This is a genomic window from Arenimonas composti TR7-09 = DSM 18010, from assembly GCF_000426365.1.
GTDB classification, from domain to species: Bacteria; Pseudomonadota; Gammaproteobacteria; order Xanthomonadales; family Xanthomonadaceae; genus Arenimonas; species Arenimonas composti.
On record NZ_AUFF01000007.1, the window covers coordinates 1 to 57,671 of the forward strand.

Sequence of the window (57,671 nt, forward strand, 5' to 3'; positions counted from 1 at the left end):
GCGAAAGCCGGCGCGGGTGGCCCACGTTCGGCTCGGCGCTCCACGAGTCGTGATCCGGATGGAGTTCCCGGCGGCGAAGGGCGGGACGAGCGCGCGCCGCGACGAAAGCTCCGCGGTCACCGCTGGCAGGCCCGATACAGGCCGCCACCGCCGATCGCCACGAATGGCGGTTCGTCCGCAACCGCGCAGAAAACGCTTCGGGCTTCGCGACTCGCGGGCGCTCGGGTTTCCAGTTCCCGAACCGCCGCAGAAGACCGGGCCCGGCCTCCGCGGAAGGCACAAGTTTTTCCCGAGCCGCGAGGAGGGAAAAAGCTTGTGACTTTCGCGGAGGCCGGGCTTGCGTACCCGTGTCCTGCGCGGAGGCCGGGCCCGCGCACCCGCGCGCTATCGGAAGAAGCCGCGGAAGGCGGCGATGGTCCGGTCGATGCCGTCTTCGTCGATGTCGAGGTGGGTGGCGAGGCGGATGCGCGGGCCACGGCCGGCGGCGATCACGATGCCGCGCGCGCGCAGGTGTTCCGCCAGTGCCTGCTGCGTGCCTTCAGGCACGGTGACGAAGACGAGGTTGGTATGGGCACCGTCGACCTGCAGCGCCGGGATCGCGCGCAGGGCCGCGGCGAGTTCGCCGGCGCGGCGGTGGTCGTCGGCGAGGCGGCCGACGTGATGGTCGAGCGCGTACTGGCCCATCGCCGCGAGGATGCCGGCCTGGCGCCAGCCGCCGCCGAGCACCTTGCGCCAGCGCCGCGCCTTCGCGATCAGCGCGGCGCTCCCGAGCAGCACCGAGCCGACCGGCGCGCCGAGACCCTTGCTGAGGCAGACCGAGACGCTGTCGAAGTGGCGGGCGATCTCGCGCGCCGGCACGCCGCAGGCGGTCGCGGCATTGAACAGCCGGGCGCCGTCGAGGTGGTAGCCGAGGCCGTGCGCGCGGGCGAAGGCGCCGGCGTCGGCGAGGTAGGGCAGCGGCAGCGGCCGGCCGTGCCAGGTGTTCTCGAGCGCGAGCAGGCGGGTGCGGGCGAAATGCGGGTCGCCTTCCGGCTTGATCGCGGCGGCGAGCGCGTCCAGCGGCAGGGTGCCGTCGGCCGCGTGCGGGATCGGCTGGGGCTGGACCGAGCCGAGCACGGCGGCGCCACCGCCTTCGTACTTGTAGGTGTGGGCGTCGGCGCCGACCAGGTATTCGTCGCCGCGCTCGCAATGCGCCATCAGCGCCAGCAGGTTCGACATCGTGCCGCTGGGCACGAACAGCCCGGCGTCGAAGCCGAGGTCGCCGGCGAGGCGGACCTGCAGTGCGTTCACCGTCGGATCGTCGCCGAACACGTCGTCGCCGACCGGCGCCCGCAGCCCGGCCTCGCGCATCGCCGCCGTCGGCTGCGTCACCGTGTCGCTGCGCAGGTCGCAAGGGGTCAGATCCCTTTTCTCCATGGCGTCATTTGACCACGTCGAAACGTCGCGGAGAAAAGGGCTCTGACCCCGGTTGTTGCAGGGGGAGTACCAGGCCCCGGTTCTAGCGCATGCGCCCCAGCGTGTCGTCTCCCCGCACGAAGTGGTGATACAGCGCCGCCAGCACATGCGCCCCGATGACCCAGTAGAAGGCGCTGCCGAGCGCCTTGTGCCAGTCCTCCAGACGTTCGGCGAGCGCCGGGTCGGGGGCGATCAGCGCCGGCAGCGCGACGTCGGCGAACGGCAGCCGCACCGCCTTGCCGTCGGCCCACGCGGTCGCCAGGCCGAGCAGCGGCTGCACCAGCAGGAAGGCGTACAGGGACAGGTGCAGGACGGCCGCGGGTAGCGCCTGCCAGAGCGGCAGCGGCGGGGTGATCGGCGGCGCCCCGTGGCGCAGGCGCAGGGCCAGACGCGGCAGCACGAGCACCAGCACGAAGATGCCGAGCCAGAAATGGCCCTGCACCATCAGCGTGCGCCCGAGCGAGCCGCGGGCGAAGCCGCTTCGGAACTCGATCGCCGCATAGGCGACCAGGACGAGCGCCGCCATCAGCCAGTGCAGGCGGCGCAGGGCGGGGCGGTAGCGCGGCGGATTCGGCGAGGTCATGGCGGGCTCCCGGAGGGGTACATGGCCACGATGCCGGAACGCTCCTGACACGACCTTGACGGCCGTCAAGGCCGTTCCCGCGCGGCCGGTACGCCGCTGCGCGGTCGCCGCCGCGATCGGCCACAATCGCCGCAGCGGAGAACGAGCCGGAGCCCATGACCACGATCGCCACCTGGAACGTCAATTCCCTCAACGTGCGCATGCCGCACCTGCAGCAGTGGCTGCAGTCCGCGCAGCCGGACATCGTCGCGCTGCAGGAAACGAAGCTCGACGACCCGAAGTTCCCCGACGACGTGCTCGCCAGTCTCGGCTACCGCAGCGTGTTCTGCGGGCAGAAGACCTACAACGGCGTCGCGATCCTGTCGCGCAAGCCTTTCACCGCCGAGTGCATCACCGCGGTGCCGGGCCTCGAGGACGAGCAGAAGCGCGTGATCGCCGCCACCGTCGGCGACCTGCGCATCGTCGACCTGTACGTGGTCAACGGTCAGGCGGTCGGCAGCGAGAAGTACGCCTACAAGCTGCGCTGGCTGGAGGCGGTGCGCGAGTGGCTGCGTGCGGAACTGCAGGCGCATCCGAACCTGGTCGTGCTCGGCGACTTCAACATCGCCCCCGACGACCGCGACGTGCACGACCCGGCGATCTGGAACGCCGACAGCATCCACTCCTCGACCGGCGAACGCGCCGCGCTGCAGTCGCTGCTCGCCCTCGGCCTGCACGACGCCTTCCGCCTGAAGAACGACGGGGGCGGCCACTTCAGCTGGTGGGACTACCGGATGGGCGCCTTCCGCCGCGGCCTCGGCCTGCGCATCGACCTGATCCTGGTCAGCGACGCGCTGAAGTCACGCGTCGCCGCCTGCACGATCGACCGCGAACCGCGCACCTGGGAGCGGCCGAGTGACCACGCCCCCGTCGTCCTCGAGCTCACCGACCCGTACCCGTAGGAGCGGCTTCAGCCGCGATCCGATCGGGCGATTGGCATCGCGGCTGAAGCCGCTCCTACAAAGGGGAGCGGTCAGTTGCCGGCTTCGGGCTTGCCGCCGACCAGGCCCGCGAGGTCGCCACCCGACAGGCCGACGTCCTTCATCAGCGAGTCGATCAGCGGCGCCTGGGCGCGATAACGCAGGGCGCTGGCGACGACCTGCTCGGCGAGGTTGCCTCCGTTCGCGCCACCACCGCCGTTGCCGCCCTCGACCGCCGCGGCGGCGCCGTTGCCGCCGCTCAGCCCGTCGACCTGGATGATCTTGATGCCGTCGATCGACTGCATCGGCTTGACGCTCTCGCGGATGATGTCCGGCAGGTGCTTGAGCAGGGCCAGTCGCAGCTGCATCGCGATCTGTTCGGCCGACAGCGTGTTCGCGGCCTCGTTGACCTTCAGCTGACCCTCGGCATCGACCGCGTAACGGGCCGCCGCGGCTTCGGCGCGCAGCTTCTCGGCGACGGCGTCGGCTTCGGCGCGCACCTTCTCGGCGGTCGACTCGCCCTCGGCCTCGATGCGGCGCTGGTCGGCGTTCGCGGTCGCCAGCGTGCGGATCGCCTCGGCCTTCTGCTCGGCGGCTTCCTTGTCGGCCTTCGCGGCGACGGTGATCGCGATCTGCTCGCGCTCGGCTTCCTTCGCCGCCTCGACCAGCTCGATGCGCTTCTGGCGTTCGGCGCGCTCGACCTCGCGCACGGTGTCGACCTGCTCGGCGGCCTTCACCGCCTCCGCGCGGGCGGCGTCGGCGGCGGCCTGCGCCTCGGACTGCGCCTTCGACTTCTCGGCGATCGCGATCGCCTTGTCCTGCTCGGCGAGCTCGACGATCTTCAGCTGCACGACGCGCGCGGTCTCGACGTTCTTCGCCTTCTCGATCTCGCGCTCCTTCAGCTGCTGCTCCATCGCGATGCGCTGCTCCTCGACCGCGCGCTGGGCGCCGATCTTGGCCTGGTCGATCTGCTGCTGCGCGGCGATCTGCGCGCCCTCGGCCTCCTGCTGCTTGGCGGCCTGCTCGCGGGCGATCTCGGCGGCCTGCGCGGCGCGGCGGATCTCGATCTCGCGCGCCTGCTCGAGCTTGGCGTACTCCTGGTCGCGGGAGATCTGCAGGCGCTGCTGCTCGGCCTCCAGGTTCTTGCGCTGCACCAGCACCTCGGTGTCCTGCTCGATCTCGTTGCGCTTCTTGCGGCGCAGCTCGATCGCCTCGGTCAGCTTGGTCAGGCCCTCGGCGTCGAACGCGTTGTCGGGGTTGAAGAATTCCTTGCTCGTCTGGTCGAGGCCGGTCAGCGACACCGACTCCAGCTCGAGGCCGTTCTTGAGGATGTCCTCCGACACCACCTGCTGCACCTTCTGCACGAACAGCGCGCGCTGCTCGTGCAGTTCCTCCATCCCCATCTCGGCGGCGACCGAACGCAGCGCGTCGACGAACTTGCCCTCGACCAGCTCCTTCAGCGCCTCCGGCTCCATCGTCTTCATGCCGAGCGTCTGCGCGGCGTTGGCGATCGATTCCTCGACCGGCTGCACGCGCACGTAGAACTCCGCCTGCACGTCGACGCGCATGCGGTCGCGGGTGATCAGCGCCTGCTGGCGCGCGCGCTGCACGTCCAGCTTCAGCGTGTTCATGTTCACCCGGATGATCTCGTGCAGCACCGGGAACACCAGCGCGCCGCCGTTGACGATCACCTTCTGCCCGCCGAAGCCGGTGCGCACGAAGGAGATCTCCTTGGTCGCGCGCCGGTACAGCCGGGCGACGATGAACATCACGAACAGCAGGAAACCGACCGCGACCGCCGCGATCATCAGGATGCCCATCAGGTCCATGCCCTTGAATTCCATCTTCAGCCTCTGGGGTGCAGTTCGGGGTTGTCGGTGCGGATCGCGCGGAAACGGTTGCCGTCCTGGGCGACGAGCAGAACGCTCTCGCCGGCGTCGAACGCCTCGCCGGCGTTGTCGGGTTCGAGCATCACGTAATGCATCTGGCCATGCTGGTCGCGCACTTTCGCCTGCGCCGGCGAGCCGCTGCGCGCCGTGCCGAGCACGATGGTCGCCATGCGTCCGACGAGGGTGGCGCGCGAGACGGCGTCGGTCTCGTCCTTCGGCAGCACCTTCGCCAGTACGCCGCCGAACACGCGAACACTCGGCAAGCTCACCGGCAGCGCCACCGGCGCCGCGATCCACCACGGCAGCAGCGCGCCGCTGAAGCTCCACAGCGCGCCCTGCAGCACGTAGCCGGTGATGCCGAACGCGACCAGGAACACCGCCACCAGGATCAGCACCGGCACCTTGCCGAAATGCAGCCAGCCGAGCAGGCGGTCGAAGTAGCCGGCGGCCATGATCTCGGAGCCGTCGACGTGCGCGTGCAGGTCGTGGTCGACGTCGAAGAAACCGTCGAGCAGGCCGTGCGAACTCAGCCCGAACACGAAGCCGAGCATCTCGATCGCCGCCAGGATCAGCATCATCGCCAGCGCGATCGTGAAGGGCAGGTTGTCCGCGGCGGTGATGAAGTGAAACATCAGCCCTCCGTCCGCGACTTGAAGCCGGCCAGGCGTTCGCGGATGCGCTCGCGGCGGGCGAGTTCGTCGAGTTCGCCGAGACGCGCCGCGTCCGGGCCACGCGCGGGCTGCGCGAACGTCGCCGGCGGGACGCGCGGCGTGCGCCCGGAGGCCAGTTCGTCCTCGAGTTCGCGGCGCCGCGCGGCGAGCGCGCCGGCCCAGGCCTCGAGTTCGTGCTGGCGATCGACCGCGTCGGCGATGCTGTCCTCGAGCACCGGCAGCTGCGCCTCGATGTCCAGCTGGCGGGCGATCGCCGCCTCGGCGAGATCGTCGCGGCCCTCGCGGACGGCGAGTTCGATGCGCTCCGCGAGCTCCTCGTGGCGGCGGTTCTCCTCCGCCAGCCGCTTCGTCGCCAGGTGGCGGGTGGCGATCGCCTGGCCGAGTTCCGCGCGGACCTCCTCCGCGGTCGCGTCCAGCTCGCGGATCGCCTGGGCCAGGACGAGGTCCGGCCCGGCGGTCTCGACGCGGTCGAGCAGCGCGTGCACGGAGCCGGCGATCAGCCGGCCGACGCGGGTGCCGATGGCTTCCTTCATGGCGTGGTCCTCTGCGGGGGATTGCTGCGGTCCAGGATCAGGCCGGCCAGCTCGAGCGTCCCCTGCATCCCCTCGGCGACGATGTCGGGATCATAACAAGGGGCCCTGCGGGTGACGCCGAGGCGCAGCACGGCCTCGATGTAGCGGAAGACGCGGTCGGCCAGGCCGGCCTCGAAGGCCTTCAGCGCCTCGTCGCCGCCCTTGCGCGGGGCCGGTGCCGGGCCGGCCATCAGGAACGCGGCGAGGTCGGGCAGCCAGTGCAGGCTGTCGGCGACGAGGTCCGAGCGCATGCGCCCGGCGGCCTCGCGCTGGCGCAGTTCGGCGGCGGTCGGCTCGAGCCGGTCGCGCAGGCCGGCGAGCAGCGATTCGTAGCCGCCGGCATCGCCGGCATCGGCACGGGCGCGTGCGATCAGCGCCCGTATTTTCTCGCTCGGCGTGCTCGCGCCGGGGATCCGCAGCGCCGCCAGGAACGCCGCATCGTCGTCGCTGACCCGGACGCTGAGGGGGATGGACTTGCCGGCCATGCCAGTGCTCCGCATTCACTTGATGACGAGTGTATGCGGATGCATACGGATGTCAACAGAAGGCGAGAAACGAGGAACGAGGAACGAGGAACGAGTGAAGGCCGGTGCGCCGCCAACTCGTTCCTCGTTCCTCGTTACTCGCTTTCAGATGAACTGGCGCTCGAACTCGCCCACCGTCATCGGCCTTCCGAACAGCCAGCCCTGCATCTCGTCGCAGCGCACCAGGCGCAGCAGCTTGGCCTGTTCCTCTTCCTCGACGCCCTCGGCGACGACGTGCAGGCCGAGGGCGTGGGCGAGGCCGATCGTGTTGGTCACCAGCGCGAGGCTCTCGGGGCTTTCGGCGATCCGGCCGACGAAGCTGCGGTCGATCTTCAGCACGTCGGCGGGCAGCTGCGACAGGTAGTTCAGCGACGAGTAGCCGGTGCCGAAGTCGTCGATCGCGACCCGGCAGCCGAGCTCGCGCACCTCGTGCAGGATGCGGATGCTGCGTTGGATGTCGTCCATCACCAGGCTCTCGGTGATCTCGACGTCGACGCCGTGTTCGGGGCCGGCGGCCCTGAGCAGCACGCCGGCGTCGCGCAGGAAGCCATCGTCGCGCAGCTCGCGCGCCGACACGTTGATCGCCAGGCGCAGGCCGCCGTGGCCGCGGCGCTGCCAGCGCGCCGAGATCGCGATCGCCTGCTCGAGTATCCAGCGGCCCACCGGCAGGATCAGCCCGGTCTCCTCGAGCAGCGGGATGAAGTCCAGCGGCGGAATCAGCCCGCGCTGCGGGTGCCGCCAGCGCAGCAGCGCCTCGGCGCCCGTCAGGTTCTGCGTGCGACCGTCGAACTTCGGTTGCAGGAACAGCTCGAACTGCAACTGCTCGACCGCGACGCGCAGCTCGCGCTCGATGTCGATGCGCTTCTGCGCGCGCTGGCCGAAGGCTTCGTCGTAGACGACGAGGCGGGCGCCGGTATTGCGCGCCTCGGACAGCGCCGACATCACGTTGCGCTCGATGGTGTCGGCGTCGTCGCCGTGCCGCGGCGCCTGCAGCAGGCCGCAGCGCAGGTCGGCGTAGACGTGCTCGCCCTGCACGTCGAACGGTTGTCGCGAGCAGGCCTCGAGCAGCGAGGTCATCGTCGCGACCGCCTGTTCGATGTCGCCGTCGCCGGCGAGCGCCACCGCGAACGAATCGTCGCCGTGGTGGGCGATCAGCGGCTCCTCGCCGAGCAGCTCGCGCAGGCGCGCGCCGATCGCGCGCAGCAGCGCCTCGCTGAACTCGCGTCCGCGCGAATCGTTGAACACGTGGAAGCTGACCGCGTCGAACAGCGCGATCGTCTGCGGTCCGGATTCCAGCCGCCGGTCGAGCTGTGTCGCGAACGCGATCCGGTTCGGCAACCCGGTCACCGTGTTGTGGAAGGCGAGGAACTCGAGCCGCTCGCTCTTGCCGATGAAGTCGATGCCGTGCTCGATCTCGCGCGCGAGCCGGCGCAGCAGCGCGTTCTCCTCGTCGTCGAAAGCGCCGCTCTGGCTGCTGTGCAGCACCAGCGCGCCCCACGGCGGCGTGCCCAGCGGCAGCGCGGCCTTGGCGCAGACATCGTCGCGGACGCGGCCGCTGGCATCGGTCCAGGCGGCGCCGTCCTTGCGCACCTGGGTGACCACCGGCGTGCCGGTCTGCATCGCCGCCAGCGCGGTCGACTGCTCGGAATCGCCGGTGGCGCCGGCGGCGGCGACCGCGGCCACGAGTTCCGGGTCGCCTGCAGAAGCGCCGACCCGCAGGCCGTCGTGATCGGTGTCGGCCTCGACGACGGTCGCCGCGAGGAAGCCGCCCTCGGCCACCGCCAGCTCGCAACACATGCGCAGCAGCTCGTCGGCGCTGCCCGCCCGCAGCACCGCATTGCCGAGCGCGCCGAGCACCGAACGCACGCGGCTGAGCTGGCGGATGCGTTCCTTCTGGGCGAACGACTCGGTCACGTCCCGATCGATGCCGCGGAAGCCGGTCATCCGGCCGTCCTCGTCCAGGACGGGGGTGGCGCTGCTCTCCAGGCGCACGCGATGGCCCTCGCGGTGACACCAGGTCACCACCCAGTTGCGCCAGCCCTTGCGCTCGCGGACGCACTCGGCCATGTGGACGGCGATCGCGTCGCGCTCGTCCGGGGCGGCGAACTTCAGCACCGGGGCGCCGACGAGCTCCGTGATCGACCAGCCGAGCACGCGTTCGGCGGCCGGGTTGCTGTAGGTCAGCACGCCGTCGATGCTGGATTCCCAGATCCAGTCGTCGGTGCTCTCGAGGATCGAGCGGAAGCGCTCCTCGCTCTCGCGCAGCGCCCGTTCTGCGACGACCCGCGCCTGCCGTTCGCGATTGACGCGCAGCGCGCGCTCGATCGCGCCCGGCAGGCGCACGAGGTTGTCCTTCAGCACGTAGTCGGCGGCGCCGCTGCGCAGCGCCTCGATCGCCAGTTCCTCGCCGATGGTGCCCGACACGAACAGGAACGGGATGTCGGGCGCCGTCTCCCGGCAGATCTCCAGCGCCTCGCGGCCGCTGAAGCCCGGCATCGAGAAGTCGCTGAGCACCACGTCCGGGGGGGCATCCGCCAGCCGCTGCCGCAGCGAGGCGGCGTCGGCCACGCGGTCGATCAGGAGTCCAGGGCCGAACCGGCGCAGGGACAGCGTGATCAGCTCGGCATCGGCCGTCGAGTCCTCGACCAGCAGGATGGACAGCCGTTCGCCCATCTCAGCCCGGTGCCTGGTTGGCGATCATCCAGTACATGCCGACCTGGGCCACCGTTTCCGCGAATTCGGCGAAGTCGACCGGCTTCACGATGTAGCTGTTGACCCCGAGGCTGTAGCTGGCCATCAGGTCGCCCTCTTCGCGCGACGAGGTCATCATCACCACGGGGATCGCCTTCAGCGCCGGGTCGGCCTTCATCGCCCTCAGCACTTCGAGGCCGTCCATGCGCGGCATCTTCAGGTCGAGCAGCACCAGCCGCGGCAGGCCCTGCGCGCGCTCGGCGTGGGCGCCCTCGCGGCGCAGGAACTCGAGCGCCTCGACGCCGTCGTTGACACGTTCGACCCGGTTGGCGATCCCGCGCTTGCGCAGCGTGCGCAGGGTCATCTCGGCGTCGGCGTCGGAATCCTCGACGAGCAGTACTTCGACGGTCTGGTAATTCATCGTCCCTCCGCTTCGGGGAGCTCGAAATGGAAACGGGCGCCGGCGCCGGGTTCGGCGTCGGCCCATACCTTGCCACCATGGCGGACCACGATGCGATGCACGATCGCCAGGCCCACGCCGGTGCCTTCGAACTGGTCCTGGGCGTGCAGGCGCTGGAACACGCCGAACAGCTTGTCGGCGTAGCGCATGTCGAAGCCCACGCCATTGTCGGCGACGGTGAAGTGAACCCGGTCGCCGACCCTGCGGGCATTCACCTCGACCCGGCGATCTTCGCCGCGGTCGCGGCTGTACTTGGCGGCGTTGCCGAGCAGGTTGAGCCAGACCTGGCGCAGCAGCGCCGGATCGCCCGCCACCGCCGGCAGATCGCCGAGCTTCAGTGCGTCCGCCGGCACCCCGTCGGTGACGATCTCGCCCCAGGCCTCGCGGGCCAGCGCGGCCATGTCGACCGGCTGCTTCGCGAGCGGCTTGCGCCCCAGCCGCGACAGGGCCAGCAGGTCGTCGATCAGCTGGCCCATGCGCCGCGAGGCGGTGCCGATCGCCTGCAGGAAGCGCTGCGGTTCCGGCGCCAGGCCGTCGCCGATGTCCTCGACCAGCATGCGTGCATAGCCGTCGATGTGGCGCAGCGGCGCGCGCAGGTCGTGCGAGACCGAATAGCTGAAGCTCTCCAGCTCCTGCACCGTCGTCTGCAGCTGCTGGTTGAGCTCGCGTACCTCGCGCTCGCCGGCCTTGCGCGTGGTGATGTCCTGGGCCATGCCGATGAAGCCGAGCAGCTCGCCGTCGGCGTCGCGCAGCCCGGCGACCGACAGCTGCACCGGGAAGCGGCTGCCGTCGCGGCGCACGTAGGTCCATTCGCGGTCGTCGCTGCGCACGCCGCTGTCGCCGGAGCGCACGGTGGCGAACGGGTCGCCGCCGAGCTCGGCGGCGCGCTCGGCCAGTTCCCCGGGGTCGTGGAAGGTGCGCGCCGGCAGCTTGCCGATCACTTCCTCCGGGCGGTAGCCGAGCGCCTCGCTGGCGGCGCGGTTGAACAGGCTGACGATGCCGGCGTGGTCGGTGCCGATGATCAGGTAGCCGGCGCCGTCGAGCATCGCCTGCTGCATCGCGTTGGCGCGCAGCAGATCGCGGCGCAGGCGCTCGCCGGCGGCGAGCTGGCCCAGCAGGGCGCGGCCGGCGATGAACAGCACCAGCAGGCCGAGTGCCGGCGCGATGTAGGCGGCCCAGCGCAGGCGGGTGCCGCCGGCCGCGGCCGCGGCATTGCGCTCGCGCAGCAGCTGGTGCTCGTCGTCGCGCAGGGCTTCGAGTTCGGCGCGCAGCGGCAGGATCGAGCCGTCGCCCTGGGTGCGCAGCAGGCGGCGCCCGGCGTCCAGGCCGTCGGCGGCGACCGCGGCGGTGGTCTCGCGCATGCGCGCGCGCCGGTCCTCGAGCAGTTCGCCGATGCGGTCGAGCCGCTGCTGCTGCTCCGGGTTGTCGCTGGTCAACTGGCGCAGCCGCGCCAGCTGGGAGGCGGCATCGGCATCGTAGCCGTCGCGGGTGGCGATGAAGGTCTGGTCGCCGGCGACGAGGTAGCCGCGGTGCGCCAGTTCCATGCGCAGCAGGGCGGTGTCGAACTCCAGGGCCCGTTGCAACACGACCAGGGTGTGCGCGACACGCGCGTCGGCCGCGAGCGCCGCCTGCCGCTGGCGTTCGACGAACACGGCGGCCGACGCGAACAGGGCGATCGACAGCAGCACGCCGAGGAGCAGCCAGAGCCGGCCGCGAATGCCGGTGTGTGCCTTGACTGCTCCGACGTCGGCCATGCCGTCCCCTTGATTGCGGTCAGTTCACCAGACAGCGTGCGAGGAAATCCGCCGACAGCCGGTAACGATGCAGCGCCGCCGGTCCGGAAAGGCCGTGGCGTGCGCCCGGATAGGTCATCAGTTCGAAAGCGACCCCGCGTTCCTGCAGCGCCGACATCAGCTTCGTGCTGTTGGTGAACAGCACGTTGTCGTCGGCCATGCCGTGGATCAGCAGCAGGCGCGAGCGCAGGCCGTCGAGGTGGCTGAACACCGACGCGCTGCGATAGCCGTCGGCATTCCGTGCCGGCAGGTCCATGTAGCGCTCGGTGTAGTGGGTGTCGTACAGCCCCCAGTCGGTGACCGGCGCGCCGGCGATGCCGCAGGCGTAGTCGTCGCTGGCCTGCGCCAGCAGCATCAGCGTCATGTAGCCGCCATTCGACCAGCCGTGCACGCCGATGCGCGCGGCGTCGACCCAGGGCAGCGAGCGCAGGAACGCGACGCCGGCGCGCTGGTCCTCGACCTCGACCGTGCCCTGGCGGCCGTACAGCGCCCCGCCGAAAGCCGCACCGCGGCGTGGCGTGCCGCGGTTGTCGAGGGAGAACACCACGAAACCCTGCTGCGCGAGGTACTGGTTGAACCAGTGGTCGGCGCGCGCCGGCCAGGTATCGATCACCGTCTGCGTCGCCGGCCCGCCGTAGACGTAGACGACGACCGGATACTTCCGCGCCGGATCGAAGCCCGGCGGCTTCAGCAGGCTGTAATGCAGGGTCTGGCCGTCGGCGGCGGTGAGGCTGCCGAACTCCGGCGCCCGGTGCGCGGCCAGGAAAGGCGCGTAGGGATGCGCCGGATCCCGCGGATCGTTCTCGACCAGGGTCGCCAGCACGCGGCCGTCGGCGGCGCGCAGCACCGTCTGCGGTGGCGTCGTCGCGTTCGACCACAGATCGACGAAGACGCTGGCGTCGCCGGCGAACGTGGCCTCGTGCATGCCGGCATCGGCGGTGAGCCGGCGCGGCGCACCGCCGGCGAGCGGCACCGCGTAGACGTGCTTCTCCAGCGCGCCGTCGCGGGTGCCGGCGACATAGGCGAGGCCGGCGCCGGCGTCGACCGCGAGCAGGGCATCGATGTCCCAGTCGCCTTCGGTGAGCGCATGCGCGGCACCGTCGTCGCCGATCCGGTAGAGGTGCAGGTGTCCGCTGCGCTCGCTGAGCCAGAGGAAGCCGCCGCCGGCGAGGAAATGGAGGCCGCCGTGCAGCGGCACCCAGGTGTCGGCGGTCTCCGCGACCAGCACCCGCTGCCGGCGGGAGCGCAGGTCGGCCTCGACCAGTTCGAGCCGGCGCTGGTCGCGCGACTGCCGCTGGAACGTCAGCCGCTGCGGATCCCGCCACTGCACGCGGGCCAGATAGATGTCGGGCTCGGGACCGAGATCGACGGCGCGCGCGTCGCCGCCGCCCGGCGCCACCACGTGCAGGGAAACCTGCACGTTCGCCTCGCCGGCGGAGGGATAACGCTGCTCGACCACTTCGGTGCGGTCCGGATAGACCTCGAAGCGCTTCTGCACCGCGACGCCGGCCTCGTCGATGCGGGCGTAGGCGATCGCCGAATCGTCCGGTGCCCACCAGTAGCCGGTATGCCGGTCCATTTCCTCGTCGGCGACGAACTCGGCGACGCCGTTGCCGATCGTGTCGCTGCCGTCGCGGGTCAGGCGGATCTCGCGGCCACTGGCCAGTTCGATGACCCACAGGTCGCGGCCGCGCACGAAGCTGACGTAACCACCGCGCGGCGACACCCGCGGGTCGGTCGCGAAGCCGTCGCCGTCGCGGGTGAGCTGGCGCACACGGTGGCCTTCCGCCGCGCGCAGGTCGTAGAGGTAGAGCTGGCCGCCGAGCGGGAACAGCAGCGCCTGGCCATCCGGCGCCCACTGGTATTCGACGATGCCGCGGTAGGCGGCGATGCGCTGGCGCTCGCGCCGCGCCTTCTCTTCGTCCGACAGCGTTTCGTCGGGGACCAGTTCGCTGGCGTCGACCAGCCGGCTGCGGCGGCCGGTGGCGACGTCGACCTGCCAGAGGTCGAGGCGAAAGCGGTCGTCGTCGCGCCCCTGCAGGAAGCTGACGACACGGCCGTCCGGCGACAGCGCCGGCTTCATCAGCGTCGGCCCCGACAGCGGCGCGCCGCCGGTGATCGCTTCGAGGGTCAGGCGGCCGTCGCTGGCGACGGCGGACGGTACGGAGAGGGTCATCAGGGCGGCGAGCAGCAGGACGGAACGGAGCATGGTCAGGCCAGGAAGCCGCCGTCGACGGCGAGCGTGGAGCCGGTCAGGTAAGCGGCGGCCGGGGACGCCAGGAACAGCACCGCCGGAGCGATCTCGCCCGGCGCGGCGACGCGCGCCAGCGGGATCGCGCGCAGCATGGTCTTCATGATGTCGGGGTTGCCGGTCAGCGCGGACGCGAACTTCGTGTCGGTCAGGCCGGGCAGCACCGCATTGACGCGGATGCCGTGCGGCGCCAGCTCCTTCGCGAAGCCCTCGGTCATGTTGACGATGCCGGCCTTGGTCATCGAATACACCAGCTGCCCGGGCGCGGCGCGGCGCGCATTGACCGAGGCGATGTTGACGACGCTGCCGCCGGCGCCGCGGTCGCGCATGCGCCGCGCGGCCTGCACCGTCGTCCAGAAGTAGCCGCGCAGGTTGACCTCGACGGTCTTCTCGTAGGCCGGCAGCGACATGTCCAGGGCCGGGCCGAAGTACGGGTTCGCGGCGGCATTGTTGACCAGGATGTCGACGGCGACGCCGTCGGCATCGAGCGCCGCGAACAGCGTCTCGATGGCGTGCGGCTCGCCGACGTGCATCTCGCGCGCCTCGGCGCTGCCGCCGGCCGCGCGGATCGCCGCGGCGACCGCCTCGCAGCCCTCGCGGCGACGGCTGGTGCAGACCACATGGGCGCCGGCCGCGGCGAGCAGGTGGGCGATGGACTCGCCGATGCCGCGCGAGGCACCGCTGACGAGCGCGGTGCGGCCGCGCAATTCGAAGATCGATCCGGACATGGTTTCCCCGGTGCGCCGCTGGAGGCGTCCGTTATGCTTCCGAGCCTAACAGGCCGCCGCACGGCCCGGAACACGGAGTGACTGTGACGCAGCGCAGGATTTTGATCACCGGAGCAGGCAGCGGACTCGGACAGGCCCTGGCGCACCGTTACGCCAGGGCCGGCGCCCGCGTGGCCTGTGTCGACCTCGATGCCGCCCGCGCCGAACTGACCCGCGCCGCGCTCCCCGGCAGCGGCCACCTCGCGCTGCAGGCCGATGTCGGCGGCGACGATTCGATGGAACAACTGCACGAGCGCATCGCCACCGCCTGGGGCGGGCTCGACGTGCTGGTGAACAACGCCGGCATCGCCACCGGCGGTGCGATGGTCGACACCACGATGGACGAATGGCACGCGGCGATCGAGGTCAACCTGCTCGGCGTCGTGCGCGGCTGCCGGCTGTTCGTGCCGATGCTGCTCGCCGGTGGCGGCGGCCAGGTGATCAATACGGCCAGCTTCGCCGGGCTCGCCGGCGCGCCTGGGATCATGAGCTACGGCGTCACCAAGGCGGCGGTGGTCGCGCTGTCGGAACAACTGCGCGCCGAACTGCACGACCGCGGCGTGCGCGTCAGCGTGCTGTGTCCGGCGTTCTTCCAGACCAACCTGCTGCAGAGCTGGCGCGGCGATCCGCGGCTGCGGGGCTTCGCCGAGAAGATGATGGCGACCTCGCCGGATACCCTCGATGCGGTCGCCGACCGGGTATTCGCCGCCGTCGAGCGCGGCGAGTTCCTGGTGCTGCCGACCCGCGACGAGCCGATGCGCTGGCGGCTGAAGCGCTGGCTCCCGGGCTTCTACTTCCGCCGCCTGCTGGCGCGGCTGCGCGCGAAGGCGGCGACGCACTGATGGACTGGCTGCTCTACGGCGCCAACGGCTACACCGGCCGCCTGATCCTGGAAGAGGCGCTGCGCCGCGGCCTGCGCCCGGTGCTCGGCGGGCGCAACCGCGAGGCGCTGGCGGAACTGGCGGCGCCGCACGGGCTGCCGGTACGGGTGTTCGCGCTCGACGATCCGGGCCTGGTCGCGACCGCGCTGCAGGACATCGGCCTGGTGCTGCACTGCGCCGGCCCGTTCTCGGCCACCGCGGCACCGATGCTCGAGAGCTGCCTCGCCGCCGGCACGCACTACCTCGACATCACCGGCGAGATCGACGTGTTCGCGCATTGCCACGCGCAGGACGCGCGCGCCCGCGACGCCGGCATCGTCGTGCTGCCCGGCGCCGGCTTCGACGTCGTGCCGACCGACTGCCTCGCGGCCCTGCTCGCCCGCGACCTGCCCGATGCGGACGCGCTGGTGCTCGCCTTCGAGGCCGGTGGCGGACCCAGCCCCGGCACGGCGCTGACCAGCGTCGAGGGGCTCGGCAAGGGCGGCCGCGCGCGCATCGGTGGCGTCGTGACCCGGGTGCCGCTGGCCTGGAAGACGCGCAGCTTCCTGCGCGAGGGCGTCGAGCGGCATGCGATGACGATTCCCTGGGGCGATGTCTACACCGCGCACGTGTCGACCGGCATTCCCGACATCGAGGTCTACATGGCGGTGTCGCCGCGCACCTCGGCGCGGTTGCGCCGCCTGCGCCTGCTCGGGCCGCTGCTCGGCACCCGGCCGGTGCAGGCCTGGCTGAAGCGGCAGGTACGTGCCCGCGTACGCGGTGACGACGCCCGGCGGCGCGCGGCCGCCGTCACCACCGTCTGGGGCGAGGCGCGGACGGCCGACCGCCGTGAGGTCCGTCGCAGCCTGTCCACCCCGAACGGCTACGACCTGACCGTGACGGCGTCGCTCGGGATCGTCGAACGCCTGCGGGCGGGGACGGCGGAGGCTGGCTTCCGCACGCCCTCGCAGTTGATGGGTCCGGACTATGTCCTGGGCCTGCCGGGTGTGGTGGAACTGCGCTCGTAAGCATCGCGCACCACGCTTGGCGCGCCCGCCGCCAGCCACTAACCTTCACCGGTCCGTCATCCGAGACAGCCCATGTCCCACGACCCCGCCGACGTGCGCGCGCCCGACGCCGTGCCCGTCCTGCACCACGGCAAGCGCCTGAGCCCGCTGGCTTCGCTGATCTTCGCCTCGCGCTGGCTGCAGCTGCCGCTGTACCTGGGCCTGATCGTCGCCCAGTGCGTGTACGTGTTCCTCTTCATGAAGGAGTTGTGGCACCTGATCCACGACGCCGCGATCCTCAGCGAGCAGGGGATCATGCTGCTGGTGCTCGGCCTGATCGACGTGGTGATGATCTCCAACCTGCTGGTGATGGTGATCGTCGGCGGCTACGAGACCTTCGTGTCGCGCCTGAACCTGCAGGGCCATCCCGACCAGCCGGAGTGGCTCAGCCACGTCAACGCCTCGGTGCTGAAGGTCAAGCTGGCGATGGCGATCATCGGCATCTCCTCGATCCACCTGCTGAAGACCTTCATCGACATCAGCAGCCTCGGTTCCCCCGAATCGAAGTTCACGACCGAAGGCGTGATGTGGCAGACGATCATCCACCTGGTCTTCATCGTTTCCGCGATGGGCATCGCCTGGACCGACAAGCTGATGCTGCACGCGACGTCCAAGCACAAGCACTGACCGCGACGGCGCGTCGACGCCGGCGTCGGCGCGGCCGGTACAATGCGGCATGGATGTATCGCACCTGCTCGATGGCCTGAATCCCGCCCAGCGTGACGCCGTGACGGCGCCGCCGGGGCACCTGCTCGTGCTCGCCGGCGCCGGCTCCGGCAAGACCCGCGTGCTGACCCACCGGATCGGCTGGCTGGTCGAGGTCGTCGGCGTGCCGGCGCACGGCATCCTCGCGGTCACCTTCACCAACAAGGCCGCCGCCGAGATGCGCGGCCGCGTCGAGGCGCTGCTCGACGGCGGCGGCCGCGGCATGTGGGTCGGCACCTTCCACGGCATCGCCCACCGGCTGCTGCGCCTGCACTGGCAGGAAGCGGGTTTGCCGCAGTCCTTCCAGGTGCTGGATTCCGACGACCAGATCCGCCTGATCAAGCGCATCGTCGCCGATCTCGGCCTAGACGAGGGCCGCTACCCACCGCGCCAGCTCGCCTGGTGGATCAACGCGCAGAAGGACGAGGGCCGCCGCCCGCAGCACCTGCAGCCGGCCGGCGGCGACATCCACGGACAGACCCAGCTGCGCGTCTACGAGGCCTACGAGGAGCGCTGCCGGCGCGCGGGCCTGGTCGACTTCGCCGAACTGCTGCTGCGCGCGCACGAGCTGTGGCTGCAGCATCCGGTACTGCTGGACCACTACCGCCGCCGCTTCCGCCACATCCTCGTCGACGAGTTCCAGGACACCAACGCGATCCAGTACGCGTTCGTGCGCGTGCTCGCCGGCGACACCGGCGAGGTGTTCGTGGTCGGCGACGACGACCAGGCCATCTACGGCTGGCGCGGCGCGAAGGTGGAGAACGTGCAGCGATTCCTGCACGACTATCCCGGCGCACGCACGATCAAGCTCGAGCAGAACTACCGCAGCACCGGCAACATCCTCGCCGCCGCCAACGCGGTGATCGCGCACAATCCCGGGCGCGTCGGCAAGCAGCTCTGGACGTCCGACGGCGACGGCGAGCCGATCGAACTGTTCGCGGCCTACAACGAGGTCGACGAGGCGCGCTTCGTCGTCGAGCGCATCCAGGCCTGGATCCGCGAGGGCGGCAGCGCCGGCGACAACGCGGTGCTCTACCGCTCGAACGCGCAGTCGCGCGTGCTCGAGGGCGAGCTGGTGCAGGCCGGCCTGCCGTATCGCGTGTACGGCGGCCAGCGCTTCTTCGAGCGCATGGAAGTCAAGGACGCGCTCGCCTACCTGCGCCTGGTCGCCAACCGCGACGACGATGCCGCCTTCGAGCGCGCGGTGAACACGCCGCCGCGTGGCATCGGCGGCAAGACCCTCGACGAGGTGCGCCGCTGCGCCCGCGAGCACGCGCAGTCGCTGTGGCAGGCGACGACGACCCTGGCCTGCGGCAGCCAGCTCGCCGGGCGCGCCCGCAATGCGCTGCGCGGCTTCGGCGAGCTGGTCGACGGCCTGCAGGCGGCGATCGGGCCGATGCCGCTGCACGAGCAGTTCGACCACGTGATCACCGCCTCGGGGCTGCGCGACCACTACGCGGCGGAATCGCGCGGCCAGCTCGATTCGCGGGTCGACAACCTCGACGAACTGGTGTCGGTCGCCAGCCGCTTCGAGAAGGGTGACGACGAAGCCTCCGAAGGCATGACCGAGCTGGTCGCCTTCCTCGGCTACGCCGCGCTGGAAGCCGGCGAGGGCCAGGCCGAGGCCGGTGCCGACGGCGTCCAGCTGATGACCCTGCACAGCGCCAAGGGCCTGGAGTTCCCGCAGGTGTTCCTGGTCGGGCTCGAGGAGGGCCTGTTCCCCGGTGCCCGTTCGGTGGAAGAGCCCGGGCGGCTGGAGGAAGAGCGGCGCCTCGCCTACGTCGGCCTGACCCGCGCCCGCCAGAAGCTGGTGCTGTGCTACGCGGAATCGCGCAGGATGCACGGCATGGAAACCCTGAACGCGCCGTCGCGCTTCCTGCGCGAGATTCCGCAGGCGCTGCTGCGCGAGGTGCGGCCGAAGGTGCAGGTGTCGCGTGGCGGCGGTTTCGCGCCGTCGCGGCAGCCGGTCGCGTCGTCGGTCGGGCCGGCCTTGCACCTCGGCCAGCGCGTGCGCCATCCGACCTTCGGCACCGGTGTCGTGATGGACGCCGAAGGCGGCGGCCAGCATGCGCGCGTGCAGGTCAATTTCGAGCGCGGTGGCGCCAAGTGGCTGGTGCTCGCCTACGCCAACCTCGAAGCCGTGTCGGCATGAAGCGGCGCGACCTGCTGCGCGGAGCCGGGGTCGCGGCGGTCGCCGGCGGGGTCGCCGCCTGCGCGCCGGGCCGCGACGCGCCGGGGGCCAATGTGCGCATCGAGCGACACTGGAAACTGGTCACCGCGTGGCCGACCAACTTCCCGGGCCTGGGCGCCGCGGCGGTGCGGCTCGCGGAGGCGATCACCCGTGCCAGCGGTGGCCGGCTGCAGGTCAGCGTGCACGGCGCCGGCGAGCTGGTGCCGGCCTTCGAGGTGTTCGACGCGGTCTCGCGCGGCGTCGCCGAGATGGGCCATTCCTTCGCCTACTACTGGCAGTCGAAGCTGCCGGCGGCGCCGTTCTTCTGCACCGTGCCGTTCGGCTTCAATGCCCAGGAGATGAACGCCTGGCTGCACGAGGGCGGCGGTCTGGTGCTGTGGCGCGAGCTGTATGCGCCGTTCCGGGTGATGCCGTTCCCGGCCGGCAACACCGGCGTGCAGCTCGCCGGCTGGTTCCGCGCGCCGCTGCCGGATGCCTCGGCGCTGGCCGGCCTGAAGATGCGCATCCCCGGCCTCGGCGGCGAGGTGCTGGCGCGTGCCGGCGGCGCCCCGCTGAACCTGCCGGCGGACCGGATCCGCCAGGCACTCGCCGACGGCGAGCTCGACGCCGCCGAATGGCTGGGTCCCTGGAACGACCTCGCCTTCGGCCTGCACACGGCCGCGAAGTACTGCTACTACCCGGGCTGGCAGGAGCCGGGTGCGACGGTCGAGGCGCTCGTGAACGCGGATGCCTGGAACGCCCTGCCCGCCGACCTGCAGGCGATCGTCACCGCCTGCTGCCGGGCCGAGAACGACGCCACCCTCGCCGAGTTCACCGCCCGCAACCAGAGCGCGCTGGACGTGCTCGTGCGCGAGCACCGCGTCGAACTGCGGCAGTTGCCCGACGACGTGTTGATGGCCCTGCGCCGCGCCGCCGACAGCGTGCTCGAGAACCTCGCCGGCAGTGATCCGATGGCGCGCCGCGCCTTCGATTCGATGCGCGTCTTCGCCGCCCGCAGCCGCGCCTGGCATGCGGTGTCGGAAGAAGCCTGGTACGCCGCACGGGCGTGACTTCCGGCCCAGACGAGCCGACTGCGGGCTGAATACCCCGAGTCCGGGGGGCGCCCGGGCCGCCGTACTGATGCCCCGTGTTCAACGGGAAACCTGTCATGGGCAAGTGGTTCAAACGGGTGGCGACGCTGGCGGGACTGTTCCTGGCCGCGGTCGCAGGCATCTACGGACTGGCGTGGTTGAAGTCGGAAGCAGCGCTGGCGCGGATCTACACGGTCGACGATCCGCCGCTGGTGTTCGCCGGCGACGAGGCCGAACGGGTGCGCGGCGAGCACCTCTACAACGTGCTGACCTGCGTCGAGTGTCATGCCGAGGGCGGCACCGGCAAGCTGTGGTTCGACGCCGGCCCGGTCGGCCGTGCGGTGGCACCGAACCTGACGCCGGCGGCGATCGCCGGCCGCTACGACGCCGACGGCCTGGCCGCGGCGATCCGCCACGGCGTCCGCCCCGACGGCACGCCGCTGCGCTACATGCCGGTCGGCGACTACCACCGCCTCTCCGACGCCGACACCGCCGCGCTGGTGCGCTACCTGCAGTCGCTGCCGCCGGCGCCGGGCCCGGCGGAAACCACGGTGATCGGGCCGCTGGCGCGGGTCCTGCACCTGTTCGGCAAGATCGAGATGGTGCCGGCGGAACTGCTCGACCACACGCCGCGCCGGCGCGAGGCGCCGCCGGTCGCCGCCACCGCCGCCTACGGCGATTACCTCGCCCAGGTCTGCACCGGCTGCCACGGCGCGGACTTCGCCGGGCAGCGCGTGCCCGGCACGCCGCCGGAGTTGCCGCCCGCCGCGAACCTGACGCCGCACGCCGACGGCCTGGCCGGCTGGAGCGAAGCCGACTTCCTGCGCGCGATCCGCGAGGGCCGCCGCCCCGACGGCAGCGAGATCCATCCGTTCATGCCCTGGCGCACGTATTCGCGGATGACCGACGTCGAGCTGCAGGCCATCTGGGCGCATCTGTCCCGGCTCCCGCCGGCGAAGAGCCGCTCCTGACCCACCGCCCCCCTCTGTAGGAGCGGCTTCAGCCGCGATGGTCGATGAAGAAGAGCATCGCGGCTGAAGCCGCTCCTACAGGTCGGGGTCCAGGTAGGCGGTCGGCCGATACCGCTCCATGAACCGCTCCGGCCGCGCCAGCGCGGTGAAGCCGGCCTGTGCGTACAGGCCGTGCGCGTCGGCGGTGGCGAGCATGTAGCGGCGCACCGTGCGCAGCGCGGGATGGGCGAGGGCGGCGGCGACGATCGCCTTCGAGATGCCGCGGCCGCGCTGCTCCGGAAGCACGAAGACATCGGCGAGATACGCGAACGTCGCGCGGTCGGTGACGACGCGCGCGAAGCCGACCTGGCGGCCGTCGAGCAGGGCGCTGAAGCACAGCGAGTTCGCGACGGCGCGCGCGACCACCGCGCGCGGGATGTCCGGACACCAGTAGGACTCGCGGCTGAGGAAACCGTGCACGACGTCGAGGTCGACCTCGGCCGAATCGGTGCTGATGCGAAGGCCGGGGATCGCCGGCGGTTCGAGGGACATGCGTGAAGGCTCCGGAGGGGCGCGGCGGGCATCGTAAACTCGCGGTCCGTGTACGCGCAGGTGTCCGTCCCATGTCCCGCCTCGTCCTGATCGACGGTTCGTCCTATCTCTACCGCGCGTTCTACGTGCCGCAGTTCGCCGGCTTCACCGCCCCCGACGGCAGCCCGACCGGAGCCCTGTTCGGCGTGCTGAACATGCTGCGCGCGGAGTTGAAGGCGGCGCCGCAATACGCGGCTTTCGTGATCGACGCCTCCGGCCCGACGTTCCGCGACGCGCTCTATCCGCAGTACAAGGCCAACCGGCCGCCGATGCCCGACGACCTGCGCGCCCAGGTCGAGCCGATGATGCGGATCGTCGAGGCGCTCGGTTTCCCGATCCTGTGCGAGCCCGGCGTCGAGGCCGACGATGTGATCGGCACGCTGGCGCTGCGCGCGCTCGACCATGGGCTGCAGGTGACGATTTCCACCGGCGACAAGGATTTCGCCCAGCTGGTGCGGCCGGGCCTGTCGCTGGTGAACACGATGACCGGCACCGTGCTCGACGAGGCCGGCGTTTTCGAGAAGTTCGGCGTGCGTCCCGACCAGGTGATCGACCTGCTGGCGCTGATGGGCGACAGCGTCGACAACGTCCCCGGCGTCGAGAAGTGCGGGCCGAAGACCGCGGCGAAATGGCTCGGGCAGTACGGCAACCTCGACGCGGTGATCGCGGCGGCCGGCGACATCGGCGGCAAGATCGGCGAGAACCTGCGCGCGGCGCTCGGGCGCCTGCCGCTGAACCGCGAGCTGGTGACGATCAAGACCGACGTGCCGCTGGCGAACACGCCGGAATCGCTGCTGCTGCGTCCGCGCCACGTCGAGGCGCTGCGCGAGCTGTACACGCGCTACGGCTTCACCTCGGCGCTGCGCGAGCTCGACGGCGGCGGCCCGGGTCCCGGCGGCGCCGCCGGCGCCACCGCCGCCGCGCGCGCCGCGAAGATCGCCGCGAACGCCGATGCGCCGCCGGATCCGTCGCTGTCGGCACCGGGCCGCTACGAATGCATCCTCGACGAGGCCGGCCTGCAGCGTTGGATCGCGAAGCTGCAGGCGGCCGAACTGGTCGCCTTCGACACCGAAACCGATTCGCTCGACCCGCTGCGCGCGAATCTGGTCGGGCTGAGCTTCGCGGTCGAACCGGGCGAGGCCTGCTACATCCCGGTCGGCCACGACTATCCCGGCGCACCGGCACAGCTCGACCGCGCCGCGGTGCTGGCGGCGCTGCGGCCGATCCTCGAGGACGGCGACCGTCGCAAGCTCGGCCAGCACGGCAAGTACGACCTGCACGTGCTGCGCCGCCACGGCATCGACGTGCGCGGCTACGCCGAGGACTCGATGCTCGCCAGCTTCGTCTGGAATGCCGGCGGCCTGCGCCACGACATGGATTCGCTGGCGGCGAAATACCTCGGCTACACCACGGTCAAGTACACCGACGTCGCCGGCAAGGGCGCTAAACAGATCCTGTTCTCGCAGGTCGCGCTGGACGACGCCACCCGTTACGCCGCCGAGGACGCCGACATCACCCTGCGCCTGCACCGCGTGCTGTCGGCGAAGCTGGCGACCGAGCCGGCGTTGCAGGCGGTGTACCGCGACATCGAGATGCCGCTGGTGCCGGTGCTCGCGCGGATGGAGGCCACCGGCATCCTGGTCGACGCCGAGGAACTGCGCCGGCAGAGCGCCGACCTCGGCCGGCGCATGCTCGCCGCGCAGCAGAAGGCGCACGAGGTCGCCGGCCGCAGCTTCAGCCTCGATTCGCCGAAACAGCTCTGCCAGCTGCTGTTCGAGGAGCTGAAGCTGCCGGCGCTGGTGAAGACGCCGACCGGCCAGCCGTCCACCAACGAGGAAGCGCTGGAGGCGATCGCCGACCAGCACGAGCTGCCGCGGCTGATCCTCGAGTACCGCGGCCTCGCGAAGCTGCGCAATACCTATACCGACAAGCTGCCGGAGATGATCCATCCGGACACCGGCCGCGTGCACACCAGCTACCACCAGGCCGGCGCCGCCACCGGCCGCCTGAGCTCGAACGATCCGAACCTGCAGAACATCCCGATCCGCACCGAGGACGGCCGCCGCATCCGCACCGCCTTCATCGCACCGCCGGGACGAAAGCTGGTGGCCTGCGACTACTCGCAGATCGAGCTGCGCATCATGGCCCACCTGTCCGGCGACCCGAACCTGATCGCCGCCTTCGAGGGCGGCCAGGACGTGCACCGCGCGACCGCCGCCGAGGTCTTCGGCATTCCGCCGGCGGACATCACCCGCGAACAGCGCAGCGCCGCGAAGGCGATCAACTTCGGGCTGATGTACGGCATGAGCGCCTTCGGTCTCGCCCGCAACCTCGGCATCTCCCGGGGCGAGGCGCAGGACTACATCGCGATGTACTTCAGCCGCTATCCCGGCGTGCGCGACTTCATGGAGCGGATCCGCCAGCAGGCGCGCGAGAACGGCTACGTCGAGACGGTGTTCGGCCGCCGCCTGCAGCTCGAGGCGATCAACTCGCGCAACCAGGCCCAGCGGGCCGGCGCCGAGCGCGCGGCGATCAACGCGCCGATGCAGGGCACGGCGGCCGACATCATCAAGCGGGCGATGGTGTCGGTGCAGGACTGGCTCGACCTGCAGGAGGGTCGGGCGGCGATGCTGCTGCAGGTCCACGACGAACTCGTTTTCGAGTGCGACGAGGCTTTCGTACCGGCATTGGTGGACGCTGTACGCAGTCGGATGGAATCAGCGGCCACACTGAGTGTTCCACTGGTCGTCGATGCGGGCGTCGGAAGCAACTGGGACGAGGCTCATTAGTGACGTAAGTCACGGTTTTTGCCGCGAAAATCACCGAAGTGAACAAAAACTGAATCCAATGTTTTCTTAACGCTCCCGTTCACGAACTTCTCATCCGCCGGGGGGTCTACTAGGCGCGTCGGATGCAAGGTCCGACGCAGGATCACTCCCTCCCCTGAGTGGATCCGAAAGGAGCCAGGTTCTCCCCAACCTCGGTCTCCACCCCTAACCCCGCGGGCTTCCCCTGGCCCGCGGGGTTTTTATTTGCGGCTTCCGGCTCAGCCGAGTTCCACCAGCCAGTCCCGCGGCTTCAGGTACTCCGCCAGCCGCGCCTCGGCGCTTCCTGCCTCCGGCGTCCAGCCGTATTCGAAGCGCACCCGCGGCGGCAGGCTCATCAGGATGCTCTCGGTGCGGCCGCCACTCTGCAGGCCGAACAGCGTCCCGCGGTCCCAGACCAGGTTGAATTCGACGTAGCGCCCGCGGCGATACAGCTGGAACTCGCGTTCGCGCTCGCCGTAGGGGTCGTCACGGCGGCGCTGCACGATCGGCAGGTAGGCGTCGAGATAGCCGTCGCCGACCGCCCGCGTATAGGCGAAGCTGCGTTCGAAACCGTCGGCGTGCAGGTCGTCGTAGAACAGGCCGCCGACGCCGCGTGCCTCGTCGCGGTGCTTCAGGAAGAAGTAGCGGTCGCACCAGGCCTTGTGCTCGGCATAGCGCTGTGGGCCGAAGGGCGCGCACAGGTCGCGGGCGACCGTGTGCCAGTGCACGACGTCCTCGTCGACCGGATAGAACGGGGTGAGGTCGAAGCCGCCGCCGAACCACCAGATCGGCGCCGCATCGGCCGGGCGCGCCTCGAAGAAGCGCACGTTCGCGTGCGAGGTCGGCACGTGCGGGTTGCGCGGGTGGATCACCAGCGACACGCCGCAGGCCCGCCAGGGCGCGCCGGCGAGCGCCGGCCGGTGCGCGGTCGCCGAGGCCGGCAGGGTGGCGCCGGCGACGTCGGAGAAGCCGACGCCGGCCTGCTCGAACACCGCACCTTCCTTCAGCACGCGGGAACGGCCGCCGCCGCCTTCGGCGCGCTGCCAGCTGTCCTCAATGAACCGGCTGCCGTCGACCGCCTCGAAAGCGGCGCAGATGCGGTCCTGCAGGCCACGCAGCCAGCTGCGGACGGCGTCGAAATCGCTCATGGGGAGGGTCCTGCGTGAACGGACGCGCATGATAGCCGGCGCCTCGCCGCTATAATCCGCGCGCCGATGAACCCTTCCGAATCGACCGCCGACGACCTTCGGGTCACCCTCGAAGACGGCGGCCCCGCGCTGATCCCGTTCCGCTTCGCGACCGCCGACGCCGCCGTCGGTGACGACGCGCTGCTGACGATCGCCTGCGCACCGCTGGCCGGCCCGCGGCGCGAGTCCTGGTTCGCCGGCGGGATCGGCGAGAGCGCGGCGACCAGCGGCGCCGCCTGGGCCCACGGCAGCCGCTATGCGATGGTCGCGGTCGCGATCGACGAGGTCGACGGCGACATCGAGACCGCCGCCGCGATCGCCTACCAGCGCCTGCTGGTCGCGGTGCGACCGTCGGCGCATCCCTACCTGCTGCGGATCTGGAACTACTTCGCGGCGATCAACCGCGGCGACGGCGACGACGAGCGCTACCGCCGCTTCTGCGTCGGCCGTGCCCGCGGCGTCGACGGCATGTTCAACGACCCGCCACCGGCGGCGACCGCGATCGGCACCGACGGCGAACCCGGGCGCCTGCAGGTGGTCGCGCTGTGCGCGCGCGCCCCGGCGGTGGCGCTCGAGAACCCGCGGCAGACGCCGGCCTGGCGCTATCCGCGCGAACACGGGCCGGTGGCGCCCGGCTTCTCCCGCGGCGCCGTGCTCGACGCCGACGGCGAGATGCCGCAGCTGCTCGTCTCAGGCACCGCCAGCATCGTCGGCCACGTGTCGCAGCACCTCGGGGACTGCGGCGCGCAGCTGCAGGAGAGCCTGCGCAACCTCGCCGCGCTGATGGACGAGGCGAAGGCGCGCACCGGGGTCGCGTTCGCCTTCGAGCGCTGCCGGGCGCTGCGCATCTACCTGCGTCGGCCGGGCGACCTCGCCGCCGCCCGCGCCGTGCTCGCGGCGAGCGGGATCCCGCTCGAGCGAGTGGCCTGGCTGCGCGGCGACGTCTGCCGGCGCGAGCTCGACGTGGAACTCGAAGGCGTCTTCGCCTGACCCATCCGTTGGTTCACCCGTAGGAGCGGCTTCAGCCGCGATGCTGTCGAGGCCTCGGCTTCAGCCGCGATGCTTTCGAGACATGGGCTTCAGCGGTGAAGGTTTCAGGAGCATCGCGGCTGAAGCCGCTCCTACAGGGTGCCGGGGCGGGTCAGTCCTTCAGGCTGCGCTCGAAGAGCTGGAAGATGCGGCGGTACTGGTCGTACCAACTCTCCGGATGCTGGTAGCCGTGGCGCTCCAGCGGATAGCTGGCGAGCTCCCAGTGGTCCTTCTTCAGCTCGATCAGGCGCTGCGCGAGGCGGACCGAGTCCTGGTAGAAGACGTTGTCGTCGATCATGCCGTGCGAGATCAGCAGGTGGCCCTGCAGGTTCTGCGCGTACTCGATCGGCGAGGAGAGGCGGAACGCCTCCGGGTCGACATCCGGCGTGTTGAGGATGTTCGACGTGTACTCGTGGTTGTAGGTCGTCCAGTCGGTGACCGGGCGCAGCGCGGCGCCGGCCGCGAAGGTTTCCGGCGCGCGGAACAGGGCGATCAGGCTCATGAAGCCGCCGTAGCTGCCGCCGTAGATGCCGACGTTCTCCGGGTCGCCCTGGTGTTCGCGCACCATGTACGCGACGCCGTCCAGGTAGTCCTCGAGCTCGGGCTTTCCCATCTGCCGGTAGATCGCCGTGCGCCAGTCGCGGCCGTAGCCCTCGGAGGCGCGGAAGTCGAGGTCGAGCACGAGGTAGCTGTTCTCCACCAGCAGCTGGTGGAACATCTGCTCGCGGAAATAGTTCGGGAAGCGGTGGCTGACGTTCTGCAGGTAGCCGGCGCCGTGCACGAACATCACCACCGGATAGCGGCGGCCGGGCTCGAGCGTTTCCGGACGGTAGAGCTTGCCGTGGATGCGGCCGGCGCCGTGCGTCGACGGCACTTCGACCATGACCGGCGCCAGCCACTCGCGCGCGCGGTAGTCGGCCGTGCGGGTGTCGGTGAGCACGCGCGCCGCGCCGCCGGTGACCGGCTGCAGCGCCAGCTGCGGCGGCGTGTGGTGCGCCGACCAGCGCACGAGCAGCTGCTGCTGGTCCGGCGACAGCACGAAGGACTCGACGCCGTCGAGCGCCGTGACCTCGCGCACGTCGCCGCCGTCGCGCGACACCGTGCACACCTCGTAGTCGCCCGGCCACGCGCGGTTGCACAGGAAGTAGGCGGCGCTGCCGTCGGCCGTCCACACCGGTTCCGAGGCCTCCCAGCGACCGGAGGTCAGCGCTTTCGCGCGCCCGCCCGGCGCCAGCGTGTACAGGTGCGACCAGCCGCTCTGCTCGGACAGGAACCACAGCGTGCGGCCGTCCGGCAGCCAGCCGAAATCGTTGAAGTTCCAGTTGATCCAGCCCGGGTCGGTCAGCCGGTGCTGCGGCTGCAGGCGGCCGCCGGCGAGGTCGACCGTGGCGATCCAGCGATCCTTGTTGTCGACCGCGCGCGCCATCAGCGCGACACCGGTGCCGGCGTCGTTCCACAGCAGACCGTCGATGCGCACCGGCCGCTCGCCCTCGAGCGCCGGCAACTTCGCCGCCGCACGCAGGTCGGCGAGCGGATCGGTGGCGATCCCGGGCAGGGCGGCCAGGACCAGCGGCCGCACGCTGCCGTCCTGCAGGTCGACCAGGCGCAGCTGCTGGCCCTTCGGCGGATTGCGGCCGACGCGCACGCGCACGTCCTCGACTTCCTCGTAACCCGACTCGGTGACGTAGCGCGGCATCTTGCCGGCGCGGCCGGTTTCGCCGCCCTTGGCTTCGGTGACGACGACCAGCCAGCGGCCGTCCGGGGAAAGCGCGGTGGTGGCGATCACGACATCGTCGCCGAGGTAAACCGGCGCCGGCGCCCGCGTCGGGTCGGCGGCACGCAGCGCCTCGGCGTGCCGGCGCAGTTCATCGCGCTGCGCACGTTCGCGCGCCAGTGCCGCGCTCAGGCGCAACTGGTGGTCGCGCAGCGCATCGGCGGCCGGCGGCGCGTTCGGATCCTTCTCCGCCTTCACGATCGCCACCGCCTCGACCAGACCGCTGCCGGCCACCCAGCGATACCAGTCGTTGCCCTGGCGCCACAGCACGTCGCGGCCGTTCGCGGCGAAGCGCGGCGCATCCTCGGCCTCGGCGCTGCGGGTCAGCTGCTGCAGCCGTCCGCCCTCGCGCAGGAACACGTCGCCGTTGCGCACGAACAGCGCGCGCCGGCCGTCGGTCGAGAGCACCGGCCGTGCCGCATCGATGCCGACGAGGTCGGCCGCCTCCAGCTTCGTCGCCTCGCCGCCGGTCACCGCCAGCCGCCAGGTGTCGCGCACCGGCGAGCCTTCGCGCTTGAGCGTGAAGTAGACGGTGTCACCGGCCAGCGACCACCACGCGTTCTCGACCGGCGGCCCGATCCAGTCCGGGTGCGCCATCGCCTGGTCGAGCGTCAGCGCGGGTCCGGCCGCCGCGGCCGGCAGCGCGATTCCCAGCGACAGGACGAGGGCGAGGCGGAAGGCGAGCGGATGACGACGCATGGCGGCTCCAGAGCAGGGGCAAGGCCGGCAAGCCTAGCAAGCCCGCGATCGCGATCGCCCCTGCCGGCGGTCCCGCCGCGCTGGGCCGGCGGCGGCGAATGCCCGCATAATCGCCGCAGCCCGACGTGGTGACCCATGCAAGCTTTCGTCTACAAATCCCTGCGACGTCAGGGCAGCTATCTGTACCTCGCACGGCGCGACGATTTCTCGACCGTGCCCGAGCCGGTGCTCGCACCGCTGGGCCGGCTCGAATTCGTGCTCGAGTTCGCGTTGACCGCCGACCGCCGCCTCGCCCAGGCCGATCCGGCGGTGGTGCGGCGCAATCTCACCGACCGCGGCTTCCACCTGCAGGTGCCGCCGACGATGCCGGATCCGATGGTCGATGGCTGACGGCCGCCGCGCGATCCCGCTCTGGGCCTGGCTGCTCGCGGCCGTCGCGCTGACCCTGTCGCTGCTGGCGCCGTCGCCTTTCGCGACATTCGCCGCCTTGCTGGCACAGCCCGCCTGGGCCGCCGGACTCGCCGGCTGGCGCGGCCTGCGCTCGCCGGCGCTGGCCGATCGCCTGACCCTGCGCAGCAGCCTCGGCGGCGCCGGGCTGTGGCTCGCCGCGGCGGCGTTGCTGGCGCTGGCGGTCGGCTGGCCGCTGGCGGCGCTGCGCGAGACCGGATCGCTGGCGGCGGCGCTGGCCCTGAGCGCGCTCGCGGGTGCCGTGCTGCTGTGCGTGTGGCGGGCCTGGCCGGCCTTCGCGCTGGCGCTGCGCGAGGGGGCGCCGCCGCAGGCCCTGACGGCGGCGGTCGGCACCGCCACGGCGCAGGACGCCGGGCGGGGGTTCGTGGTCGCGCTGGCCTGCTTCCTGCTGCTCGTGGCGATCGTCGCGATCGCGTGGCCGGGCCTGCTGCCGGCGGCGTGGCGGGTGCCGGCGGTGCTGGCGCTGCTGCCGTTGACGGTCGGCGTGCACCTGCTGGTGCAGGCCTGCGGGCGGCCGCCGGCGCCGCGGCCGCTGGCGGCGCTGCCGATCGTCGGCGACGACGAGGCGGACCGCCGGCCCGTCGCGCCGGTGGCGGTCGACGACGACCCCGACAGCCGCCTCTACGCGGCCGCCCGCGCCGGCCGCATCGATGCCGCCCTGGCCGCGCTCGAACTGGGCGCCGATCCGGCGGCGGCACCGCTGCCCGGCGAGCGCGACCAGCGCACGCTGCCGATGCTCGCCGCCCTGCTCGGCGACCTGCGGCTGCTGCGCGAGCTGATCGCCCGCGGCGTCGACCTCAATGCCGAACACGGCGGCCTGACGCCGCTGCTGGTCGCCACCCGGGACAGCTGGCACGGCCGCCCCGAAGCGGTGATGACCCTGCTGACCAACGGCGCCGATGCCCGCCATCCCGATGCCGACGGCAATACGCCGTTGCACCATGCCGCGCGCAGCACCGACGCCGCCGTCGCGGCCCTGCTGCTCGATGCCGGTGCCGTGCTCGACGCGCTGAACGGCGAAGGTTTCAGCCCGCTCGGCATCGCCTGCGCCGCGGGCAACTGGCGGCTCGCGCGCTTCCTGCTCGAACGCGGCGCCAAACCGGAGCCGAAGGACGGCCAGCCGGCCCTGCTCGCCGCCGCCGCCGGCGACGACGATGCCGCCGGCGTGCAGCTGCTGCTGCGCCACAAGGCCAAGGTCGACGGCCGCGGGCGCGGCCACCGCAGCGCGCTGATGGTCGCCTGCGCCGCCGGCAATGCCGAGATCGTCGGCGAGCTGCTCGACGCCGGCGCCGACCGCAATGCCCGCGACGAGGACGGCATGACGCCGCTGCTGGAAGTCGCCCGCGGCGGTCACGCGGCGGCGCTGGCGCGGCTGGCGCAGGCGCGCCCGGACGTGGCCGCGGTCGACGCGCACGGCCGCAGCGCCCTCGTACTGGCGACGATGGGCGGCGCCGGCGCCGACTTCGTCCGCCACCTGATGGCGATCGGCGTCGATCCGGAACTGCGTGACGCCGACGGCCGCCGCGCGCTCGAGCACGCCCTCGGTGCCGGCCGCTGGCCGCTGGTCGCGGTGCTCGATCCGCACTATCCGCTGCCGGCGAGCATCGCCGAAGGCCTGGCCCAGGGCCCCTTCGAAAAGTCGCCGAAGGAACTGCTGCGCGAGGCGCTGGTCAGCGGCAGCCTGGAATCGGCCGACGCGATGCTGCGCCATGGCGCCGGCCCGGAGCCGGTCGCGCTGGCGGCGCTGCTGCTCGATTTCGCCGGTGACGGTCGCCTCGAGCTCGTCGACTGGCTGCTGCGCCATGGCGCCAGCGCCGAGGTGCCGGTCGACGGCCAGCACGGCGCGCTGTTCCACCTGCTCGCACGCGGCGGCAGCGCCGCGCCGGCGCTGCAGCGGATGCTCGAGCACGCGGTGCCGGTCGGTGGCCGCGGCGGGCTCGCGCGCTGGCTGCAGGCCTGTCTGACCGGCGAACACACCACGCGTGGTCACGAGCAGCTGGCGCTGGCGCTGCTCGAACGCGGCGCCGACGCCTTCGGCGCCGATGCCGGCGATCCGCCACTCGGGCTGGCGATCCGGCTCGGCTGGCTGCGCCTGGCCGAGGCCCTGCTCGCCGGCGGCGCCGACCCGAACGCCCGCGACGGCCGCGGCCATACGCCGCTGCACGCCGCCGCCAGCCTCGGCCGCGAAGGCGCGCTGCGGGTGCTGATCCGCCACGGCGCCTCGCCGGCGCTGACGGCGCCCGACGGGCAGACGCCGCTGGGCCTGGCACTGGTCGCCGACCGCCGCGAACTCTCGCACTGGCTGGAATGGCGGCACTGGCAGTTGCCGGGACGGGCGCTGCAGGCGTCCGACCTGCCGTCGGCGGCGATGGCCGGCGACGCCGACGCGGTGCTGCGCCTGCTCGAACTCGGACTGCCGGTGAACGGCGTCGACGCCCAGGGCTGCACGGCCCTGCTGCGCGCCGCCGGCGGTGGCCACGACGTGGTCGTCGCGCTGCTGCTCGAACACGGCGCCGACACCGCGATCGCCGCGCGCACCGGCGCGACCCCGCTGTCGGCGGCGATCAGCATGCGCCATGTCGGCGTCGTCGACCGCCTGCTGCGCGCCGGCGCCCGCGCCGACCAGGCGCTGCCCGGCGAGGTGACGCCGCTGATGCTGGCGGCCGCGCTCGGCCAGCCGGAACTGATCTCGCGCCTGCTCGCGCACGGCGCCGACCCGCATGCGCGCGACGCCCAGGGGCTCGGCGCGCTGCACTGCGCCGCGCTGCACGCGTTCTCGTCGCGCGACCGCCAGCGCGTGCTCGCCCTGTTCGACGTGCTGCTGATGGCCGACGTCGACGCCGACACCGGCAACGAAGCCGGGCAGACGCCGCTGCTGCTGCTGCTCGGCGCCCGCGCCGAGCCGGGCACCGCCTGCGACGAGGACGTGCTGCTGGCCGTGCTCGACCGCCTGGTCGGCGAAGGCGTGGACCTCGAGGCACGCGACCCGCGCGGCTTCGGTCCGCTGCACCTGGCGGCGATGCACGGCCTCGCCCGCGTCGTGCAGCGCCTGCTGCGCGAAGGCTGCAACCGGCAAGCGCGCGATTCGCTGGGGCGCACGCCGCACGACATCGCGGTGCTGCGCGGTTTCGTCGACGTCGCCGCGGAGTTCGAGCCGGCGCGCGCGTCGCCGTCGCTGGCGCGCTTCCTGCGCGAGCCCGGCAGCTGACATCGCCGCTGTCGCGGTCCGGACCGCCGGTCCTGCCGACGAGCGTCCGTACCTGTCGACCTCCGTTTCGGACACACTGGTGCCGCCGACGCAGACGACCGGTCGCATCACGGTCGACGTCGACGGCAGCGTTGTGGACGTCTCGCTCGACGGTGCCGAACGGCTCGGCGCCGAGGTCATCGCGGGTTACGAGAACGTGGTGCGCGGATGGCGTTTCGAGCCGGTGACCGAGGACGGGCGGCCGGTGCGCGCCGTCGCCCATATGCAACTTTCGCTGGTCGCGGCGCGCGACCTCGCGCGCGACCGGGCGAGCTTCGGGATCCGGCACGTCATATTCCTGGATCCGCCGACGTCGGCGGGCGGCGAGCCGGGCCGCCGGAGCGCAGGACTGAGGCCGCCGAACTATCCGGAGGAAGCGCTGCGCGCCGAAGCCGGGGCGGAGGTGATGCTGCTGGTCCAGACCGACGCCGAGGGAAAGGTCCTGGCTGTCCACGCCGACACCGTGACGCTGCTTCGGGCCGACCTGGGCAACCGCGCCGAACGGATGGCGAACCGCTTCGCGCGCGCCGCCGAACGGGCCGCGAAGCGCTGGCAGTTGCCCGGCTACGCCGACGGATTCGTGCGGGTCCCGGTGCGTTTCATCGTCGGGAGCGGCGATCTGTGGGAGCGCATGTACCCAGTCGCCTACGAACCCGATCCGTGGGTGCTGGCGACGCGCGCGCGGTACCAGCCGGAACTGCTGTCGGCGGACGGCGCCGCGCCGTCGAAGCTGCGCCTCCAGTCCGAGCTGGAGGGCGTACCCGGGCTGGACGGCGGCGGCTGAGGACGGGCTCAGCCCGGCCGGTCGCCGCCGGCGGTGCCGCCGCGGCGCTCGTCGGACACGATCCTGCCGTCGACGAGCGTGATGGTGCGGTCGCAGGTGTCCGCCAGGCGGGGGTCGTGGGTCACCACCAGCACCGCGCAGCCGAACTGGCGGTTGAAGCGGCGCAGCAGTTCGAACACGTCGGCGGCGGTTTTCGTGTCGAGGTTGCCGGTGGGCTCGTCGGCGAGCAGCAGCGAAGGTCGCGTCACCAGCGCGCGCACGATCGCGACCCGCTGCTGCTGGCCGCCGGAAAGCTGGTCGGGGCGGCGGTCGGCGAACTTCTCCAGGCCCACGTCGGCGAGCAGCGAGCGGGCGAAGTCGACGGTCTCGCGCTCGGGTTTGCCGCGCGCGACCATCACCGGCATCAGCACGTTCTCGAGCGCGCTGAAGGCGCCGATCAGGTGGTGGAACTGGAACACGAAGCCGAGGTGGCGGCCGCGCAGCGCGGTGCGGCCCTCGTCGTCCATCGTGTGGGTCGGCTGGCCGTCGAGCCAGAGCTCGCCGGCGGTCGGCGAGTCGAGCAGGCCGATCAGGTTCAGCAGCGTGCTCTTGCCGGAGCCGGACGGCCCGACGAGGGCGGCGAAGTCGGCGCTGTCCAGGCGCAGGTCGATGCCGTGCAGCACCTCGACCTCGTTCGGTTTGCCGATGTTGTAGGACTTGCGCAGCTGCTCGAGCCGCATCACCTCGCGGATCTCAGGCATGGCGGATCGCCTCCACCGGGTCCAGGCGCGAGGCGCGCGAGGCCGGGACCGCCGCGGCCACGACGCCGGCGACCGTCGCCAGCGCCATCGCCGCCGGCACCAGGCTCGGCGGCATCGGGATGAAGAAGAGCTTCGGCCCGAAGGTGTTGAAGGCCGCGACCAGCAGCCAGCCGCCGAAGGCGCCGAGCGCCGAGCCGATCAGGCCGAGCACCGCACCCTGCACCAGGAACACCGAAAGCATCTGCCGCCGGCGCGTGCCCATCGCGCGCAGGATGCCGATCTCGCGCGTGCGCTGCACGACGCTCACGGCCAGCACGCTGGCGATGCCGAGCGCGACCGACAGCGCGACGAAGGCGCTGATCATCCGCGTCGACAGGCTCTGCGAGCGGATCGCATTCATCAGCTGCGCATTGGTTTCCATCCAGCTTTCGGCGCGCAGGCCGGTCAGCCCACCGATGCGCGCGGCGACGCGATCGGCGGCGAACAGCTCGGCGACGGTGACGTCGATCAGGGTCACCCCGCCGGGCAGCCCGAGCAGCGACTGCGCCTGCTTGAGGTCGACGTAGACATAGCGCGCATCGAGTTCGCGCACGCCGAAGGCGAAGATGCCGGCGACGTTGACGATCGCCTCGCGGCCGTCACCGGCATCCAGGCGCAGCTTGCCGCCGACGCGCAGGCCGAGGTCCTCGGCGAGCTGGCGGCCGATCACCGCATCGCCGGAACCGACGCTCAACCGGCCCTCCAGCATGTTCTGGTCGAGCGGAATGACCCGCAGGTAGCGCGCCGGCTCCATGCCGATCAGCGCGACCGACTGCACCGCCTCGCCGCGGCGGCCGAAGGCGGGGCCGGACACCACCGGCGACGCGGCGGTGACGCCGGGCAGGGCATCGAGCACCGCCAGCACCTGCGGCCAGTCGTCGATCGGCCGCAAGGCCTGCGCGCGCGGGTCCTCGAGCACGAGACGGCGCACGCCGTCCGGGGCCGGCGCGATGCGGTTGAGCTCGCGCGGCGCCTCGACGCGCACATGCGCCTGGGTGCCGAGCGTGCGCGCGATGATGTTGGCCTGCAGGCCGCTGATCAGCGCGGTGACGAACACGATCACCGCGACGCCGACGGCGATGCCGACCAGGATCAGCGTGGTCTGCGCCTTGCCCTGGCGCAGGAAGCGCAGCGCGAGGGTGGTCTCGATCCACATGCGCTCAGTCGAGCTGCACGGGCAGTTCGCCGCGGCTGCGGTCGGCGCCGGTCTTCGGGGCCGGCTGTTCGTCGATGCGCACGCGGTCGCCTTCCGCCGGCAACGCGTCGCGGGCCAGCGCGGTCGCGGCGAGCACGCGGTCGCCGGCCTGCAGGCCTTCGCGCACCTCGCTCATCGCCAGCCCGCGCAGGCCGAGTTTCACCGGCACCCGCTGCACGCGCCCGTCGCGCACGCGCAACACGAGGGCGGTGCCGCGGCCTTCGTCGACCTCGAGCAGGGCGTCGTCCGGCACCACCAGCGCATCGGCGGCTTCGCCGGTGGTGATCGTCGCGGTGACCGTCATGTCCTGGCGCAGGAAATCGACCTCGTTGCCGAAGCGCAGGCGCACGTCGACGGTGCCGCGGCTAGGGTCGACCGCCGGGGCGATGTGGTGCACGGTCGCGGCGAAGGGACGGTCGGGGAAAGCATCGGCGATGCCGGTCGCGGGCTGGCCGACGGCGATGCGGGCGAGATTCTTCTCGTCGAGCGGAATGCGCAGCTCGCCCGGGTCGTCGCGGGCGATCTCGAACAGCACATCGCCGGCGCGCACGATGTCGCCGGGTTCGACGCCGCGGGTCAGCACGGTGCCGGCGACGGTCGCGCGGACCTCGGCGCGGGCGAGTGCGGCCTCGGCGGCGGCGAGGCGTTCGCGCGCCTGCGTCTCGCGGGCGCCGCCGGCGAGCGCTTCCACCGCGAGTTGCGCCTGTTCGGCGGCGGCGCGGGCGGCGATTTCGGCCTGCACCGCCTGTTCTATCTGTTCGCGGGTCACCAGCTGGCGTTCGCCGAGTTCGCGGCGGCGCGCCAGTTCGCGTTCGGCCTGGGCAAGGCGGGCGCGGGCCTCGCGCAGCCGGGCGCGGGCATCGGGCAGTTCGGCCTCGCGCAGGGCGGCGAGCGCCGCGGCGGCTTCGTCGCGCTGGGCCTGCAGGTCCTGGGCGCGCAGTTCGACCAGCAGGTCGCCGGGGGCGACGCGGTCGCCTTCCATCACATGGCGGGCGACCACCAGGCCGGCGATCTCGGCGCCGACCTGCACCCGCGACGGCGCCGCGACGCGGCCGGTGGCGACCACCGTCTGCACCACCGGGCCGGCTTCGACGGTATAGCCCGGGAGCTCGGGGCCGCGCGCTTTCGCGAACAGCCAGGCGGTGATCAGCAGCAGGGCGAGTACGGCCGCGGCGAGTTGCCAGCGGCGGAGTCGGAAACGGGGCATGGGCGGGTCGGCGAGGGGGACGGCCGATCATCGCGCGGGATGGGGTGGGTGGTCGATGAAGCCGGGCGGGACGCAATGGGATGGCTGCGAGAGGCCCGGAAACGGGGAAGGCCCCGCGGGCGGGGCCTTCTTGCATCGCGGGTGGGGCAGCGCGGGTGGAGTATCGCGGCTGAAGCCGCTCCTACAGAGGTCGATGAAGCGCTCAGCGCTTCATCGACTGGAAGAACTCGTCGTTGGACTTGGTGTTCTTCATCTTGTCGAGCAGGAATTCCATCGCCGCCAGCTCGTCCATCGGGTGCAGCAGCTTCCGCAGGATCCAGATCTTCTGCAGCATGTCCGGCTCGATCAGCAACTCTTCGCGGCGCGTGCCGGAGCGGTTGATGTTGATCGCCGGGTAGACGCGCTTCTCGGCGATGCGGCGGTCCAGGTGCACTTCGCTGTTGCCGGTGCCCTTGAACTCCTCGTAGATCACCTCGTCCATCTTCGAGCCGGTTTCAACCAGCGCGGTGGCGATGATGGTCAGCGAGCCGCCTTCCTCGACGTTGCGCGCGGCGCCGAAGAAGCGCTTCGGGCGGTGCAGCGCATTGGCGTCGACACCACCGGTCAGCACCTTGCCGGAGCTCGGCACGACGGTGTTGTAGGCGCGGGCGAGGCGGGTGATCGAGTCGAGCATGATCACCACGTCCTTCTTGTGCTCGACCAGGCGCTTGGCGCGCTCGATCACCATCTCGGCGACCTGGACGTGGCGCGCGGCCGGCTCGTCGAACGTGGACGAAATGACCTCGCCGCGCACGCTGCGCTGCATCTCGGTCACTTCCTCGGGGCGTTCGTCGATCAGCAGCACGATCAGGTGCACGTCCGGATGGTTGTGCAGGATGGCCTGGGCGACGTTCTGCATCAGCATCGTCTTGCCGGCCTTCGGCGGCGACACGATCAGCGCGCGCTGGCCCTTGCCGATCGGCGACATCAGGTCCATCACGCGGCCGGTGATGTCTTCCGACGAACCGTTGCCGCGCTCGAGGCGGAAGCGCTCGCGCGGGAACAGCGGCGTCAGGTTCTCGAACAGCACCTTGCCCTTCGACGCCTCCGGCGGTTCGCCGTTGATGGTGTCGACGATGTTCAGCGCGACGTAGCGCTCGCCGTCCTTCGGGCTGCGGATGCGGCCGGAGATCTCGTCGCCGGTACGCAGGTTGAAGCGGCGGATCTGGCTCGGCGAGATGTAGACATCGTCCGGGCCGGCGAGATAGCTGGCGTCGTCGCTGCGCAGGAAGCCGTAGCCGTCCGGCAGGATCTCGAGCACGCCGTCGCCGGCGACGCCTTGCGGGTGGCGGGTCAGGATCTTCAGCAGCGCGAAGGTGACGTCCTGCTTGCGCATGCGCGCGACGCCTTCGTGCAGGCCCAGCTTCTCGGCGATCTCGAGCAGCTTGTACGTGGGCATCCGCTTCAGGTCGTTGAGGCTGTAGACCGGGAAGTCGGGCGGCAGCTGCGGCGGCGGGCGGTCGTTGCCGCCGCCATTGCCCTGGCCGCCCTGGCCATTGCCTTCGAACTCGCCGTCGCCACCGCGTTCGCGGTCGCGGAAACGGTCGCGCTTGTCACGGAAGCGGTCACGGCGGTTGCGGCGGCCGCCACCTTCGCGGAAGCCCTGCGGGTTCTGCCCCTGGCCACCCTGACCCGGGCCCTGGCCCTGGCCACCTTCGTCACCGTCGCGGCTGCCGCCGGAGGCGCCCTGGGCGTCGCCGCCGGTCGCGCCGCCGCCGTCGCTGCGCTCGGGCGCGGCTTCGCGGCGCTCGCCGGCGGGCGTATCGCCACCGCGCTCGGCGGCCGGCCGCGGCTCGGGCGCCTCGGCCTTCGCCGGGGCGGCCGCGGGCGCGGGTGCCGGTGCGCTCTCGACCGCCGGAGTGGCGGCCGCAGCGGCGGATTCGGGATTGGCGGCCGCGCGCGTGCGACGCGGGCGCTTCTCGGCGGGGGCGCCGGAGTCGTTGCTGTTTTCGGACACGGAATTCACCTCGCGAACGCGAGCGTGTGGGAGAAGGGGGGAGTACAGAGGGTGGACGCGAGCGGCGTCCGACGTGGCAACGCTATCACCGGCAGGGCCGCGGCGACAAGCCGCGGCCCGCGGGAAACATTCAGGCGACGGCCTTGTCGAGCATCTGGGTCAGCAGCGCGCGGATGTTGCCCGGCACGCCGACCTGGGTCGCCTCGACCTTGCCGCCCTTGAAGAGCAGCAGGGTCGGCAGGTTGCGGATCTGGAACTGGCGGGCCACCTGCGGATTCTGGTCGAGGTCGACCTTCACCACCCTGGCACGGCCGGCGTAGCTCTTCGCCAGCTCGTCGACGATCGGGCCGATGGCCTTGCACGGGGCGCACCAGGGCGCCCAGAAATCGACCAGCACCGGGGTCGACGACTCGAGCACCTGCGCTGCGAAGTCGGCGTCGCCCACATGAAGCACCAACTCGCTCATGCGTCAAACTCCTGATTTTCTTGGGGGATGCGGCCGGCCCCGGCCGCCGTTACTGGGGTAAACTGGGGCGCTTTCCGAAATCATTCAACCGCCAGCGGCATCCCAGGATCGTGAACGCAGTGTGCGTTTCTCCGGACCGGCCGCGCAAGCGCGAAGCCCGCGCAACCAAGAGACCCGAATGTCCGACAAGCCGCTGACCGACATCTCCTTTTCCAGCTTCGCGCTGCATCCCGCCCTGCTCGCCGGGCTCGAAGCCGCCGGCTTCACCCGCTGCACCCCGATCCAGGCCCTGACCCTGCCGATCGCCCTGCAGGGCCGCGACGTCGCCGGCCAGGCACAGACCGGCACCGGCAAGACCCTCGCCTTCCTCGTCGCGCTGATGAACCGGCTGCTGACCCGTCCGGCCCTCGCCGAGCGCAAGCCCGAGGATCCGCGCGCGCTCATCCTCGCCCCGACCCGCGAGCTGGCCATCCAGATCCACAAGGACGCGGTGAAGTTCGGTGCCGATCTCGGCCTGCGCTTCGCCCTCGTCTACGGTGGCGTCGACTACGACAAGCAGCGCGAACTGCTGCAGCAGGGCGTCGACGTGATCATCGCCACGCCGGGCCGGCTGATCGACTACGTGAAGCAGCACAAGGTCGTCTCGCTGCACGCCTGCGAAGTCTGCGTGCTCGACGAGGCCGACCGCATGTTCGACCTCGGCTTCATCAAGGACATCCGCTTCCTGCTGCGGCGCATGCCGATCCGCACCGAACGCCAGACCCTGCTGTTCTCGGCGACGCTGAGCCACCGCGTGCTCGAGCTCGCCTACGAGCACATGAACGAGCCCGAGAAGCTCGTCGTCGAGACCGAGACGATCACCGCCGCGAAGGTGCGCCAGCTCGTCTACTTCCCGGCCGACGAGGAGAAGATCCCGCTGCTGATCGGCCTGCTGACGCGTTCGGAAGGCCATCGCACGATGGTGTTCGTGAACACCAAGGTCTGGGTCGAGCGCGTCGCGCGCGCGCTCGAGAAGGCCGGTTTCCGCGTCGGCGTGCTGTCCGGCGACGTGCCGCAGAAGAAGCGCGAGTCGCTGCTCGGCCGCTTCCAGAAGGGCCAGCTCGACATCCTGGTCGCCACCGACGTCGCCGCCCGCGGCCTGCACATCGACGGTGTCAGCCACGTCTACAACTACGACCTGCCGTTCGACGCCGAGGACTACGTGCACCGCATCGGCCGCACGGCGCGCCTGGGCGCCGAAGGCGACGCGATCAGCTTCGCCTGCGAGCGCTATGCGATGTCCTTGCCCGACATCGAGGCCTACATCGAACAGAAGCTGCCGACCGCGCCGGTCGATCCCGAACTGCTGGTGCCGGTGCCGCGCGCACCGCGGCCGAAGGTCGAGGGCGAGGACGACGGCGAGAGCATCGGCGCGATCTACCGCGAGGTCCGCGAGGCGCGCGCCGCCGAGGACGAGAAGCGCGGCCGTGCGCCGCGCGGTGGTGGCGGTGGTGGCGGCCGTAGCGGCAGCCGCGGTCCGCGCGGCGAGGGTGGCCGTGGCGACGGCGCCCGTGGCGAGGGCCGCGGTCGCGGCGAGCGGCGTCCGCGCCCGGCCGCGGCAGCCTCGGACGCGCCGGCGGTGGAAACGCCGGTGGCCGAGGGCGCCGAGCGCCCCGCCCAGCGTCCGCAGCCATCGGCACCGCTGTCGGCCGATCCGTCGGCGCCGCCGCGCAAGCGCCGCCGGCGTCGCCGCGGCCGTCCGGTCGAGGGCGCCGAGGCTGGCGAGAACGGCACGCCGCGGGCCGCCGAGTCGAAGCCGTCGGCGGCCAGCACGGCGCCGCCGTCCGCACCGGCATCCGGCAAGCCTTCGCTGCTCGGCCGCCTGAAGGCCGGGCTGCGTTCGCTGGTCAAGCGCAGCCCGCCGACCGGCCACTGAGCCCCCGCGGCGACGCATGTCCCTGCTTCGCTTCGACAATGTCTCCAAGACCTGGCCCGGCGTCGCCGCCGGGCTGAGCGACGTCAGCTTCCGCGTCGAGGACGGCGAGATGCTGTTCGTGACCGGCCATTCCGGCGCCGGCAAGAGCACCCTGCTGCGCCTGGTGCACCTGTCCGAGCGGCCGAGCCGCGGCACGGTGCTGTTCGAGGAACGCAATCTCGCGAAGGTGCGCGGCAGCAAGGTGCCGCTGCACCGGCGCCAGGTCGGGGTCGTGTTCCAGGACCACCGGCTGCTGACCGACCGCACCGTGTTCGACAACGTCGCGCTGCCGCTGCTGATCGCCGGCACGCCGGCGGCCGAGGTCGGCAAGCGGGTGCGCCATGTGCTCGACCAGGTCGGCCTGGGTGACCGCGGCAAGGCGCTGCCGCTGCAGCTTTCGACCGGCGAACAGCAGCGCGTGGGCATCGCCCGCGCGATCGTCGCGCAGCCGAAGCTGCTGGTCGCCGACGAACCCACCGGCAACCTCGACCCGCAACTGGCGGCCGAGATCATGCAGCTGTTCGCTTCGCTGCCGGCGCTCGGCACGACGGTGATGATCGCCAGTCACGACCTCGCGCTGGTCAAGCGCATGCGCCGGCGGGTGCTGGTGCTCGACCATGGCCGCCTCGTCGACGACATCGCCCCCGAGGACCTCGCCGCATGAGCCGTCGCGAGGTGCCGGCGAAACCCGCCGCCGCGGCGACCCGCACCGTGGCCACCCGCCGCCGGCTGCGCGCCTGGCGCGAACAGCATGTGCATGCGTTGCTGTCGAGCCTGGGCCGGCTCGCGCGGCGGCCGTTCGCGACCCTGCTGACGGTCGGGGTGATGGCGGTGGCGCTGGCGCTGCCGCTCGGCCTGGGGCTGGCGCTGGCGAACATCGAGCGCTTCTCCGGCAGCGTCGCCGAGTCGCGCGAGGTCAGCGCCTTCCTGAAGCCCGACATCGACGCCCACACCGCCCGCTCGCTGGCCGGCGGCCTGACGATGCGCCCCGACGTCGCCGAGGTGAAGGTGAAGACGCCGGAGGAGGCGCTCGCCGAGTTCCGGGCGATGAGCGAACTCGGCGACGCGCTCGACCTGCTGGCCGAAAACCCGCTGCCGGCGGTGCTGGTCGTGCAGCCGCGCGACGACGGCGCCGCCCTGGTGGAGGCGCTGCAGCTGATGCCGCAGGTGGAATACGTGCAGCACGATGCGGTCTGGCGGCAGCGGCTCGGCGCCTGGCTCGGCTTCGGCGAACGCCTGGTGCAGGTGATCGCGGTACTGCTCGGCCTCGGCGTGCTGCTGGTGGTCGGCAATACCGTGCGCCTGGACATCGCCGCCCGCGCCGAGGAGATCGGCGTGCTGCAGCACCTCGGCGCCACCGACGGCTTCGTGCGCCGGCCGTTCCTGTATCTGGGCGCCTGCTACGGGCTGCTCGCCGGTCTGTTCGCCGCCGGTCTGCTGGCGGCCGCCGGCCAGGCCCTGCAGCCGCGGCTGGCGGCCCTGGTCGCCAGTTACGGCAGCCGCTTCACCCTCGAGGGACCCGGCTGGCAGGGTGGCGGCCTGCTGCTGGTCGCGGCCGCCGGCATCGGGTGGCTGGGCGCGTGGCTCGCGACAGGGCATCATCTACGCCGGACCCGTCCCACGGACGTGTGATCAATGAGCAGCCCCGTCTTCCGCACCTTCGACACCAGTCAGCCGCGCATCATGGTCGTGGACGGCTCCAAGGTCGTGCGCAAGATGATCGAGGGCGTGCTGCGGCAGCAGTTGCCCGGCATGGAGTTCGTCGGCTGCGAATCCGGCGAGGAAGCCAAGGCCGCGCTGCAGTCCGGCCAGATCAACCTGGTCACGACCGCGCTGCGCCTGCCGGACATGGACGGCCTCGACCTCGCGCGCTACCTGCGCGAGCACACGCCGCAGGCCTACATTCCGATCATCGTGGTCTCCGGCGACGTGCAGGAGCGCCTCGAGAGCCGGCAGATCAGCGACGACGTCACCGACTACTTCGACAAGTCGCTCGGCTTCAACGCGCTCGCCGCCTTCATCAAGGGCTATGTCGCGCCGGAGTCGGAAGCCGGCGGCGAGGTGCTCTACGTCGAGGACAGCCGCGTCGTCGCGATGGCGACACGGCGCATGCTCGAGAAGCACGGCTTGACCGTGGTGCATGCCACCGGCGTCGAGGACGCGATCGCCCATCTGGAGACCGCGAAATCGCAGGGCAAGGTGCCCGGCCCCGACGTCGTGCTCACCGACGTCTACCTGAAGGGCGAATTGACCGGCAAGGACCTGCTGAAGTCGATCCGCAGGGATTTCGCCTACGCCAAGGGCCTGCTGCCGGTGCTGGTGATGACCGGCGACGCCAACCCCGCGAACCAGACCGACCTGCTGCGCGCCGGCGCCAACGACCTCGTGCAGAAGCCGATCGAGGAGCGCCTGCTGGTGACCAAGCTGCTGTTCCAGCTGCGGGTCGGCCGGCTGCTGCGCGAGAAGGCGGCCCGGAAGGCGTGAACACGCCGCCGGAGGCGGCCGGCGACGACCGCGTCCGCCTGCATCCCTCCTGGAAGGCGCGCGTCGGCGAGCACCTGCTGCAGCCGAAGATGCGCGAACTCGCGGATTTCCTGCGCGCACGCAAGGCCGCCGGTGCGCGCATCTACCCGCCGGGGCCGCGGATCTTCGCGGCGCTGGACGCCACCCCCTTCGACGAGGTCAAGGTCGTCATCCTCGGCCAGGACCCCTACCACGGCCCTGGCCAGGCCCACGGGCTGTGCTTCTCGGTCGCGCCGGGCCTGCCGGTGCCGCCGTCGCTGCAGAACATCTACAAGGAGATCCAGGCCGACCTCGGCATCCCGCCGCCGGACCATGGCTGCCTGCTGCCCTGGGCGCGCCGCGGGGTGCTGCTGCTCAACGCCGTGCTGACGGTCGAGGACGGCCAGCCGGGCGCCCACCAGGGCAAGGGCTGGGAGGGCTTCACGGACGCGGTCGTCGAGGCCCTGGACCGTGAACGCGAGGGCCTGGTCTTCATGCTCTGGGGCAGCTACGCCCAGGCCAAGGGCAAGCTGCTGCGCGGCCGCCACTGCGTGCTGCGGGCCCCGCACCCCTCGCCGCTGTCGGCGCACCGGGGCTTCTTCGGCTGCGGCCACTTCGGCAAGGCCAACCGCTGGCTGGCCGGGGCCGGGCTGGCGCCCGTCGACTGGTCACTGCCCGGCCGGGCCGAGGTCGAGGCGATGCTCGCGGCCCCTTGAAGCCGCCGTTCCGGTCCCCATCACCACTCGACCGTCAGCTTCCCGAGCGTTGCATGAACGCAACGGTCAGGGAACTTTCGGGCCGTTTAGCACTCCAATGGGGCCAGTGCTAGACTCCAGCCCATGAACGAGGACCGCATGACGACCAACGCGCTGATCGCCAACCAGATGCCGATCCCGAGTGCGCTCGGGTCGCTCGACGCCTACATCTCGGCCGTGAACCGGGTGCCGGTGCTGAGCGTCGAGGACGAGCAGACGCTGGCGCGCCGCTACCGTGACGAGGAAGACCTCGACGCCGCCAAGGCGCTCGTGATGTCGCACCTGCGCTTCGTGGTGCACGTCGCCCGCGGCTACCAGGGCTACGGCCTCGGCATGGGCGACCTGATCCAGGAAGGCAACATCGGCCTGATGAAGGCGGTGAAGCGCTTCGACCCGGACCAGGGCGTGCGCCTGGTGTCCTTCGCGGTGCACTGGATTCGCGCCGAGATGCACGAGTTCATCCTGCGCAACTGGCGCATCGTCAAGGTCGCCACGACCAAGGCGCAGCGCAAGCTGTTCTTCAACCTGCGCAAGAGCAAGAAGCGCCTGGGCTGGATGAACGACGCCGAGGTGACCGCGGTCGCCAACGATCTGAACGTGTCCAAGCGCGAGGTGCTGGAGATGGAGTCGCGCCTGTCGGGCCGCGACATCGGCTTCGACGCGCCGACCGACAGCGACGACGACCACGCGCCGCCGTCGCCGGTCGCCTACCTGCGCGACGAGGACGAGGGTCCGGCCGAGGCCTACGAGCGTTCGAGCAGCGAAGACGACCAGCTCGAGATGCTGCGTGAGGGCCTGCAGCGCCTCGACGAGCGTTCGCGCGACATCATCCGCCGCCGCTTCCTCGGCGAGCCGAAGGCGACGCTGCAGGAACTGGCCGACGAATACGGCGTCAGCGCCGAGCGCATCCGCCAGATCGAGGCGAACGCACTGAAGAAGATGCGGACGCTGTTCGCGGCCTGAGCCGCGGTCTGCACAGATGACGAACGGCCCCGCGATGCGGGGCCATTTGTTTTCAGGCTCCGGAAGCCTCCGCGGATTCGCCGGCGTCGGGTGACGGTGCGGCATCGGCTTCCGGTTCGGGCGATTGCGGCTCCGGCTCTGGCGCGGGCGCGGGCGCCGGCAACTCGGGCTCCGGCTCGCTCCCCGGCACGGGTTCGCCCGGCGACGCCGGCAAGGGCTCCGGCGCCGCGGCCGGCATCGCGACCGGCACCTCTTCGCCGGTGGCGGTCAGGATGATCGGCGTCCGTCGCCGGCGCACGTCCGACCACACCGGGCCGAGGCCGTCGGTGGACCCGGTCTCGTTGTCCGTGCCGGTGCCGGTGTCGGTATCGATATCGGGCGCGGCGGCGTCCCCGGCGGGAAGGGCGGTCGGCGCGACGGCCGCCGGCGCATCCGCGGCGACCTCCGCCGGCGCGTTCCCGGCGATCTCCATCGGCGCCTCGGCAGGGGACTCCGGCGCGGGTCCCGCCACCGCCGCCGCCGGATCGGGCACCTCCCAGCGGAAGGCGCGGATGGCGTCCTCGAAGCGCTGGGCGTCGCGGTGGTAGCGCTGGATGCCGGGATAGCGCAGTTGCACCAGCAGGCGGGATTCGCCGTGGTCGACGGCGTATGCGGTGAAGATCATCCCGTTCGCCTGGATGGTCGAATGGCGCCAGCCGCGGTTGCCGCCGATCCGCGCGCGCCGCGCCGGGCGGCCGGTCGGCGCGATCATCGTCGGGTCGGCGAGCTGCGCGGCGGCGACCCGCGCGTCGATGCCCCAGGTCGTCGCCAGCGGCATCACGGTCAGGGTGAACAGCGCCCGCGGCAGCACCTCGCCCTCGCGCACGAAGGTCCAGGTCCAGCCGTTCGCGCCGACCTGCGCGGCGTCGTCGGGCGCGACGAAACCGTCGGGGAGCTCGAAGCGGCCCACGGGCGTCGCCACCTCGTCGGCGGCGGCGCTGCCGGCGGCGATCAGCAGGAGCAGGGCGGACCAGCGGATGGGCACGGTCGGGTTCCGGTGGGCGACGGCCCGCACATCGTCGCCATTCCGCCCGGGCATCGCCAGCCCGCGCGCCGCGGACGAACTCAGTCCGGCGGTGGACGCCCCGAGATGATTCGCGCGTGGCGCTGATAGGTCCAGTACGACCAGCCCCAGTTCAGCAGCACGATCAGGCGGTTGCGGAAGCCGATCAGGAAGAACAGGTGGGCGACGAGCCAGAACCACCAGGCCAGCAGGCCGGACAGGCGCAGGCGCCCGAAGTCGACGACGGCGGCCATGCGGCCGATCGTCGCCAGGTTGCCGAAGTCGCGGTAACGGAACGCCGCTGACGGCGTGCCGCGCAGGCGGGCTCGGATGACCGCGGCGACGTGCGCGCCCATCTGCTTGGCCGCCGGCGCGACGCCGGGGACCGCGCGGTCGCGTCCGGCATCGCGCACCGCCGCGAGGTCGCCGGCGACGAAGACCTCCGGTCGCCCGGGCAGCGACAGGTCGGCCTCGACCGGCACGCGGCCGGCGCGGTCGGTCGCGACGCCGAGCTGGGCGCCCAGCGGCGAGGCGGCGACGCCGGCGGCCCACAGCACGGTCCGCGCCGGCAGGCGTTCGTCGCCGATCGCGACGCCGTCGGCGTCGATCGCGGTGACCGGCCGCCCGGTGTGCACCTCGACGCCGAGCCGCTGCAGCATCGCCCGCGTCTTCTCCGACAGTTCCTGGGGCATCGTCGCCAGCGGCCGCGGCCCCGCTTCGACCAGATGCACGCGGGCGCTGCGCGGGTCGGCGTGGCGGAACTCGCGCGGCAGCGTGTGGCGGGCGATCTCGGCGAGCGTGCCGGCGAGCTCGACGCCGGTCGGGCCGCCGCCGATCACCACGAAGTTCAGCCAGGCCGCGCGCGCGGCCGGGTCCGGTTCGCGCTCGGCCGCCTCGAACGCCGACAGGAGGCGGCGGCGGATCGCCAGCGCGTCGTCGAGCGTCTTCAGCCCGGGCGCATGCGTGGCCCAGGCATCGTTGCCGAAATAGGCATGGGTGGCGCCGGTGGCGACGACGAGGAAGTCGTAGGCGAGTTCGCCGCCGGCGCATTGCACACGGCGCGCGCCGGTGTCGATGCGCTGCACCTCGTCCATGCGCACGGTGACGTTGCGCTGCCGGCGCAGGATGTGGCGCAGCGGCGCGGCGATGTCCGGTGCCGACAGACCCGCGGTCGCCACCTGGTAGAGCAGCGGCTGGAAAAGGTGGTGATTGGTGCGGTCGACGACGGTGATCCGCACCGGCGCCGACGCCAGCGCCCGCGTGCACCACAACCCGGCGAAACCCCCACCGAGCACGAGGACGTGCGGCTCACTCATCACTCGCTCCCGGGCGTCCTGCGCATGCCGCCATCTTCGCGGAGAAACGAGGAACGAGGAACGGGGAACGAGGAACGAGTGGAAGCGCCTGCGCTCACTCGTTCCTCGTTCCTCGTTCCTCGTTCCTGCTCAATAGAGGTCGACCGGATCGACGTCGACCGCCCACCGCACCCGCCGCGCCGATCGCAGGCCGCGCCAGACCGGCAGCCAGGCGTCGAGGGCGGCGTGCAGCTCCGGGCGACGGTCGGCGGCGAGCAGCAACTGGCCGCGTGAGCGGCCGGCGCGGCGCGCCATCGGCGCCGGCATCGGGCCATTGCGGCGCACGGTGTCGTGGCCGGTGCAGGCCGCCTTGGCATCCTCGAGGAAGGCGTCTACGGCATCCACCGTCGGCGCTTCGACGCGCAGCAGGGCGAGGAAGGCGTAGGGCGGGAAGCCGGCGGCCTCGCGCTGCGCCAGTTCCAGCGCCGCGACCGCCGGATAGCCGCCGGCGAGCAGGGTATTGAGCAGCGGGTGGTCCGGGTGGTGGGTCTGCAGCACGACCTCGCCCGGCAGGTCGGCGCGGCCGGCGCGGCCGGAGACCTGGATCAGCAGCTGGGCGAGTTTCTCGCCGGCGCGGAAGTCGGCGCTGAACAGGCCCTCGTCGACGCCGACGACGGCGACCAGGGTCAGCCGCGGCAGGTCGTGGCCCTTCGCCAGCATCTGGGTGCCGACGAGGATGCCCGGCTGGTCGCCGAGGCGGGCGAGGTGGCGTTCGATCGCGTCGCGGCCGCGGGTCGTCTCGCGGTCGACGCGCACCAGCAGCGCTTCGGGGAAGCGCTCGGCCAGCGCCTGCTCGATGCGTTCGGTGCCTGCGCCCTGCGGCATCAGACCGAGGCTGGCGCAGTCCGGGCAGGCATTCGGCGGCGTCGCGCGGGCGCCGCAGTGGTGGCAGATCAGGCGGCGGCCGCCGACGTGCACGGTCATCGCCGCATCGCAGCGGCGGCAGGTCGCGCTCCAGCCGCAGTCGTGGCAGATCAGCACCGGCGCGTAACCGCGGCGGTTGCGGAACACCAGCGCCTGTTCGCCACGCGCCAGGCAGTCGCCGACCGCCGTCAGCAGCTCTTCCGACAGACCGTGCTGCAGCTGCCGCTTGCGCAGGTCGACGACGCGCACCCGCGGCGGTTTCGCGGCGCCGGCGCGGCGGTCCAGACGAACGTGGCGGTAACGGCCGGCGAGGGCGTTGTGCAGGGTTTCCAGCGCCGGCGTCGCGCTGCCGAGCACCACCGGCACCGCGAGCGCGCGCGCGCGGACCACCGCGAGGTCGCGGGCGTGGTAGCGCACGCCGTCCTGCTGCTTGTAGGACGCGTCGTGCTCCTCGTCGACGACGATCAGCCCGGCCTCCGGCAGCGGGCAGAACACTGCCGAGCGGGTGCCGACCAGCACCCGGCCGTCGCCGCGCGCCATCGCCGCCCAGGCACGCGCGCGCTCGCCGTCGGGCAGGCCGGAGTGCATCGCCAGCACCGGCACGCCGAGGCGGCGGCGGAAGCGATCGAGAAGCTGCGGGGTCAGGCCGATCTCCGGCACCAGCACCAACGCCTGGCGGCCGGCAGCGAGCGCGTGTTCGGCGATCGCCTGCAGGTAGACCTCGGTCTTGCCGCTGCCGGTGACGCCCTCGAGCAGCAGCGGCCGGAAGCCTTCGCCCTGCGCGAGCGCGGCGAGGGCCGCCTGCTGGCCCGGCAGCAGCACCGGGCCGGGCGGCGCCGGGCGTGGCGCCGGCGGCCCCAGCGCGATCCGCTCGGCCAGCCCGCGTTCGGACAGGCGGCGCATCGGCGTGCGCCAGCCGGGCTGGTCGAGGTCGAGGCGGTCTTCGTCGATCGCGCCGGCGGCCAGCGCTCGCAGCAGTTCGCGCGGTTTGCCGGGGCGGCCACCGCCTTCCCCGAGCAGGGCCCGGCCGGCCGCCGTCGCGGTCCAGCCGTGGGCGCACGATTCCGGCAGCGGCTGCCCGGCGCGCAGCGGCCCCGGCAGCGCGGTCGCCAGCATCTCGCCGAGCGGCGCCTGCCAGTAGCCGGCGGCCCAGCGCAGGCTGGCGAAAAGTTCGCCCTGCAGCAGCGGCATCGCGTCGAGGCGGGCGGTGGCCTGCTTCAGCCCCGGCACGGCCGCGGCGAGGCCGACGACGACGCCGACCTGCTCGCCGTCGCCGCGGCCGAAGGGCACCCGCACCCGGCAGCCGACCCAGTCGGGGCCGGCGTCGCCGCCTGCCGGCGGCAGGTAGTCGAAGGCCTGTGGCAGCGGCACCGGCAGGGCGATGCGCAGAGCGGTTTCCGGGGCGGCGGGCATCGCTGGAGTCTAGCCTGCGGACCGTCGCGGGCGGCCTGTGGCTCACTTGCGGCCGATAGTTCTCCGATCCGTCAGGAAGCGGCCCCAAGTGGTTGCTGGCAAAGGGTAAAAGTCCTTATCCACACCGGTTGTGGATAACTCTGTGGACCGGCCTTCGAGCAAGTCTGCGCACCCCCCGCCAGAGCGGCGCTTCCGCTTTCTTGAACACTTTTTAACCAAACCGTCATATAGCTTGAAAATCAGGCACTTGGCCCGGGGCCGACCGGCCCGCCATGGCAGCCTGCACGGGTGTAGGCGGAATTTCCCGTGTTCTCCTGCCGCTGTGCACAACGTTCCACGCCGGAAGCCGCGCCACCACTGGCGGAGCACGGTTTTCCGCGCTGTCAATCACGCGCTCGTGACCGGTGCGCACAGCTAGAATCACCCGGTGCAGTCCGCCGCTCCCGCCCCCCGCTCCGCCCCGCCGTCCTCCGCCCTGGCTGCCTTCCTGCGCGGCATCGAGCGGCGGGCGTTCGTGTTCGCCCACGTCCAGTGCGGTGACGAAACCGCCGCGCAGGCGGCGCTGGCGCGCGCCATGGCCGGATTCGGGCGTCAGGCCGCGACCAGTCCGCTGTCGGCATGGCCGGCCGACTTCTGGGCCGGCCTGCTGGCGCAGCCGGAACTCGTCGGCGGCGCCAGCGAGGTCCCCGAGCTGGCCCCGCTCGGCCAGGGCCCGCGGGCGGCGCTGCTGCTGCGGATGGTCGCCGGGCTGGACTTCGTGCACGCCGCGCGCGTGCTCGGGGTCGAGGAGGCGACCTACCGCTATGCCTTGCAGCGCGCCCTGCAGCAGGCCGGCGAGGCCGGGATCAGCTATGCCGCCCTGTCCGGCCTGCGCGAGCGGCTGCACCGCCAGGTGAAGACGCTGCCGCCGGCGCGCACCGCCGCGCTGGAACGGCTGCGCGAGCAGGCGTTGACGGCGGCGTCGGCGCCCGTGATCGACGCGGCCACCGCTACCACCGACGCTGCCGACGCGCCGCCGCCTCGCGCGCGCGCCCTGCTGTGGCTGCTCTGGGTCCTGCTCGCCGCCGTGCTGGTGGCGTTCGCGGCGACCTTCCTGCCGGACAGGCCGACGCCCGCCGGTCAGGCGAACGGTCTGCCGGAGGAGCTGCCACCCGAGACACCGGTGCCGCTGCCGGCGCGTGGCGATGCCGAGGTGCTCGGCCACCCCGACTATGCCCAGCTGGCCGCACCCGATGCCGGCCCGGTGGCGGCGGAGCTGCCGCTGCTGAGCTGGCTCGCCGCCAACCCGGAGCGGCTCGCGCGGGCCGAGGGCGGGGCCGCCGCGCCGGCGGATCACGAGGCCGCGCCGGCCGGTTTCGATGCCGGCGTCGCGCCGCCATCGGCCGCCGCGATCGCCGCCGCACCCGCTGCGTTCGCCGACCTCGCCGAGACGCCGCGTCGCCTGCTGGCGCCGCTGGCCGAGGGCTGGCCGCGGCTGGAGCCGGCGACCCGCGCCCGCCTGATCGCCAATGCGGGCCACTGGCAGGCCCTCGACGCCGCGGGTCGCGACGCGCTGAAGACGCGCATGGACGCCTGGGACGCGCTGCCGGCGCCCGAGCGCGCGCAGCGGCGCGCCCCCTTCGCCGCCTGGCTGCGGCTGCCGCCGCGCGAGCAGGCGCAGTTGCGTGGAATCGCCTCGCGCTTCCGCGCACTGCCCGACGCCGAGCGCCAAGTGCTGCGCGCCGAATTCGACGCGCTGCCGGCGGAAGCCCGCCGCGACTGGTGGCTGGGTCCGACGCTCGGCGGCGATTTCGCCGGCCTGCAGCCGCTGGTCGCCTTCGTCGCCGACGACGACCTCGGGCCGGTGCTGGCGATGCTGCGCGGGCTGCCGTCACCGGCGCGGCGTGACCTGGCCGAAGTGTCACGGCGCCTGTCCGCCGGCGAGCGCGAGGCATTGCGCGATGAACTGCTGGCGGCGCCGGCGGAGAACCGGGAAGCGCTGATCCGCGGCCGCCTCGGTCGCTGAAGCGCGCTCAGCCGAGCAGGTCGAGGATGCGACGGCGGGCGCGGAAGCCGTCGCCGAAGCGGGTGATGCCGTCGGCGCGCAGCCGCGGCGCATGTTCGCGCAGGTAGGTCTCGAGCGCGTCCGCATCGCGCAGCCGGTAATGGCAACACAGTTGCAGCCAGCCGTCGTCGGTGGCTTCGCGGTCGCGGGCGATCGTCGCCGCCTCGAACCCGGGCAGCGCCAGGATCTCGGCCACGTGCCCGTGCAGCCACGCCAGGTAGGCGGCAGCGAGATCGGGACGGACCTGCAGGTTCACCTCGTAGATCACCGCGCTCATACGTTCACCAGGCTCACCAGCAGGCTGACCGTGGCGCCGGTCACCAGCAGGAAGAAGTAGCAGGTGCCGAGCACGCCGTACTTCAGCACCGTCATGATCCAGCCCTGGCGATAGACCCGCTTCTGCATCAGCAGCAGATAGACCGGCATCCACACCAGCATCGCCACCTCGAGCCAGCCGAACAGGCCCGACACGAAGCCGAGGCTCGCGGTCCAGGTCTTGAGGGCGTCGAACACCACGACGAGGAACAGCGCCATGCACAGGAAACTGTGGCTGTGCAGCGCGACGATCAGGTGTTCCATGTACAGCCGCCGCTTGAACACGTAGGCGATCTTCAGCAGCAGCGCGAACAGCGGCAGCAGCACGAACAGGGTCGTCGGCACCGTGCTCAGGAAGGCGTCCTTGAGCAGGTTCGGATCCTGTTCGATGCGGCCGATGTTGCCCTTCGCGCGCCCGGCCGACTCGTTGAGCTTGCGGTTCAGCGCATCGGGCAGCCAGGAGATCGCGATCGGGTTGGTGACCGGGTCCCAGGGGCGGCCGTTGAAGCTGAGGTTGCCGTCTTCGCCGACGTCGCGTCCGGCGGGAACGGGTTCGCCCCGCGCTTCGGCATCGTGGATCACGCGCAGCCGGGCTTCCGCTTCCTCGTTGATCTGCGCGACCGCGATGTCGAGCGGGACCATCATGCCGGGCACGTCGCGGGCGCCTTCGCGCGCCTGCTCGATCGCCCCGAGGGCCTCGGCACGGATCGCCTCGACGTCCTCCACCGTCAGCGCCGCGGCGAGCCGCCGCCGCGCCGGACGCGCGTTGGTGTCGAGGCGGTCGCCGCGCTCGGTCACGGTGACGCCATCGGCGGCGTCGCCGGTGATCACCTGGTCGCGATCGAGGTCGAAGCTGAGTTGCGCCGCGAAGAACGCGATCAGGCTCATGAACACGAACAGCCGCACCGGGCTGACGTAGCGCACGCGCCGGCCGGCGAAGTATTCGGTGCTCAGGAAACCCGGGCGCAGCAGCAGCGGGCCGAGCGTGCGCAGGATGCGCGAGTCGAGCTCGAACACCGAATCCAGGAAGTCGCCGATGATGCTGCTGAACTGCCGCACCAGGCCCTTGGTCGGCTGGCCGCAGGCGTAGCAGTGCTCGCCGAGCAGTTGCGCCTCGCAGTTCTGGCAGCGTCGTTGCGGCGCCGCCGCCGGCAGGACGACCGTCGGCGCGGACGAGGAGGATTTCGGGGCGGCGGTCTCGCTCATCGCAGGCTCCGGAACGGCAGCGGCTAATATACCGGCCCCCACGCCGTATCGATCCCATGAGCCACAGCGAATCCCGCGGCGCCCGCCTGCGGCGCGAGATGCGCGTCAGCTTCGCGCTCGCGCTGCCGCTGGTGCTCGGCCAGGCGTCGTCGATGGCGATGAACATCGTCGACACCTTCCTCGCCGGCCGGCACGGCCCGGTGACGCTGGCGGCGGTCGGCATCGGCAGCGCGGTGTGGTCCGTGGTGATCCTGATCAGCATCGGCGTGCTGATGGCGGTGCCGCCGACGGTGTCCCAGCTCAACGGCGCCGGCCGCCGTGGCGAGATCGGCGCGGTGTTCCGCCAGGCGCTCTGGCTGGCGCTGATGCTCGGTGTCGCGCTGGTGTTCGTCGTGCGCCTCGGGGCGCTGGCGCTCGCGCCGATGGGCATCACCGCCGAGGCGCGGCCGGAGGCGGTCGCGTTCCTGCAGGCGATCAGCTGGGGCGCACCGGCGCTGGCGCTGTACTTCTGCCTGCGCAACCTCAGCGAGGGCGTCGCCTGGACGCGGCCGGCGATGGTCTTCGGCATCGCCGGGCTCGTACTGCTGGCGCCGCTGGGCTGGGCGCTGATGTTCGTCGCCGGGCTGGGCGCGCGCGGTCTCGGCTATGCGGTCGCGATCACGCTGTGGTGCCAGGCGGCGGGCCTGGCCGTCTACCTGTACCGCTCGCCGCGCTTCGCCGATCTCGCGCTGTTCGCGCGCTTCGAGCCGCCGCGCTGGCGGCCGATCCGCGACCTGCTCGCGCTCGGCCTGCCGATGGGCGTGTCGGTGTTCATGGAAGGCAGCCTGTTCGTCGCCACCGCGCTGCTGATCGGCACCCTCGGCACGACCCAGGTCGCGGCGCACCAGATCGCGATCCTCGTCGCCAGCCTGTGCTTCATGGTGCCGCTCGGGGTGGCGATGGCGACCACGGTGCGGGTCGGGCACGCGGTCGGTGCCGGCGACCGCTCGGCGATGCGCTGGGCGGCGGCTGCCGGCTATGCGCTGGCGATGCTCGCGCAGACGCTGTCGGCGATCGTGCTCGTCGCCGGCGCCGGGATCTGGGCCGCATTGTTCACCGACGAGCCGGAAGTGATCGCGCTGGCGACGCTGCTGATGGCCTATGCGGCGGTCTTCCAGTACCCCGACGGGCTGCAGGCGCTGTCGGCCGGCGCGCTGCGCGGCCTGAAGGACACGAAGGTGCCGATGCTCATCACGGTGTTCGCCTACTGGGGCCTGGGGCTGCCGCTGGGGGCGTGGTTCGGCCTGGGCCGCGACGGCGGCGCGCCGGGGCTGTGGACCGGCCTGATCGTCGGCCTCAGTGTCGCCGCGCTGCTGCTCGGCGGGCGCTTCCTGCGCCTCGCGCGGCGGCCGCTGGCGCCGGCCTGAAATCCGCGGATGGTGACTCCGGGCCCATGCGGGGCCCGCGGTGGCCGGCTATGCTGGGCGCCTGTTTTCCGGAGCATCCTTCATGTCGCAGCCGTCCCGCGGCCCCATCGCCCGCCTGTTCGGCGGCCTCTGGGCCGCCCTGACCTTCACCCAGCAGCTGTTCTTCAACCTGCTGTTCCTGTTCTTCATGTTCATCATCGCGCTGATGGTGCTGGCGATGCTGGCCTCGCCGGGCGCGGCGCCGATCCGCGCCGACAGCGCGCTCGTGCTGCGCTTGCAGGGCAACCTCGTCGAGCAGCACACGTCGTCGGCCTTCGACCGCGCGGTGAACGAGGCGATGGGCCAGGCGGTGCCCGAACTGCAGTTGCGCGACCTGGTGCGGGCGATCCGCGCCGCGAAGGACGACGCCAACATCGACCGCCTGGTGCTGGTGACCGACGGCTTCGGCGCCGCCGGCTTCGCCTCGCTGCGCGATCTCGCCGCGGCGATCCGCGAGTTCCGTGCCGCCGGCAAGCAGGTCGTCGCCTGGGGTACCGGCATGGACCAGAAGCAGTACTACATCGCGGCGCAGGCCGACGAGGTCTACCTGGATCCACAGGGCATCGTGCTGCTGGAAGGCCTCGGCCGCTACCGCATGTATTACCGCGAGGGCCTGCAGGACAAGCTCGGCGTCGACGTCCACCTGTTCAAGGTCGGCGAGTACAAGTCGGCCGCCGAACCCTACGTGCTCGACGGCGCGTCACCGGAGGCGCGCGAGGCCGACCTGTTCTGGATGAACGACATCTGGCAGCGCTTCGTCGCGGACATCGCGCAGGCGCGCGGGCTGTCGCCGCAGGCGCTGTCGACGATGATCGACGAACTGCCGCAGCGCGTGCAGGCGCACGGCGGCGACACCGCGAAGCTGGCGCTCGACGAGCATCTCGTCGACGGCCTGCTGACCGTTCAGGAACTCGAGAAGCTGCTGCTCGAGCGCGGCGCGGCCGATGACGACGGCCACTCGTTCCGTCAGGTCGAACTCAAGCCCTACCTCGCGCACGTCGCGCGCAGCGAAGGCGGCATCGACCGCCGGCCGCAGGTCGCGGTGGTCGTCGCCCAGGGCGAGATCACCGACGGCGACCAGCCGCCGGGCACGGTCGGCGGCGAATCGACCTCGGCGCTGCTGCGCCAGGCGCGCGAGGACGAGGACGTCAAGGCCGTCGTGCTGCGCGTCGACTCCCCCGGCGGCGGCGTGTTCCCGTCCGAGCAGATCCGCCGCGAGGTCGAACTGACCCGCGCCGCCGGCAAGCCGGTGGTCGTGTCGATGGCGAACGTCGCCGCGTCGGGCGGTTACTGGATCTCGATGAACGCCGACCGCATCTACGCCGACGAATCGACGATCACCGGCTCGATCGGCATCTTCGGCCTGTGGATGGGTGTGCCGCGTGTGCTCGACAAGATCGGCGTCAGCACCGACGGCGTCGGCACCACGCCGCTCGCCGGCGCGATGGATCCGACCCGTCCGTTCGATCCGAATGTCGGCGTCATCATCCAGTCGATCATCGACAAGGGTTACGCCGACTTCACCGGCAAGGTCGCCGCCGCCCGCGGCAGCACGCCCGAGGCGATCGACCTGGTCGCGCGCGGTCGCGTGTGGAGTGGTGCGCAGGCGCGCGAGCGCGGCCTCGTCGACGAGCTCGGCGGCCTCGACGCGGCGCTCGCCTACGCGGCCGAGCTGGCGAAGCTCGAGGAGCACCGCGTCCGCTACGTCGAGAAGCCGCTGACCCCGTTCGAGAACTTCCTCGTCGGGCTCGGCCAGAACGCCTCGACCCGCAGCCTGCTGCGCGTGCTCGCGCCGTCGCCGGTGCTCGGCCTCGACCGTCGCACCGCCGACACGCTGGAACGCGAGCTCGCCTGGCTCGACCGCAGCGGCCGCACGCCGTTCCGGGCGATCGCGCACTGCTTCTGCGCTTACTGACGAGTAACGAGTCGAGAGTAACGAGGAACGCGTGAGGGCCCGCGCTGCGCGCGAAATGCGCAACGCGGACCCTCTTCTTTTACTCGCTACTCGCGCCGAAGGCGCGCGCTTTCACTCGTTTCTCGTTTCTCGTTCCTCGTTTCTCGTTTCTCGTTTCTCAGCCGCCCGTCTCGGCCAGCATCCGCTCGCGCTCGGCTTCGGCGGCCGCCTG

At 71.9% G+C, this 57,671-nt stretch carries 46 protein-coding genes (1 of these 46 running past the window's edge); 21 read left to right on the plus strand and 25 right to left on the minus strand.

The window, feature by feature from the left end; translation table 11 throughout:
• Positions 1-384: 384 nt before the first annotated feature.
• Both ltaE and K311_RS0110060 read right to left on the minus strand, forming a co-directional pair.
• Positions 385-1,416, minus strand: a complete 1,032-nt coding sequence (gene ltaE / locus K311_RS0110055; RefSeq protein ID WP_026817202.1) for a low-specificity L-threonine aldolase — start codon at positions 1,414-1,416, stop codon at positions 385-387.
• 82 nt (positions 1,417-1,498) lie between these two features.
• Entirely contained in the window at positions 1,499-2,038 is a 540-nt protein-coding gene (locus tag K311_RS0110060; RefSeq protein WP_026817203.1) for a cytochrome b, read from the minus strand.
• Between the two features lie 155 nt (positions 2,039-2,193).
• Between K311_RS0110060 and xth the strand changes: the two genes are divergently transcribed.
• Entirely contained in the window at positions 2,194-2,979 is a 786-nt protein-coding gene (gene xth, locus K311_RS0110065; protein ID WP_026817204.1) for an exodeoxyribonuclease III, read from the plus strand.
• Positions 2,980-3,050: 71 nt separating this feature from the next.
• Here xth and K311_RS0110070 read toward each other — a convergent pair whose 3' ends face one another.
• From K311_RS0110070 to K311_RS0110110, 9 genes are all read right to left on the minus strand, one after another.
• Positions 3,051-4,841: a flotillin family protein gene (locus K311_RS0110070; RefSeq protein WP_211223654.1), complete on the minus strand. Its 1,791-nt coding sequence runs from the start codon at positions 4,839-4,841 to the stop codon at positions 3,051-3,053.
• 2 nt (positions 4,842-4,843) lie between these two features.
• Positions 4,844-5,518: a YqiJ family protein gene (locus tag K311_RS0110075; protein ID WP_026817206.1), complete on the minus strand. Its 675-nt coding sequence runs from the start codon at positions 5,516-5,518 to the stop codon at positions 4,844-4,846.
• Complete coding sequence (locus K311_RS0110080; protein WP_026817207.1) at positions 5,518-6,090, minus strand: PspA/IM30 family protein; 573 nt, start codon at positions 6,088-6,090, stop codon at positions 5,518-5,520. The genes K311_RS0110075 and K311_RS0110080 overlap by 1 nt, the downstream gene beginning before the upstream one ends.
• Positions 6,087-6,614, minus strand: a complete 528-nt coding sequence (locus tag K311_RS0110085) for a hypothetical protein (protein ID WP_026817208.1) — start codon at positions 6,612-6,614, stop codon at positions 6,087-6,089. Before K311_RS0110085 ends, K311_RS0110080 begins: the two co-directional genes overlap by 4 nt.
• 144 nt (positions 6,615-6,758) lie before the next feature.
• Complete coding sequence (locus K311_RS17775; RefSeq protein WP_026817209.1) at positions 6,759-9,326, minus strand: EAL domain-containing protein; 2,568 nt, start codon at positions 9,324-9,326, stop codon at positions 6,759-6,761.
• 1 nt (position 9,327) lies between these two features.
• On the minus strand, positions 9,328-9,765 hold the full coding sequence (locus tag K311_RS0110095; protein WP_026817210.1) for a response regulator: 438 nt from the start codon (positions 9,763-9,765) through the stop codon (positions 9,328-9,330).
• Positions 9,762-11,558: a sensor histidine kinase gene (locus K311_RS17780; RefSeq protein WP_026817211.1), complete on the minus strand. Its 1,797-nt coding sequence runs from the start codon at positions 11,556-11,558 to the stop codon at positions 9,762-9,764. Before K311_RS17780 ends, K311_RS0110095 begins: the two co-directional genes overlap by 4 nt.
• A gap of 19 nt (positions 11,559-11,577) precedes the next feature.
• Positions 11,578-13,806, minus strand: a complete 2,229-nt coding sequence (locus tag K311_RS0110105; RefSeq protein WP_043797524.1) for a S9 family peptidase — start codon at positions 13,804-13,806, stop codon at positions 11,578-11,580.
• Between the two features lie 2 nt (positions 13,807-13,808).
• Entirely contained in the window at positions 13,809-14,576 is a 768-nt protein-coding gene (locus K311_RS0110110; protein WP_026817213.1) for a glucose 1-dehydrogenase, read from the minus strand.
• An 83-nt stretch (positions 14,577-14,659) separates the two neighbouring features.
• Between K311_RS0110110 and K311_RS0110115 the strand changes: the two genes are divergently transcribed.
• The 6 genes from K311_RS0110115 to K311_RS0110140 all read left to right on the plus strand — a co-directional run bounded on the left by K311_RS0110115 (position 14,660) and on the right by K311_RS0110140 (position 21,479).
• Positions 14,660-15,457, plus strand: coding sequence for an SDR family NAD(P)-dependent oxidoreductase (locus tag K311_RS0110115; protein ID WP_026817214.1), 798 nt, complete (start codon positions 14,660-14,662; stop codon positions 15,455-15,457).
• On the plus strand, positions 15,457-16,503 hold the full coding sequence (locus K311_RS0110120) for a saccharopine dehydrogenase family protein (RefSeq protein WP_026817215.1): 1,047 nt from the start codon (positions 15,457-15,459) through the stop codon (positions 16,501-16,503). Before K311_RS0110115 ends, K311_RS0110120 begins: the two co-directional genes overlap by 1 nt.
• 147 nt (positions 16,504-16,650) lie before the next feature.
• Positions 16,651-17,169 carry a TIGR00645 family protein gene (locus tag K311_RS0110125; protein WP_245570656.1) on the plus strand — a complete coding sequence of 173 codons (519 nt, stop codon included), beginning with the start codon at positions 16,651-16,653 and terminating at the stop codon, positions 17,167-17,169.
• A 49-nt stretch (positions 17,170-17,218) separates the two neighbouring features.
• Positions 17,219-19,399 (plus strand): DNA helicase II, encoded by a 2,181-nt coding sequence (gene uvrD, locus K311_RS0110130; protein ID WP_026817217.1) that lies wholly within the window; start codon positions 17,219-17,221, stop codon positions 19,397-19,399.
• Positions 19,396-20,487, plus strand: a complete 1,092-nt coding sequence (locus tag K311_RS0110135; RefSeq protein ID WP_026817218.1) for a TRAP transporter substrate-binding protein — start codon at positions 19,396-19,398, stop codon at positions 20,485-20,487. The genes uvrD and K311_RS0110135 overlap by 4 nt, the downstream gene beginning before the upstream one ends.
• 98 nt (positions 20,488-20,585) lie before the next feature.
• Positions 20,586-21,479, plus strand: coding sequence for a c-type cytochrome (locus K311_RS0110140; RefSeq protein ID WP_026817219.1), 894 nt, complete (start codon positions 20,586-20,588; stop codon positions 21,477-21,479).
• A 75-nt stretch (positions 21,480-21,554) separates the two neighbouring features.
• On the opposite strand, the gene K311_RS0110145 is transcribed toward K311_RS0110140, so the two are convergent.
• Complete coding sequence (locus tag K311_RS0110145; RefSeq protein ID WP_026817220.1) at positions 21,555-22,010, minus strand: GNAT family N-acetyltransferase; 456 nt, start codon at positions 22,008-22,010, stop codon at positions 21,555-21,557.
• Between the two features lie 71 nt (positions 22,011-22,081).
• On the opposite strand from K311_RS0110145, the gene polA reads away from it, so the two are divergent.
• Entirely contained in the window at positions 22,082-24,838 is a 2,757-nt protein-coding gene (gene polA / locus K311_RS0110150; protein ID WP_026817221.1) for a DNA polymerase I, read from the plus strand.
• Positions 24,839-25,095: 257 nt separating this feature from the next.
• Here the strand turns inward: polA and hemF are convergent, their stop codons facing one another.
• Positions 25,096-26,004: an oxygen-dependent coproporphyrinogen oxidase gene (gene hemF / locus K311_RS0110155; RefSeq protein ID WP_026817222.1), complete on the minus strand. Its 909-nt coding sequence runs from the start codon at positions 26,002-26,004 to the stop codon at positions 25,096-25,098.
• A gap of 66 nt (positions 26,005-26,070) precedes the next feature.
• Between hemF and K311_RS16435 the strand changes: the two genes are divergently transcribed.
• Complete coding sequence (locus tag K311_RS16435; RefSeq protein WP_051239934.1) at positions 26,071-27,033, plus strand: chorismate transformation FkbO/Hyg5 family protein; 963 nt, start codon at positions 26,071-26,073, stop codon at positions 27,031-27,033.
• Positions 27,034-27,184: 151 nt separating this feature from the next.
• On the opposite strand, the gene K311_RS0110165 is transcribed toward K311_RS16435, so the two are convergent.
• A complete protein-coding gene (locus tag K311_RS0110165; protein ID WP_026817223.1) occupies positions 27,185-29,545 on the minus strand; it encodes a S9 family peptidase in 2,361 nt (786 codons plus the stop codon).
• Positions 29,546-29,680: 135 nt separating this feature from the next.
• Between K311_RS0110165 and K311_RS0110170 the strand changes: the two genes are divergently transcribed.
• From K311_RS0110170 to K311_RS0110180, 3 genes are all read left to right on the plus strand, one after another.
• Positions 29,681-29,935 carry a YcgL domain-containing protein gene (locus K311_RS0110170; protein WP_026817224.1) on the plus strand — a complete coding sequence of 85 codons (255 nt, stop codon included), beginning with the start codon at positions 29,681-29,683 and terminating at the stop codon, positions 29,933-29,935.
• Entirely contained in the window at positions 29,928-33,221 is a 3,294-nt protein-coding gene (locus K311_RS0110175) for an ankyrin repeat domain-containing protein (RefSeq protein WP_026817225.1), read from the plus strand. The genes K311_RS0110170 and K311_RS0110175 overlap by 8 nt, the downstream gene beginning before the upstream one ends.
• A 79-nt stretch (positions 33,222-33,300) precedes the next feature.
• A complete protein-coding gene (locus tag K311_RS0110180) occupies positions 33,301-34,044 on the plus strand; it encodes a hypothetical protein (protein WP_026817226.1) in 744 nt (247 codons plus the stop codon).
• Positions 34,045-34,052: 8 nt separating this feature from the next.
• Here the strand turns inward: K311_RS0110180 and K311_RS0110185 are convergent, their stop codons facing one another.
• From K311_RS0110185 to trxA, 5 genes are all read right to left on the minus strand, one after another.
• On the minus strand, positions 34,053-34,784 hold the full coding sequence (locus tag K311_RS0110185; RefSeq protein WP_026817227.1) for an ABC transporter ATP-binding protein: 732 nt from the start codon (positions 34,782-34,784) through the stop codon (positions 34,053-34,055).
• Complete coding sequence (locus tag K311_RS0110190) at positions 34,777-35,979, minus strand: ABC transporter permease (RefSeq protein ID WP_026817228.1); 1,203 nt, start codon at positions 35,977-35,979, stop codon at positions 34,777-34,779. Before K311_RS0110190 ends, K311_RS0110185 begins: the two co-directional genes overlap by 8 nt.
• A gap of 4 nt (positions 35,980-35,983) precedes the next feature.
• The gene (locus K311_RS0110195; RefSeq protein ID WP_026817229.1) at positions 35,984-37,225 is read right to left on the minus strand and encodes an efflux RND transporter periplasmic adaptor subunit; all 1,242 of its coding nucleotides are present in this window, start codon (positions 37,223-37,225) and stop codon (positions 35,984-35,986) included.
• A gap of 202 nt (positions 37,226-37,427) precedes the next feature.
• The gene (gene rho, locus K311_RS0110200; protein ID WP_026817230.1) at positions 37,428-39,221 is read right to left on the minus strand and encodes a transcription termination factor Rho; all 1,794 of its coding nucleotides are present in this window, start codon (positions 39,219-39,221) and stop codon (positions 37,428-37,430) included.
• Between the two features lie 130 nt (positions 39,222-39,351).
• Positions 39,352-39,687, minus strand: a complete 336-nt coding sequence (trxA, locus tag K311_RS0110205) for a thioredoxin (protein WP_026817231.1) — start codon at positions 39,685-39,687, stop codon at positions 39,352-39,354.
• 178 nt (positions 39,688-39,865) lie between these two features.
• Between trxA and rhlB the strand changes: the two genes are divergently transcribed.
• The 6 genes from rhlB to rpoH all read left to right on the plus strand — a co-directional run bounded on the left by rhlB (position 39,866) and on the right by rpoH (position 45,861).
• Positions 39,866-41,602: an ATP-dependent RNA helicase RhlB gene (gene rhlB / locus K311_RS0110210; RefSeq protein WP_026817232.1), complete on the plus strand. Its 1,737-nt coding sequence runs from the start codon at positions 39,866-39,868 to the stop codon at positions 41,600-41,602.
• A 16-nt stretch (positions 41,603-41,618) separates the two neighbouring features.
• Positions 41,619-42,305 carry a cell division ATP-binding protein FtsE gene (ftsE, locus tag K311_RS0110215; protein WP_026817233.1) on the plus strand — a complete coding sequence of 229 codons (687 nt, stop codon included), beginning with the start codon at positions 41,619-41,621 and terminating at the stop codon, positions 42,303-42,305.
• Positions 42,302-43,273, plus strand: a complete 972-nt coding sequence (gene ftsX / locus K311_RS0110220) for a permease-like cell division protein FtsX (RefSeq protein ID WP_043797532.1) — start codon at positions 42,302-42,304, stop codon at positions 43,271-43,273. Before ftsE ends, ftsX begins: the two co-directional genes overlap by 4 nt.
• A gap of 3 nt (positions 43,274-43,276) precedes the next feature.
• A complete protein-coding gene (locus tag K311_RS0110225; protein WP_026817235.1) occupies positions 43,277-44,125 on the plus strand; it encodes a response regulator in 849 nt (282 codons plus the stop codon).
• Positions 44,122-44,859 carry a uracil-DNA glycosylase gene (ung, locus tag K311_RS0110230; protein ID WP_043797533.1) on the plus strand — a complete coding sequence of 246 codons (738 nt, stop codon included), beginning with the start codon at positions 44,122-44,124 and terminating at the stop codon, positions 44,857-44,859. The genes K311_RS0110225 and ung overlap by 4 nt, the downstream gene beginning before the upstream one ends.
• A 138-nt stretch (positions 44,860-44,997) precedes the next feature.
• Positions 44,998-45,861: an RNA polymerase sigma factor RpoH gene (gene rpoH, locus K311_RS0110235; protein ID WP_425476583.1), complete on the plus strand. Its 864-nt coding sequence runs from the start codon at positions 44,998-45,000 to the stop codon at positions 45,859-45,861.
• Between the two features lie 52 nt (positions 45,862-45,913).
• On the opposite strand, the gene K311_RS0110240 is transcribed toward rpoH, so the two are convergent.
• From K311_RS0110240 to K311_RS0110250, 3 genes are all read right to left on the minus strand, one after another.
• Positions 45,914-46,885, minus strand: coding sequence for a hypothetical protein (locus K311_RS0110240; protein WP_154659526.1), 972 nt, complete (start codon positions 46,883-46,885; stop codon positions 45,914-45,916).
• Between the two features lie 80 nt (positions 46,886-46,965).
• Complete coding sequence (locus K311_RS0110245) at positions 46,966-48,219, minus strand: NAD(P)/FAD-dependent oxidoreductase (RefSeq protein ID WP_026817239.1); 1,254 nt, start codon at positions 48,217-48,219, stop codon at positions 46,966-46,968.
• Between the two features lie 129 nt (positions 48,220-48,348).
• Positions 48,349-50,535 (minus strand): primosomal protein N', encoded by a 2,187-nt coding sequence (locus K311_RS0110250; protein ID WP_026817240.1) that lies wholly within the window; start codon positions 50,533-50,535, stop codon positions 48,349-48,351.
• Between the two features lie 427 nt (positions 50,536-50,962).
• On the opposite strand from K311_RS0110250, the gene K311_RS17785 reads away from it, so the two are divergent.
• Entirely contained in the window at positions 50,963-52,540 is a 1,578-nt protein-coding gene (locus tag K311_RS17785) for a DUF3106 domain-containing protein (protein ID WP_051239937.1), read from the plus strand.
• 7 nt (positions 52,541-52,547) lie between these two features.
• On the opposite strand, the gene K311_RS0110260 is transcribed toward K311_RS17785, so the two are convergent.
• Entirely contained in the window at positions 52,548-52,856 is a 309-nt protein-coding gene (locus K311_RS0110260; RefSeq protein ID WP_026817241.1) for a DUF4286 family protein, read from the minus strand.
• Positions 52,853-54,100, minus strand: coding sequence for a DUF3667 domain-containing protein (locus K311_RS0110265; RefSeq protein ID WP_026817242.1), 1,248 nt, complete (start codon positions 54,098-54,100; stop codon positions 52,853-52,855). The genes K311_RS0110260 and K311_RS0110265 overlap by 4 nt, the downstream gene beginning before the upstream one ends.
• Before the next feature lie 56 nt (positions 54,101-54,156).
• On the opposite strand from K311_RS0110265, the gene K311_RS0110270 reads away from it, so the two are divergent.
• Both K311_RS0110270 and sppA read left to right on the plus strand, forming a co-directional pair.
• The gene (locus K311_RS0110270; protein WP_026817243.1) at positions 54,157-55,506 is read left to right on the plus strand and encodes an MATE family efflux transporter; all 1,350 of its coding nucleotides are present in this window, start codon (positions 54,157-54,159) and stop codon (positions 55,504-55,506) included.
• Between the two features lie 82 nt (positions 55,507-55,588).
• Positions 55,589-57,460 (plus strand): signal peptide peptidase SppA, encoded by a 1,872-nt coding sequence (gene sppA / locus K311_RS0110275; RefSeq protein ID WP_026817244.1) that lies wholly within the window; start codon positions 55,589-55,591, stop codon positions 57,458-57,460.
• A 157-nt stretch (positions 57,461-57,617) separates the two neighbouring features.
• Here sppA and K311_RS0110280 read toward each other — a convergent pair whose 3' ends face one another.
• Positions 57,618-57,671, minus strand: the 3' portion of a protein-coding gene (locus tag K311_RS0110280) for a hypothetical protein (protein ID WP_026817245.1). 189 nt of this gene lie beyond the right edge of the window; 54 of the gene's 243 nt are visible here — the last part of the coding sequence; its start codon lies beyond the right edge, outside the window; it ends in the stop codon at positions 57,618-57,620.

Bases quoted from the DNA above. Each gene is read 5' to 3' on its own strand.
- ltaE (WP_026817202.1), bottom strand. From the start codon at position 1,416: ATGGAGAAAAGGGATCTGACCCCTTGCGACCTGCGCAGCGACACGGTG.
- K311_RS0110060 (WP_026817203.1), bottom strand. From the start codon at position 2,038: ATGACCTCGCCGAATCCGCCGCGCTACCGCCCCGCCCTGCGCCGCCTG.
- xth (WP_026817204.1), top strand. From the start codon at position 2,194: ATGACCACGATCGCCACCTGGAACGTCAATTCCCTCAACGTGCGCATG.
- K311_RS0110070 (WP_211223654.1), bottom strand. From the start codon at position 4,841: ATGGAATTCAAGGGCATGGACCTGATGGGCATCCTGATGATCGCGGCG.
- K311_RS0110075 (WP_026817206.1), bottom strand. From the start codon at position 5,518: ATGTTTCACTTCATCACCGCCGCGGACAACCTGCCCTTCACGATCGCG.
- K311_RS0110080 (WP_026817207.1), bottom strand. From the start codon at position 6,090: ATGAAGGAAGCCATCGGCACCCGCGTCGGCCGGCTGATCGCCGGCTCC.
- K311_RS0110085 (WP_026817208.1), bottom strand. From the start codon at position 6,614: ATGGCCGGCAAGTCCATCCCCCTCAGCGTCCGGGTCAGCGACGACGAT.
- K311_RS17775 (WP_026817209.1), bottom strand. From the start codon at position 9,326: ATGGGCGAACGGCTGTCCATCCTGCTGGTCGAGGACTCGACGGCCGAT.
- K311_RS0110095 (WP_026817210.1), bottom strand. From the start codon at position 9,765: ATGAATTACCAGACCGTCGAAGTACTGCTCGTCGAGGATTCCGACGCC.
- K311_RS17780 (WP_026817211.1), bottom strand. From the start codon at position 11,558: ATGGCCGACGTCGGAGCAGTCAAGGCACACACCGGCATTCGCGGCCGG.
- K311_RS0110105 (WP_043797524.1), bottom strand. From the start codon at position 13,806: ATGCTCCGTTCCGTCCTGCTGCTCGCCGCCCTGATGACCCTCTCCGTA.
- K311_RS0110110 (WP_026817213.1), bottom strand. From the start codon at position 14,576: ATGTCCGGATCGATCTTCGAATTGCGCGGCCGCACCGCGCTCGTCAGC.
- K311_RS0110120 (WP_026817215.1), top strand. From the start codon at position 15,457: ATGGACTGGCTGCTCTACGGCGCCAACGGCTACACCGGCCGCCTGATC.
- uvrD (WP_026817217.1), top strand. From the start codon at position 17,219: ATGGATGTATCGCACCTGCTCGATGGCCTGAATCCCGCCCAGCGTGAC.
- K311_RS0110135 (WP_026817218.1), top strand. From the start codon at position 19,396: ATGAAGCGGCGCGACCTGCTGCGCGGAGCCGGGGTCGCGGCGGTCGCC.
- K311_RS0110140 (WP_026817219.1), top strand. From the start codon at position 20,586: ATGGGCAAGTGGTTCAAACGGGTGGCGACGCTGGCGGGACTGTTCCTG.
- K311_RS0110145 (WP_026817220.1), bottom strand. From the start codon at position 22,010: ATGTCCCTCGAACCGCCGGCGATCCCCGGCCTTCGCATCAGCACCGAT.
- polA (WP_026817221.1), top strand. From the start codon at position 22,082: ATGTCCCGCCTCGTCCTGATCGACGGTTCGTCCTATCTCTACCGCGCG.
- hemF (WP_026817222.1), bottom strand. From the start codon at position 26,004: ATGAGCGATTTCGACGCCGTCCGCAGCTGGCTGCGTGGCCTGCAGGAC.
- K311_RS16435 (WP_051239934.1), top strand. From the start codon at position 26,071: ATGAACCCTTCCGAATCGACCGCCGACGACCTTCGGGTCACCCTCGAA.
- K311_RS0110165 (WP_026817223.1), bottom strand. From the start codon at position 29,545: ATGCGTCGTCATCCGCTCGCCTTCCGCCTCGCCCTCGTCCTGTCGCTG.
- K311_RS0110170 (WP_026817224.1), top strand. From the start codon at position 29,681: ATGCAAGCTTTCGTCTACAAATCCCTGCGACGTCAGGGCAGCTATCTG.
- K311_RS0110175 (WP_026817225.1), top strand. From the start codon at position 29,928: ATGGCTGACGGCCGCCGCGCGATCCCGCTCTGGGCCTGGCTGCTCGCG.
- K311_RS0110185 (WP_026817227.1), bottom strand. From the start codon at position 34,784: ATGCCTGAGATCCGCGAGGTGATGCGGCTCGAGCAGCTGCGCAAGTCC.
- K311_RS0110190 (WP_026817228.1), bottom strand. From the start codon at position 35,979: ATGTGGATCGAGACCACCCTCGCGCTGCGCTTCCTGCGCCAGGGCAAG.
- K311_RS0110195 (WP_026817229.1), bottom strand. From the start codon at position 37,225: ATGCCCCGTTTCCGACTCCGCCGCTGGCAACTCGCCGCGGCCGTACTC.
- trxA (WP_026817231.1), bottom strand. From the start codon at position 39,687: ATGAGCGAGTTGGTGCTTCATGTGGGCGACGCCGACTTCGCAGCGCAG.
- rhlB (WP_026817232.1), top strand. From the start codon at position 39,866: ATGTCCGACAAGCCGCTGACCGACATCTCCTTTTCCAGCTTCGCGCTG.
- ftsE (WP_026817233.1), top strand. From the start codon at position 41,619: ATGTCCCTGCTTCGCTTCGACAATGTCTCCAAGACCTGGCCCGGCGTC.
- ftsX (WP_043797532.1), top strand. From the start codon at position 42,302: ATGAGCCGTCGCGAGGTGCCGGCGAAACCCGCCGCCGCGGCGACCCGC.
- K311_RS0110225 (WP_026817235.1), top strand. From the start codon at position 43,277: ATGAGCAGCCCCGTCTTCCGCACCTTCGACACCAGTCAGCCGCGCATC.
- rpoH (WP_425476583.1), top strand. From the start codon at position 44,998: ATGACGACCAACGCGCTGATCGCCAACCAGATGCCGATCCCGAGTGCG.
- K311_RS0110245 (WP_026817239.1), bottom strand. From the start codon at position 48,219: ATGAGTGAGCCGCACGTCCTCGTGCTCGGTGGGGGTTTCGCCGGGTTG.
- K311_RS0110250 (WP_026817240.1), bottom strand. From the start codon at position 50,535: ATGCCCGCCGCCCCGGAAACCGCTCTGCGCATCGCCCTGCCGGTGCCG.
- K311_RS0110260 (WP_026817241.1), bottom strand. From the start codon at position 52,856: ATGAGCGCGGTGATCTACGAGGTGAACCTGCAGGTCCGTCCCGATCTC.
- K311_RS0110265 (WP_026817242.1), bottom strand. From the start codon at position 54,100: ATGAGCGAGACCGCCGCCCCGAAATCCTCCTCGTCCGCGCCGACGGTC.
- K311_RS0110270 (WP_026817243.1), top strand. From the start codon at position 54,157: ATGAGCCACAGCGAATCCCGCGGCGCCCGCCTGCGGCGCGAGATGCGC.
- sppA (WP_026817244.1), top strand. From the start codon at position 55,589: ATGTCGCAGCCGTCCCGCGGCCCCATCGCCCGCCTGTTCGGCGGCCTC.